Origin of the sequence: Microbacterium sp. 8M, assembly GCF_902506375.1 — a bacterium.
Classification (GTDB): Bacteria; Actinomycetota; Actinomycetes; order Actinomycetales; family Microbacteriaceae; genus Microbacterium.
This window is the reverse complement of sequence record NZ_LR733284.1, coordinates 3323771-3381441: the sequence shown is the minus strand read 5'-3', so window position 1 is coordinate 3381441 and position 57671 is coordinate 3323771. Positions and strand designations below refer to the sequence as shown.

General features: G+C 70.1%; 43 protein-coding genes and 2 tRNA genes (1 of these 45 cut by a window edge). 32 read left to right on the top strand and 13 right to left on the bottom strand.

Features of this window, described 5'->3' with window-relative positions:
* From AERO9AM_RS15925 to lysS, 3 genes are all read left to right on the top strand, one after another.
* Positions 1-1498, top strand: partial view of a PH domain-containing protein gene (locus AERO9AM_RS15925; RefSeq protein ID WP_201298664.1) — the 3' portion only. The gene continues 296 nt to the left of window position 1, outside the view; 1498 of the gene's 1794 nt are visible here — the last part of the coding sequence; the start codon falls outside the window, past its left edge; the stop codon is at positions 1496-1498.
* Positions 1495-2205, top strand: coding sequence for a DUF2520 domain-containing protein (locus AERO9AM_RS15920; protein ID WP_159577029.1), 711 nt, complete (start codon positions 1495-1497; stop codon positions 2203-2205). The genes AERO9AM_RS15925 and AERO9AM_RS15920 overlap by 4 nt, the downstream gene beginning before the upstream one ends.
* Before the next feature lie 230 nt (positions 2206-2435).
* Positions 2436-3989, top strand: coding sequence for a lysine--tRNA ligase (gene lysS / locus AERO9AM_RS15915; RefSeq protein ID WP_159577028.1), 1554 nt, complete (start codon positions 2436-2438; stop codon positions 3987-3989).
* A gap of 49 nt (positions 3990-4038) precedes the next feature.
* Here lysS and AERO9AM_RS15910 read toward each other — a convergent pair whose 3' ends face one another.
* The gene (locus AERO9AM_RS15910; protein ID WP_159577027.1) at positions 4039-5316 is read right to left on the bottom strand and encodes a DUF4192 family protein; all 1278 of its coding nucleotides are present in this window, start codon (positions 5314-5316) and stop codon (positions 4039-4041) included.
* A gap of 157 nt (positions 5317-5473) precedes the next feature.
* Here AERO9AM_RS15910 and AERO9AM_RS15905 point away from each other — a divergent pair, with 157 nt between their 5' ends.
* The 3 genes from AERO9AM_RS15905 to AERO9AM_RS15895 all read left to right on the top strand — a co-directional run bounded on the left by AERO9AM_RS15905 (position 5474) and on the right by AERO9AM_RS15895 (position 8186).
* Entirely contained in the window at positions 5474-5650 is a 177-nt protein-coding gene (locus tag AERO9AM_RS15905) for a hypothetical protein (RefSeq protein WP_201298663.1), read from the top strand.
* Positions 5651-5952: 302 nt separating this feature from the next.
* A complete protein-coding gene (gene cls / locus AERO9AM_RS15900; RefSeq protein ID WP_159577026.1) occupies positions 5953-7413 on the top strand; it encodes a cardiolipin synthase in 1461 nt (486 codons plus the stop codon).
* Positions 7414-7484: 71 nt separating this feature from the next.
* Positions 7485-8186 (top strand): hypothetical protein, encoded by a 702-nt coding sequence (locus tag AERO9AM_RS15895; RefSeq protein ID WP_159577025.1) that lies wholly within the window; start codon positions 7485-7487, stop codon positions 8184-8186.
* 97 nt (positions 8187-8283) lie between these two features.
* Here AERO9AM_RS15895 and AERO9AM_RS15890 read toward each other — a convergent pair whose 3' ends face one another.
* Positions 8284-9279 (bottom strand): diacylglycerol/lipid kinase family protein, encoded by a 996-nt coding sequence (locus tag AERO9AM_RS15890; protein ID WP_159577024.1) that lies wholly within the window; start codon positions 9277-9279, stop codon positions 8284-8286.
* Positions 9280-9395: 116 nt separating this feature from the next.
* Here AERO9AM_RS15890 and serS point away from each other — a divergent pair, with 116 nt between their 5' ends.
* The 5 genes from serS (at position 9396) to AERO9AM_RS15865 (ending at position 13273) form a co-directional block, all read left to right on the top strand.
* Positions 9396-10706, top strand: coding sequence for a serine--tRNA ligase (gene serS, locus AERO9AM_RS15885; RefSeq protein ID WP_159577023.1), 1311 nt, complete (start codon positions 9396-9398; stop codon positions 10704-10706).
* The gene (locus tag AERO9AM_RS15880; RefSeq protein WP_159577022.1) at positions 10703-11542 is read left to right on the top strand and encodes an HAD family hydrolase; all 840 of its coding nucleotides are present in this window, start codon (positions 10703-10705) and stop codon (positions 11540-11542) included. Before serS ends, AERO9AM_RS15880 begins: the two co-directional genes overlap by 4 nt.
* 135 nt (positions 11543-11677) lie before the next feature.
* Positions 11678-11762, top strand: a tRNA-Ser gene (locus AERO9AM_RS15875).
* A gap of 53 nt (positions 11763-11815) precedes the next feature.
* The gene (locus AERO9AM_RS15870; protein WP_159577021.1) at positions 11816-13090 is read left to right on the top strand and encodes an LCP family protein; all 1275 of its coding nucleotides are present in this window, start codon (positions 11816-11818) and stop codon (positions 13088-13090) included.
* Positions 13091-13181: 91 nt separating this feature from the next.
* Positions 13182-13273 (top strand) — tRNA-Ser (locus tag AERO9AM_RS15865).
* A gap of 93 nt (positions 13274-13366) precedes the next feature.
* On the opposite strand, the gene AERO9AM_RS15860 is transcribed toward AERO9AM_RS15865, so the two are convergent.
* A complete protein-coding gene (locus AERO9AM_RS15860) occupies positions 13367-14047 on the bottom strand; it encodes a hypothetical protein (RefSeq protein ID WP_159577020.1) in 681 nt (226 codons plus the stop codon).
* 662 nt (positions 14048-14709) lie between these two features.
* On the opposite strand from AERO9AM_RS15860, the gene AERO9AM_RS15855 reads away from it, so the two are divergent.
* From AERO9AM_RS15855 to AERO9AM_RS15820, 8 genes are all read left to right on the top strand, one after another.
* Entirely contained in the window at positions 14710-16557 is a 1848-nt protein-coding gene (locus AERO9AM_RS15855) for an alpha-amylase family glycosyl hydrolase (RefSeq protein ID WP_236602645.1), read from the top strand.
* A 77-nt stretch (positions 16558-16634) separates the two neighbouring features.
* On the top strand, positions 16635-18323 hold the full coding sequence (locus tag AERO9AM_RS15850; RefSeq protein ID WP_159577019.1) for a glycoside hydrolase family 13 protein: 1689 nt from the start codon (positions 16635-16637) through the stop codon (positions 18321-18323).
* Positions 18324-18384: 61 nt separating this feature from the next.
* Positions 18385-19653, top strand: a complete 1269-nt coding sequence (locus tag AERO9AM_RS15845) for an ABC transporter substrate-binding protein (protein ID WP_159577018.1) — start codon at positions 18385-18387, stop codon at positions 19651-19653.
* Positions 19654-19874: 221 nt separating this feature from the next.
* On the top strand, positions 19875-20612 hold the full coding sequence (locus AERO9AM_RS15840) for a carbohydrate ABC transporter permease (protein ID WP_236602644.1): 738 nt from the start codon (positions 19875-19877) through the stop codon (positions 20610-20612).
* On the top strand, positions 20609-21433 hold the full coding sequence (locus tag AERO9AM_RS15835; protein WP_159577017.1) for a carbohydrate ABC transporter permease: 825 nt from the start codon (positions 20609-20611) through the stop codon (positions 21431-21433). Before AERO9AM_RS15840 ends, AERO9AM_RS15835 begins: the two co-directional genes overlap by 4 nt.
* Entirely contained in the window at positions 21434-22810 is a 1377-nt protein-coding gene (locus tag AERO9AM_RS15830; RefSeq protein WP_159577016.1) for a glycoside hydrolase family 13 protein, read from the top strand.
* Positions 22807-23853 (top strand): LacI family DNA-binding transcriptional regulator, encoded by a 1047-nt coding sequence (locus AERO9AM_RS15825; RefSeq protein WP_159577015.1) that lies wholly within the window; start codon positions 22807-22809, stop codon positions 23851-23853. The genes AERO9AM_RS15830 and AERO9AM_RS15825 overlap by 4 nt, the downstream gene beginning before the upstream one ends.
* A gap of 326 nt (positions 23854-24179) precedes the next feature.
* The gene (locus AERO9AM_RS15820; protein ID WP_159577014.1) at positions 24180-26372 is read left to right on the top strand and encodes a carbohydrate-binding module family 20 domain-containing protein; all 2193 of its coding nucleotides are present in this window, start codon (positions 24180-24182) and stop codon (positions 26370-26372) included.
* Positions 26373-26500: 128 nt separating this feature from the next.
* Here AERO9AM_RS15820 and AERO9AM_RS15815 read toward each other — a convergent pair whose 3' ends face one another.
* Positions 26501-27508 carry a LacI family DNA-binding transcriptional regulator gene (locus AERO9AM_RS15815; protein WP_236602643.1) on the bottom strand — a complete coding sequence of 336 codons (1008 nt, stop codon included), beginning with the start codon at positions 27506-27508 and terminating at the stop codon, positions 26501-26503.
* Positions 27509-27620: 112 nt separating this feature from the next.
* On the opposite strand from AERO9AM_RS15815, the gene AERO9AM_RS15810 reads away from it, so the two are divergent.
* The 7 genes from AERO9AM_RS15810 to AERO9AM_RS15775 all read left to right on the top strand — a co-directional run bounded on the left by AERO9AM_RS15810 (position 27621) and on the right by AERO9AM_RS15775 (position 41110).
* Positions 27621-28961: an MFS transporter gene (locus AERO9AM_RS15810; RefSeq protein ID WP_159577013.1), complete on the top strand. Its 1341-nt coding sequence runs from the start codon at positions 27621-27623 to the stop codon at positions 28959-28961.
* A gap of 16 nt (positions 28962-28977) precedes the next feature.
* Positions 28978-34041: a family 78 glycoside hydrolase catalytic domain gene (locus AERO9AM_RS17645; protein WP_236602642.1), complete on the top strand. Its 5064-nt coding sequence runs from the start codon at positions 28978-28980 to the stop codon at positions 34039-34041.
* Positions 34038-35501, top strand: coding sequence for an NAD-dependent epimerase/dehydratase family protein (locus tag AERO9AM_RS15795; RefSeq protein ID WP_159577012.1), 1464 nt, complete (start codon positions 34038-34040; stop codon positions 35499-35501). The genes AERO9AM_RS17645 and AERO9AM_RS15795 overlap by 4 nt, the downstream gene beginning before the upstream one ends.
* 26 nt (positions 35502-35527) lie before the next feature.
* Positions 35528-36412: an alpha/beta hydrolase fold domain-containing protein gene (locus tag AERO9AM_RS15790; RefSeq protein ID WP_159577011.1), complete on the top strand. Its 885-nt coding sequence runs from the start codon at positions 35528-35530 to the stop codon at positions 36410-36412.
* Positions 36413-36425: 13 nt separating this feature from the next.
* Positions 36426-39035 carry a family 78 glycoside hydrolase catalytic domain gene (locus AERO9AM_RS15785; protein ID WP_159577010.1) on the top strand — a complete coding sequence of 870 codons (2610 nt, stop codon included), beginning with the start codon at positions 36426-36428 and terminating at the stop codon, positions 39033-39035.
* A gap of 129 nt (positions 39036-39164) precedes the next feature.
* Positions 39165-39989 carry a sugar phosphate isomerase/epimerase family protein gene (locus AERO9AM_RS15780; RefSeq protein ID WP_159577009.1) on the top strand — a complete coding sequence of 275 codons (825 nt, stop codon included), beginning with the start codon at positions 39165-39167 and terminating at the stop codon, positions 39987-39989.
* Positions 39986-41110 carry a Gfo/Idh/MocA family protein gene (locus AERO9AM_RS15775; protein ID WP_159577008.1) on the top strand — a complete coding sequence of 375 codons (1125 nt, stop codon included), beginning with the start codon at positions 39986-39988 and terminating at the stop codon, positions 41108-41110. The genes AERO9AM_RS15780 and AERO9AM_RS15775 overlap by 4 nt, the downstream gene beginning before the upstream one ends.
* A 187-nt stretch (positions 41111-41297) precedes the next feature.
* On the opposite strand, the gene AERO9AM_RS15770 is transcribed toward AERO9AM_RS15775, so the two are convergent.
* Entirely contained in the window at positions 41298-41909 is a 612-nt protein-coding gene (locus AERO9AM_RS15770; RefSeq protein ID WP_159577007.1) for a TetR/AcrR family transcriptional regulator, read from the bottom strand.
* Between the two features lie 160 nt (positions 41910-42069).
* Between AERO9AM_RS15770 and AERO9AM_RS15765 the strand changes: the two genes are divergently transcribed.
* The 3 genes from AERO9AM_RS15765 to AERO9AM_RS15755 all read left to right on the top strand — a co-directional run bounded on the left by AERO9AM_RS15765 (position 42070) and on the right by AERO9AM_RS15755 (position 44355).
* Positions 42070-42279, top strand: a complete 210-nt coding sequence (locus AERO9AM_RS15765; RefSeq protein ID WP_159577006.1) for a DUF1653 domain-containing protein — start codon at positions 42070-42072, stop codon at positions 42277-42279.
* Positions 42280-42378: 99 nt separating this feature from the next.
* Complete coding sequence (locus AERO9AM_RS15760; protein WP_159577005.1) at positions 42379-43476, top strand: FUSC family protein; 1098 nt, start codon at positions 42379-42381, stop codon at positions 43474-43476.
* 66 nt (positions 43477-43542) lie between these two features.
* Positions 43543-44355, top strand: a complete 813-nt coding sequence (locus AERO9AM_RS15755; RefSeq protein ID WP_159577004.1) for an isocitrate lyase/PEP mutase family protein — start codon at positions 43543-43545, stop codon at positions 44353-44355.
* A 22-nt stretch (positions 44356-44377) separates the two neighbouring features.
* On the opposite strand, the gene AERO9AM_RS15750 is transcribed toward AERO9AM_RS15755, so the two are convergent.
* From AERO9AM_RS15750 to AERO9AM_RS15720, 7 genes are all read right to left on the bottom strand, one after another.
* Complete coding sequence (locus tag AERO9AM_RS15750) at positions 44378-45346, bottom strand: aldo/keto reductase (protein WP_159577003.1); 969 nt, start codon at positions 45344-45346, stop codon at positions 44378-44380.
* Between the two features lie 82 nt (positions 45347-45428).
* Positions 45429-45824, bottom strand: coding sequence for a VOC family protein (locus AERO9AM_RS15745; RefSeq protein ID WP_159577002.1), 396 nt, complete (start codon positions 45822-45824; stop codon positions 45429-45431).
* Positions 45825-45868: 44 nt separating this feature from the next.
* Positions 45869-46591, bottom strand: coding sequence for a DUF624 domain-containing protein (locus AERO9AM_RS15740; protein WP_159577001.1), 723 nt, complete (start codon positions 46589-46591; stop codon positions 45869-45871).
* Entirely contained in the window at positions 46588-47499 is a 912-nt protein-coding gene (locus AERO9AM_RS15735; protein ID WP_159577000.1) for a carbohydrate ABC transporter permease, read from the bottom strand. Before AERO9AM_RS15735 ends, AERO9AM_RS15740 begins: the two co-directional genes overlap by 4 nt.
* The gene (locus AERO9AM_RS15730) at positions 47499-48431 is read right to left on the bottom strand and encodes a carbohydrate ABC transporter permease (protein ID WP_159576999.1); all 933 of its coding nucleotides are present in this window, start codon (positions 48429-48431) and stop codon (positions 47499-47501) included. The genes AERO9AM_RS15735 and AERO9AM_RS15730 overlap by 1 nt, the downstream gene beginning before the upstream one ends.
* Before the next feature lie 137 nt (positions 48432-48568).
* The gene (locus AERO9AM_RS15725) at positions 48569-49855 is read right to left on the bottom strand and encodes an extracellular solute-binding protein (protein WP_159576998.1); all 1287 of its coding nucleotides are present in this window, start codon (positions 49853-49855) and stop codon (positions 48569-48571) included.
* Positions 49856-49917: 62 nt separating this feature from the next.
* Positions 49918-50937 carry a hydroxyacid dehydrogenase gene (locus AERO9AM_RS15720; protein ID WP_159576997.1) on the bottom strand — a complete coding sequence of 340 codons (1020 nt, stop codon included), beginning with the start codon at positions 50935-50937 and terminating at the stop codon, positions 49918-49920.
* Positions 50938-51079: 142 nt separating this feature from the next.
* Between AERO9AM_RS15720 and AERO9AM_RS15715 the strand changes: the two genes are divergently transcribed.
* From AERO9AM_RS15715 to AERO9AM_RS15705, 3 genes are read left to right on the top strand one after another with little or no spacing between them, the layout of a single operon-like run.
* Complete coding sequence (locus AERO9AM_RS15715; RefSeq protein WP_159576996.1) at positions 51080-53125, top strand: heparinase II/III family protein; 2046 nt, start codon at positions 51080-51082, stop codon at positions 53123-53125.
* Entirely contained in the window at positions 53122-54363 is a 1242-nt protein-coding gene (locus AERO9AM_RS15710; RefSeq protein ID WP_201298662.1) for a LacI family DNA-binding transcriptional regulator, read from the top strand. Before AERO9AM_RS15715 ends, AERO9AM_RS15710 begins: the two co-directional genes overlap by 4 nt.
* On the top strand, positions 54360-56348 hold the full coding sequence (locus AERO9AM_RS15705) for a DUF2264 domain-containing protein (protein ID WP_201298661.1): 1989 nt from the start codon (positions 54360-54362) through the stop codon (positions 56346-56348). The genes AERO9AM_RS15710 and AERO9AM_RS15705 overlap by 4 nt, the downstream gene beginning before the upstream one ends.
* Positions 56349-56591: 243 nt before the next feature.
* On the opposite strand, the gene AERO9AM_RS15700 is transcribed toward AERO9AM_RS15705, so the two are convergent.
* On the bottom strand, positions 56592-57422 hold the full coding sequence (locus AERO9AM_RS15700) for a VOC family protein (protein ID WP_159577583.1): 831 nt from the start codon (positions 57420-57422) through the stop codon (positions 56592-56594).
* Positions 57423-57671 lie beyond the last annotated feature (249 nt).

The window sequence follows — 57671 nt, the reverse complement described above, 5'->3', positions numbered from 1 at the left end:
GATCTTCCGCTCGCACCGCCGCGCGCCGCTCGATCGTGTGCAGGGGGTCAACCTCACCCGGCCGTTCCCCGCCCGCCTCATCGGACTGGCGAAGCTCGAGGTCGACGGTGCCGGCAACGACGCCAACGTGCCGCTGGAATACCTCTCCACCGCCCGGGCGGAGGCGGTGCGCACCGACATCCTGCGCCTGGCGTCGGGAGCGCGGCACGCCCGTGAGGCGACCAGGGGCGTCGCCGATCCTGCGGCGGCCCGCACGATGCGCGCCCAGCTGGCGGCGTCGATGGACGCGGGGGTCACCGGCCTGCTCGCGGGCGTCGATCTCGACGACATCGCGCCGGAGCACGTGCTGCGGATCCCCACCGGTCGTCTTGTCGGCTCCCACGTGCTGTCGGGCCTCGTGTGGCTCGCCGTGTTCGCGGTGATCTTCGTGGGCGCGATGATCGGCACGCTGCCCGCGGTGCTGAACGACGCGGGTCCGGCCGGGGGAGTGGTCGCAGGGGGTATCGCGCTGGCGATGGGGATCCCGCTGCTGCTGGCGTCCATCGCGGTCACCTGGAGCCGGATCGCGCGGGCCCTGCGCTACTCGATCGCGCCGACGCCGGACGGCGTGCGGATCACGTTCGGGCTGTTCACCACTGTGACCGAGACGATCCCGCCCGGACGGATCTTCGCCGTCGAGGTGATGCAGCCGCTGCTGTGGCGCCCGTTCGGCTGGTGGTCGGTGCGGATCAACCGGATGAGCGGCAAGTCCGCATCCCAGCAGCAGTCCAGTCAGGGCCAGCAGTTCAACATCGTGCTGCCCGTCGGCGTCCGGGCCGACGTCGAACGGGTGCTCGGGCTGATCCTGCCCGACGTGCCCGCCGACGTGCTGCCGCTGATCTGGGAGCAGGGCGTGCTGGGGCCGGTAGCAGGCGACCCCTACGCCACCATCCCGCGGCGGGCGTGGTGGCGCCGACCGCTGTCCTGGCGCCGGCACGGGCTGGCGCTGACCGACTTCGCGCTGCTGCTGCGCCGTGGACGTCTCTGGCGGCAGCTGGCGGTCTTCCCGCTCGCGCGGCTGCAGGGCTTCTCGCTGCATCAGGGCCCGATCGACCGCGCCCAGCGGGTCGCCAAGGCGCAGGCGCACTCGGCCATCGGGCCGGTGCGTGGCAGCGTCTCCGGGCTGGACGCCGAGGTGCTGCTCGGCATGCTGAGCGCACTGCCGGGGGCCGCAGCGCGGGCGGCGGCCGCGGATCGCGCGCACCGCTGGGCGGAAGAGCGTGAGGCAGCCGGAGAAGCCGCGGCGCACGGGCACGCCCTGCCGGCGGGGCTCGGCGGGAGCGCGGGCAGCGGCGTGGGGACCGCGGGGAGTGCGGGGCTCGGCGGCACCGCGGGCAGCGGCGGGGGAACCGCGGGGAGCGCGGGCCTCGGCGGCCTCGGTAGTCTCGGTGGCACGACGGGCGCCGTCGGGGGGACCGCGGGGAGTGCGGACGGCACCGCCGCGGGAGGCGCGTCATGACCCGTGCGGGGCGGCTCGAGGTCGGGATCGTCGGGGCGGGGCATGTGGGGCCGGTGATCGGCGCGGCCCTCGCCGGCGCCGGGCACGCGCTCGTCGGCGTGACGGCGGGGTCAGACCCCGACCGCACGGCCGCCGTGCTGCCCGCGGTCAGGGTGATGGACCCGCCCGAGCTCGTGCGTGCGTCCCAGCTCGTGGTGCTCGCGCTGCCGCACGATCAGCTGCCGGGGCTCGTGGCGGGCCTCGCGGAGCTGGGGGCGTGGCAACCCGGGCAGCTCGTGCTGCACACCGACCCCGGCTACGGCACCGACGTGCTGGAGCCCGTGACGCGCAGCGGCGCCATCCCGCTCGCCGTGCATCCGGCGATCTCCTTCACCGGAACGACGCTCGACCTCCGCCAGCTCCAGGCGGCGTACGCCGCGGTGACCGCGCCGGCCATGGTGCTGCCCATCGCGCAGGCCCTCGCCGTGGAACTCGGCTGCGAGCCCGTCGTGATCGACGAGGCTGACCGCCCCGCGTACGCAGAGGCCATCGCCACCGCATCCGAGTTCGCGCGCTCGATCGTCGGCCAGGCGACGGGGATCCTCCGCGGCATCGGGGTGGAGAACCCCGGCGGCTACCTGTCGGCCCTCGTCTCGTCGACGTTCGATCGCGCCCTGCGCGAGGCGTCCCCGCCGGATCCCCTGACTCCCGCCGATCCCTTCTCCTGACCGCGGCCCCCTTCCCCTGACCGCGGGCCCCTTCCCCTGACCGCGAGACTGCAACCACGCGACGAGACTGCAGCAGTCTGTTGCAGTCTCGTCGTCCCGTTGCAGTCTCGCGGTCAGAGCCCGACGGTGACGTCGGGCCCGCGTCGGGACGGGGAGAGGGCGGATCCGGCGCGGCGGGGGCGAAGGCGCGCGCCGGTAGACTGGTCGGCGACTTTCGAGGAGCCCCACCCATGACTGACGCGCCCGCGCCGACCCCTGACAGCAGCGACCCCGCGGCGGGTGCCTCGGCCGGCTCGGGGACCGGGGAGGACACCTTCGAGCAGCGAGCGGTGCGGCTGGCCAAGCGCGAGCGGCTGATCGCCGACCGTGCCGACGCCGCCGGCGGCGCGTTCCCGGTGTCGGTGCCCGTGACGCACACGATCCCGCAGCTGCGCGCCGAGTACGGCGAACTCGAGGCGGGCGCCGAGACGGGCGTCGTCGTCGGTGTCGCCGGACGCGTGGTGTTCAGCCGCAACACCGGCAAGCTCTGCTTCGCCACGCTGCAGGCCGGCGACGGATCCCGGATCCAGGCCATGATCTCGCTCGCCAACGTGGGCGAGGAGTCTCTCGCGCGCTGGAAGGAGCTCGTCGACCTCGGCGACCATGTGTTCGTGCACGGTGAGGTCATCTCCAGCCGCCGCGGCGAACTGTCCGTCATGGCCGACGACTGGGCGATCGCGTCGAAGGCGATCCTGCCGCTGCCGAACGCCTACGGCGAGCTCAGCGAGGAGAGCCGTGTGCGCAGCCGCTTCCTCGACCTCATCGTGCGCGACCAGGCCCGCAGCACCGTGCGTGCCCGTGCCGCGGTCAACGCGAGCCTGCGCCAGACCTTCACCAGCCACGGCTTCCTCGAGGTCGAGACCCCGATGCTGCAGGTGCAGCACGGCGGCGCCTCCGCGCGCCCGTTCATCACGCACTCGAACGCCTTCGACACGGAGCTGTACCTGCGCATCGCGCCGGAGCTCTACCTGAAGCGCGCCGTCGTCGGAGGCATCGAGCGCGTCTACGAGATCAACCGCAACTTCCGCAACGAGGGCGCCGATTCCACGCACAGCCCCGAGTTCGCGATGCTCGAGGCCTACCAGGCGTACTCCGACTACAACGGGATCGCCGACCTCACCCAGGAGCTGATCCAGAACGCCGCGATCGCGGTGGCAGGATCCACGCTCGTCACCTGGGCCGACGGCACCGAGTACGACCTCGGCGGCCAGTGGGACCGGATCTCCATGTACGACTCGCTGTCCGCGGCCGCTGGGCGCACCTTCACCCCGTCCGACTCCGTGGAGGAGCTCATCGCCTTCGCCGAGGCGAGCGGCGTCGACGTCCCGCCGCACGCGACGCACGGCAAGCTCATCGAGGAGCTGTGGGAGCACTTCGTCAAGGGCGGCCTGGAGCGGCCCACGTTCGTGATGGACTTCCCGGTCGACACCTCCCCGCTCGTGCGCGAGCACCGCTCGATCCCGGGCGTGGTGGAGAAGTGGGACCTGTATGTGCGCGGCTTCGAGCTGGCCACCGGGTACTCGGAGCTCGTCGACCCCGTCATCCAGCGCGAGCGCTTCATCGAGCAGGCCAAGCTCGCCGCGGGCGGCGACCTCGAGGCGATGCGCGTGGACGAGGAGTTCCTGCGCGCTCTCGAGCACGGCATGCCCCCGACGGGCGGCATGGGGATGGGCATCGACCGTCTGCTCATGGCCATCACCGGCCTCGGCATCCGCGAGACCATCCTCTTCCCCCTCGTGAAGTGACGCGCCCTCCGTTCCGGGGCATCGCGCCTCGGGAGGGCGATCCGGGCGTTCACGGGGCGGCGGCGCGGAACGCCCAGTCCGGGAGCATGCCGGCGTCCACGACGGCCCGCAGCAGCTGAGTGAACCCGAGCGTCGGATCCACGGCCTGCGCTTGATCCAGGTACCGCGCGGCGTGCGTCGCGCGTCCGATCGCCCAGGACAGCCACGCCGCCGCGGCCAGGGGTCCGCCTCTTGCCTGTCGCGGGGCGAGGGCGATGGTGCGGCGCATCAGGGTCAGCGCGACGCCGAGACGGTCGCGGTCAGGGGCCGGACCGTGCCCCACAAGGATGCCGGCGACGTCGGGCGGCACCTCCAGCCCAGCCGCGCAGTGGCAGAGCTGAGCGGCCAGGGCCCGGTCGCCGTAGTCGATGCTGCTCGCCCACTGTACGAGCGCGACGTCCCGCAGCGCCGGGCGGTTCAGGATCCAGATCAGCGCCGCGCTCGCGAACGGCGACGCGGTCTCCGGAGCGTCCAGCAGCTCCTCCAGGAACGAGGGCAGGTCGTCGAGCAGGAGCGCCGTCTCGTGCGCCCGTGGATCGACGCGGGCCGACCCGTCCGGCGGCGTGCGCTGCGGCCCGGCCGGACCCAGCACCCGCTCCAGGGCGATCAGCGCCCTCCCGACCGACTCCGTGGCGAACAGCCCGGGATCGGGGAGCTCCGTCCCGCTGAATTGATCCGGCGCGGGGCCGGCGAACCCTGGGACGGGTGGAGGTGCAGGCACCTCGGAGAGCGGATGCGGAGGCGCCAGCGGATCCCGGTAGTCGCGCCAGGATCCGCCGCCGACGTGCAGCGCCTCCACGACGTGCAGGCCGCGGGCCTTCGCCTCCCCGAGCAGCGCCTCCACGACGGCTGCGGCGGGTGGCGGCTCGTCGCTCACCGCCCCGCCTCCGGCGTAGACGGCGATCGCGAGCCCGTCGACGTCGGGGATGCGGCGCGTGAGCCCGATGGCGGCCTCGGCGAACTCGGCGGCGGTCGGGGTGACCGGCGGCGTCGCGGCGGCCGCACCGGAGGCCGCCGCCGCGGGATCCGCACCGGACGGCGCCGCCGCGGGATCCACACCGGCCGGCGCCGCCCCGGGACCCGCGCCGGACGATGACGCAGCGGCGGGCGCAGAGGGCGGCGGCCCCGCGGCGACCGCGCCGGGTGGCAGGTCGAAGCGGAGGGCGCCTGCAGTGCGCGAGCGTCGGAAGGGCAGCAGCACCACGGAGTCCCGCGGGGTGAAGCCGGTGAGCACGGGGATGGCGGCGAGCAGCTCTGCGGCGCCCGCGGCATGGACGATCGTTGTCATGGATCCACGATCAGCACTGCGCCGGATCCGGCTCCGCGTCAGGAACGGAACGGGGGAAACTCCCTTGAGGGATCCGCGATGTGCGGAACGATCGATCGCCCCTGGTGTGTGGACGGCTCCCAGCCCGCGCACCAAGGGCGCGGGTAGGATCGAGGACATGGACGAGTTCTGGGTGGCGGCCGCGTGGTCGGTGATCCCCACGATCGTCGTCTGCATCGTGTTCTGGTTCGTGCTGCGGGGGATCATCCGCTTCGACCGCACCGAACGGCAGACGCACGCCCGCATCGAGGCCGAGGAGCGCGCCGCGCGCGGTCTTCCGCCGCGCTCGTCCTGATCGGCGCTGCACGGCCGCACCCGCTGCGGCGAAGTACGGTGGCTGGGCGACCGCATCCAGCACGGTGCCGCGAGGCCCACGCACGACGCCGCGCGCCCTGCACCGCCAGCACGGCATCGCGAGCCCGCGCCCCGAGGTCCGCGCCCCGCACCGCGAGTCAGACTCAGTGAGCCCGGAGCCCGCGAACAGCACCGTGAGCCGGCCGCAAGCCGCCGGCCCTCGCTCCCCGGGGTTGTCCGCACCAGCCGCTACTGTGGACGAAGCCGCCGATCGGCGGCGCACCCCGGTTCAGGAGGACGTGCATGACGTCCGATGCGTGGCCCTGGTGGCTCGTCGCGTTCGGCATCGCGGTCGACATCACGATCCGCGTGATCGCGATCATCGTCGTGCCCCGCAACCGGCGCCCCACCGCCGCGACCGCGTGGCTCCTGGCCATCTACTTCATCCCGTACATCGGGGTGCTGCTGTTCCTGCTCATCGGGAATCCTCGCCTGCCGCGGGCACGGCGCAGGAAGCAGGAGCTCATCAACTCGACCATCGCCGAGGTCACCAAGGGGCTGCATCTGGGCACGCCCCGTCCCGGCACCCCCGAGTGGCTGAGCTCGCTCATCCGCATGAACCAGCGCCTCGGTGCGCTGCCGCTGTCCGGTGACAACGGGGCGCATCTGATCTCCGACTACCAGACGTCGCTCGACGCGATGGCCGACGCGATCCGCGGCGCGCAGAAGTACGTCCATGTGGAGTTCTACATCCTGCAGTCGGATGCGTCGACCGAGAACTTCTTCTGCGCGATGGAGGAGGTCGCCGCCCGTGGCGTGCCGGTGCGCGTGCTGCTGGACCACTGGGCGAACCGCTGGAAGCCGCGATACAAGGAGACCATCCGGCGGCTGGACGCGATGGGCGCGGACTGGCACCTGATGCTGCCGGTGCAGCCCTTCCGCGGACGCACCCAGCGGCCCGACCTGCGCAACCACCGCAAGCTCCTGGTCGTCGACAGCGAGGTCGCGTTCCTCGGCTCGCAGAACGTCACCGACTCGACGTACAACCTGCCGAAGAACATCAAGCGCGGGCTGCACTGGGTCGACCTCATGGTGCGCGTCGACGGTCCGGTCGTCGCGAGCGTCAACGCCGTGTTCCTCTCCGACTGGTACAGCGAGACCGACACGGTGCCCGAGATCGTCGACTTCATCCCCCAGGGCAGCGGCTCGGGTGACCTCGACTGCCAGATCGTGCCGTCCGGCCCCGGGTTCGAGGCCGAGAACAACCTGCGGCTGTTCCTCGGACTGCTCTACGGCGCGCGCCGCAAGATCATGATCGTGAGTCCGTACTTCGTCCCGGACGAGGCCCTGCTGCTCGCCGTGTCCACGGCGTGCGACCGCGGGCTGCAGGTGGAGCTGTTCGTGTCGGAGGAGGGCGATCAGGCCGTCGTCTATCACGCGCAGCGCAGCTACTACGAGGCGCTGCTGCGAGCGGGTGTGCGGATCTGGATGTACCGCAAGCCGTACATCCTGCACACCAAGAGCCTGACGATCGACGACGACATCGCCGTGATCGGATCCAGCAACATGGACATGCGCTCCTTCGGTCTCAACCTCGAGATCTCGATGCTCGTGCGCGGCGAGGCGTTCGTCCAGGAGGTGCGCGCGGTGGAGGACCAGTACCGCGCGCTGAGCCGCGAGCTCACCCTCGACGAGTGGCTGCAGCAGCCGCTGCGCTCGACCGTACTGGACAACCTGGCCCGTCTCACGTCGTCGCTGCAGTAGCCGCCGAGAGGAGTTCGCGGACCGGGCCCGTGGCCGTGGCCACCGCACACGCACCTGGCTACCATGTGCCCATGAGGATCCGCACCGGTCTGGCCATCGCGGCGATCGCCGCCGCACTGTCGATCGGGCTGGCCGGCTGTGCGCAGCTCGAACCGGTCGGCGCGCCCGTCCCGACCGGATCGACGCCTGCGGAGCCGTCCACGGATCCGGCCGCGGCCTGGCTCGACGGCGGTCGGGGCATCGGCCTGGTGACCTATGGCTCGTCCTCGCCCGCGTGCACCCCGGCGGTGCAGGACGTGAACGCCGACGGACAGGCCGTGACAGTGATGCTCGCCGAGCCGGACCCGCAAGCGATATGCACAGCCGACTTCGCGCCGCGGGCGACCTACGTCGCGGTGCCGGAGGGCGTCGACCCGGCGAAGGACGTGACGCTGTCGTTCGACGGGGCCGGATCCCAGGGCCGGCTGACCTTGACGGGGAGCAGCGCTCTCGGTGCGCCGAAGCAGGGCGCGCCGACCGCCGGCTGGTTCTCGCCGAGCGGGATCCTCCTGCTGACCTGGGGATCCTCGAGCTGTCGCCCCGTCGTGTCGGACGTCGTGGAGGAGAAGGCGGGAGCGATCGTGACGTTCCAGACCGACGCGACGCAGATGTGCACCATGGACTTCGCTCCCCGCATCACCGTGCTCGGCGTGACGCCTCCGGCGGATCCCTCGGGCTACACGCTCGCGCTGAAGGGCGACCACCTCGACGGCGAGGTGAAGGTCGTCGGCTGACCGATCGATCGCGTCGAACGACGACGGCCTTGAACAGGCGCCCACCGGTCACTGAACCGGCGCCCACCGGTCCCTGAGCTTGTCGAAGGGGCCGGGGTCAGGCCGGGTTGATCACGTGCCCGGCCGGGAGCGCGATGAGCAGTGCCCCCGGATCGATGCGGCAGCGGATCCGCACCGCCTCCCCGAACTCGTCGCCGTCCAGCTCCACCGGGGCGGGCTCGGTGGTCGCCGCTTCGGCGTCGCGCCCGCGCAGGTAGTGGATCGAGCCGCTGGATCCGGTGAGCTCGATCACGCGCCGGCCGGCCTTGCTGCGGCGCAGCACCGAGTTCTGCCACCACACCGTGCGCCACACCTTCACCCACCCGAACGGGCCGCGCGCCTGGATGACCGCCACGTCCAGATCCCCGTCAGTGATCGACGCATCCGGGACGAGAGCGATGCCGGCGGGCAGCGCGCCGCAGTTCGCGAACAGCATGCTGTGCACTTTCACGGAGTGCAGGCGGCGGTCCTCCACGGCGTACATGATGCGGAACGGCTTGGCGCCGGGCAGCGACCGTGCGGCGCCGTCGACGTAAGCGACCCAGCCCACCGACTTCTTCAGCCCCGGGCGCGTGTTCGCGATCATGTGCGCGTCGAGGCCGATGCCGGCGAGCACCACGAAGCCGTGCTCGTGCACGTCGCCGTCGGCGCGGGTGAGCTCCGCCCAGCCGATGTCTACGGGGTGGCGGTCGCCGTGGAACACGGCGTCGATCACGGCCGAGGGGGCGTCCAGCGCGAGTCCGAGGTTGCGGGCGAGCAGGTTGCCGGTGCCGCTGGGCACGATCGCGAGCGGCACCCCTGTGCCGGCCATCGTCTCCGACACCGCGCGCACCGTGCCGTCGCCGCCGGCCACGAGCACGGCTGCGGCGCCATGGTCGAGCGCTGTGCGCGTCGCGCCCTGGCCCGGATCCTGCACCGAGGTCTCGATGACCAGCGGCTCGTCCCAGCCGGCTTCGGCCGACAGCGAGCGCAGCAGCCCGGTCAGGCGCGGGGCGTCGGCCTTGACCGGGTTGACGACGAGTGCGGCGCGCGGGCGTCCGGCGTCGTCAGTCATGCGGTCAGCCTAGTCCGCGCATCCCCGGTCACCCGCTGGGCGCTCGGGGCCGGACAGCGTGCGTCCGCGCCATCGGCCCGGGAATCCGCGTCCTGGCGCCTGACTAGACTTGTCGGGTGATCGACCTCGCCCTTCTCCGCGACGAGCCCGAGCTCGTCCGTCAGTCCCAGGCCGCGCGCGGGAACGCGCCGGAGACCGTCGATGCGGCGATCGAGGCCGACCGATCGCGTCGTGCCGCGCTCGCCGCGTTCGAGGAGCTGCGCGCCGAGCAGAACGCATTCGGCAAGCAGGTCGCGAAGGCGCCGAAGGAGGAGAAGGCCGCCCTGGTCGCCCAGGCGAAGGATCTCGCAGAACGTGTGAAGCAGGCGCAGGCCGCGTCGAACGAGGCCTCCGAGGCCGCCGCCGAGGCGCTCGCGGCGATCGAGAACATCGTCATCGACGGGGTGCCCGCCGGCGGCGAGGACGACTTCGTCGAGCTGCGCCGGGTGGGCGAGATCCCGACCTTCGACTTCGAGCCGCGCGACCACCTCGCGATCGGCGAGCTGCTCGGCGCGATCGACATGGAGCGCGGGGCGAAGGTCTCCGGCGCCCGCTTCTACTTCCTCACCGGCATCGGCGCCCGCCTCGAGATCGCGCTCATGAACCTCGCGCTCGACAAGGCGCTCGCCGCCGGGTTCACGCCCATGGTCGTGCCGACGCTCGTGCGTCCCGAGATCATGCAGGGCACCGGCTTCCTCGGCAAGCACGCCGACGAGGTCTATCACCTCGACAAAGACGACGACCTCTACCTCGTCGGCACCAGCGAGGTCGCGCTCGCCGGGTACCACACCGGCGAGATGCTCGACCTGTCGCGTGGGCCCCTCCGCTACGCGGGCTGGTCGACCTGCTACCGTCGCGAAGCCGGGTCGTACGGCAAGGACACCCGCGGGATCATCCGCGTTCACCAGTTCAACAAGCTGGAGATGTTCGTCTACACCACCCCGGAGGACGCTGAGGCGGAGCACCTGCGCCTCGTCGGCCTGCAGGAGGAGATGCTCACCGCGCTGGGCCTGTCCTACCGGGTGATCGACGTCGCGGCAGGGGATCTGGGATCCAGCGCCGCGCGCAAGTACGACATCGAGGCCTGGGTGCCCACGCAGGGCGCGTTCCGCGAGCTCACCTCGACCTCGAACTGCACCACGTTCCAGGCGCGTCGGCTCGACATTCGGCACCGTCCGGACGCCGACCCTTCGACCGGCGCGGCGAAGACCCAGCACGTCGCGACCCTGAACGGCACGCTGGCCACCACCCGCTGGATCGTCGCGATCCTGGAGACGCACCAGCAGGCGGACGGATCCGTCCGGGTGCCGGAGGTGCTGCGCCCCTATCTCGGCGGCCTCGAGGTGCTGCGGCCGCTCGGCGCGGAGACCGAGGGCGCGGACGCATGACCTCGCCCTGGCTTATCGCCCTCGACATCGACGGCACTGTCCTGCTGCAGGATGAGACGATGAGCCCGGGCGTGCCCGAGGCGGTGGGCCGCGCGCGCGACGCCGGCCACGAGGTCACGCTCGCCACCGGGCGCAGCTGGATGGGCACGCACCGCTTCCTCGACGCGCTCGCCATCCGCCCCGAGTACGTCGTGTGCTCCAACGGCGCCGTCACTCTGCGCCGGAAGGACGACGCCGTCGACGGCCCGGCGTCGGAGGCCTACGAGCGCTGGAACGTGGAGACGTTCGATCCCACGGCCGTGCTCGAGCTGCTGCACGAGCGTCTGCCCGACGCCCGGTACATGGTGGAGCTCGGATCCGGTCAGCGCCTGTACACCGCCGTGCTCGACGACTGGACCCTCGACGGCGGGCGCCAGGTCGCGTTCCCGGAACTGAGCGCCGAGCAGGTGTCGCGCGTGGTCGTGGTCTCGCCCGGGCACGACGAGGAGGACTTCCACCGGCTCGTGCAGGACGCCGGTCTCAACGAGGTGTCCTACGCGATCGGCTGGACCGCGTGGCTCGACATCGCTCCGCGCGGCGTCGACAAGGGCACCGCGCTCCGGCGCGTCCAGGAGGCGCGCGGCGACGCCGGCGACCGGGTGTTCGTCGCCGGGGACGGCCGCAACGACGTCGGGATGTTCGCCTGGGCCCAGGGGATCGGCGGTCGCGCGGTGGCCATGGGGCAGGCGCCGGACGAGGTCAAGGCGGCGGCGACCGAGGTCACGGACGACGTCGCGGACGGCGGTCTGGCAGCCGCGATCGCGCGCATCGTGCTCGCAGTGCCCGCGGCGGGCTGAGTCCTTCCCCGGCGTGACCTGGGCATTCATTCAGGGGCCGCCCAGGCGTTCGCGGCAGAATGGAGGAGCGCTCACCGGGCGCTACCGGGTTCTCCGTTAGACTCAACCTCTGATCGGCGTGCGCAGGCACGGCGAGGAGAGTTGTCCGAGCGGCCGAAGGACCTGGTCTTGAAAACCAGTGAGTAGCAATACTCCGTGGGTTCGAATCCCACACTCTCCGCTGAAAGAGCGCAGGGTGGCGCGATTTTCCCGCAGATCCGTGAAAGGCACCGAGTGAGCGCGACGTCCCGAACCCGACGCCCCGTTGCCGGGCACGGTCAGCTGAGCCGCCCGAGCGCCTGGAGCCAGCTCCTGAAGATCCTCGGCATCGCCATGGCGGTGGTGCTGGTCTCGGGTGTCGGCGTCGCGGCGTACGTCGCCTATGACCTGTCCACCACCTTCACCTCGAAGGCCGTCGCGCTGGATGGCGGCGAATCGGTGCCGCCGGACATCGGGGCGATCAAGGGCGGCGTGAACCTGCTGCTCGTCGGCAGTGACGCCTGCGAGCCGGATTTCGCGGCCGAGTTCGGCGACCGCTGCTCCGACCCGGAGAATGCGGGGGAGCGCAACGACACCAACCTGCTGCTGCACATCTCGGACAGCCCTCGCCGCGTGACGGTCATCACGTTCCCGCGCGACCTCATGGTGCCCATCCCGTCGTGCATCGATTCCGACGGAAACGACACCAGCCCCGCCTCGAAGCAGGCGATCAACACCACCCTGGAGACCGGCGGCCCCAAGAACGGCCTCGCCTGCGTGGCCCGCACGATCAGCAAGCTCTCCGGGCTCGACATCCAGTTCGCCGCCAAGATCACGTGGGGCGGCGTGATGAAGGTCACGGACGCGATCGGCGGAGTCGACGTCTGTGTGGCGAACGGCATCACGGATCCCGACACCGGCCTGAACCTCCCGCCGGGCACGCACACGCTGCAGGGCTACTGGGCGCTGCAGTTCCTGCGGACCCGTCACGGCGTGGGAGACGGCAGCGACCTCGGCCGTGGCAGCAACCAGCAGGTGTACATGTCGTCGCTGGCCCGCAAGATGGTCTCCGCGAAGGTGCTGGGCAACCCCGGGACGCTGTTGAAGCTCGCCAACACCGTGATGTCGAATGTCACTCCCAGCACGACGTTGACCAGTCCGACGCTGCTCGTGCAGATCGCCCTGGCGATGAAGGACGTGCCGCTGGACCAGATCAACTTCGTGAACTACCCGGTGTTCACCGACCCGGACGACCCGAACAAGGTGGTCCCGGACGAGGACAGTGCGGACCAGCTGTGGGCCGCGCTCGCCGCGAACGAGCCGATCCAGGTGGCCGGTCAGCGCGATGACGCCGTGATCTCCGCGACGCCTACGCCGACGGATCCGGCCGCGGATCCGAGCGCCACTACCGAGCCCAGCGCGACTCCGACGCCCGGCGCGACCTCGGGTCCGGTCGAGCTGTCGAAGAACATCTCCGGCCAGTCCGCCGCGCAGCAGACCTGCTCCAACGGCAACGGCTACGAGGGCTGACGCCGCCCGACCGGCGTCCGAAGCCGCTCGGTTCGCGGCACCCGTGCGGACCCGTTAGGATGGTCCCTGGTGTTCGGCGTGCCGGACATCTGGAGACGTCGCATAGTCAGGCCTAGTGCACCACCCTGCTAAGGTGGAGTCCCCGCAAGGGGACCGAGGGTTCAAATCCCTCCGTCTCCGCCACTTATCGCCTGATCAGAGGCTGTCTTCTTCGACGATCTCCAGGGGCTTTGCCGCCGACGCGCGCGGATCCGGCGGGCTGGCCGCAGTCGTGCCTCAGTTGCGCGCAGCGACAGTGAACGTCCGCGTCGGCGGGTACGGGAACAGTCCCACCGGGATGCAGCTGTCCCAACTGCTGCTCGTACCGTCGCACGCCGGTCGGGTGATGAAGAACTCCCCACGCACCGTATGCGTCCCGACGGAGAGCGGGTGGATGAGAACGTGCGATCCGATGTCCGCCAGCAGCCAGTCGGGATCGTCGGGGAACAGGGCCTGCTGTCGCCCCGTCGCCCACTGGATGTCTACGCCGGAGCGCTCGACGGTGAACTCCTGCGGGGTGCCCTCGTCGACGATCACCCGCACCATGGACAGGTCGGCCTTCAGTTCATCGAACGGCGTCGCACCGACGGGGACATAGCCGTCGGGCACGTGCTCCCAGGTCCTCGCGAGGAAGAACGTGGCGGGTCGGGACCACCACGCGCCGGACGAGATCGTGGGGCACCCCACACTCGTCGGTACGACGAGAGCGGTGGAGACGCCGAAGTACTGGTTGAGGTCGACGCCGGTAGGTTGCCAGATGCACGGCTCGACGCGCGGGCTGGGCGGCGTGCTCTCCGCCGGGATCTGAGGACTCGCGGACGCGCTCGGTGCGGCGAGCACGGCAAGGGTCAACGCAAGGCAAGCCGCAGCGATCGAGGCGGCCGCGCGAGTTGTTCGCGCCATTGCGAGGGGTGACATGCGCGAATTTTACTCCCGTGCGGGTGATTGCACATCGGCCGCTGAACAACCCCCCCCCGACCTTACGGATGTGTAGTCTCCTGCCTGTCGCGGCAGGATCAGTCGCACACTGCCGAGCGCCGAAGCGTTCGAGCGAGCGACGCAGGACGACCTCGCACCGATGCAGGAATTTCTCACTGCGTGGGTCGAAGGGTCCTGAGGCTCGCGACGCGGCAGTTCCACGACGAGTCGTCTCCAAGCTGCGGCAAGTCAAGCAGCGTTCTGGCGACGCGCGACGGCATTGTCGATGCCCTCGACCTCGCCCGACGCCGCAGGATACGTCGTGGTGGGCGGTGACGCCACATATCCACGCTGGTGTCGATTGCACAGGGCTTCGCACCCCGCGCTGAGTGGGGCGGCCGCCTGGCCAAAGGCGCGAAGCGGGCGCGTCTGCGGGTGGCGCTAAGCGCGACACCCTTGCGTGGCGGGGTGTTCGAGGTGATGGAGATCGTTGTGGCCGCGAGTGCATCAGTTCTCCATCTGCCTCTTGACAGTGCTCTCGGCAAGGTTGTTGGATCGGTCTAGTAAACGAGTGCAACCCAGCGGCCGGAGCGCACACCGACTCGAAACAAAGGTGGTTACACGTGTTCAAGAGGCAAAAGGTGCGTGGATCTTCGATTCACGTGCGACAGCTGCTTGCGGCGGGGGGTGCACTCGCCCTGATCGGCACGCTGTTCGCGAGCCCGGCGGTGGCGGCGCAGACGGTCGCGGCTGGTACGTCGACCGTGCCGTCGCCGGGGCCTCTCGCGGAGGGCGACGTCATCTATCAGGTCCTGGTGGACAGGTTCTCCGATGGGGATTCCACGAACAACAACCAGGGCGCGGGGGAGTACGACCCGTCCAACCTCGGGATGTACCACGGCGGTGACTGGAAGGGGCTCACGCAGAAGCTCGACTACATCGCCAACCTCGGCGTGACGGCGATCTGGATCTCCCCGGTGTCCGAGCAGCAGCCGCTCTCTCGTGACGGTCTCGAGGCGAGCTATCACGGCTACTTCACCAAGAACTTCGCGACACCGAACCAACATTTCGGGAGCACAGCGGAGCTGCAGACGCTGATCGACACAGCGCACGCGAAGGGGCTGAAGATGATCCTCGATGTGGTCCCCAACCACACGGCGGACTATCTCGCGGGGACCTCGACAACGTACTCGCCGAGCACGTACAAGCCCGCCAGCCCGCTCGACAACTCGTCGTACTTCCACCACAACGGGGACTGCCTGTTCAACGGCACGGAGACGCAGACCCAGATCGAGAACTGCGATCTGGGTGGACTCGACGATCTCGACCAGTCCAACGCAACAGTCTCGAACTACCTCACGACGACCTACAAGGACTGGGTCGACATGGGCTTCGATGGTGTCCGGGTCGACGCGGCGCGCTCCATCCCGAAAACCTGGCTCGCCAGCTTCCAGTCGTCCCTGGGCGTTCCGAGCTTCGGCGAGGTCTTCGTCGGCGATGTCGACTACGTGGCGCCGTATCAGAACTACGAGTGGGGCGTGCTGGACTTCCCGTACTTCTTCACGGCGCGCAGCGCCTTCTCCGCAGACACGAGCATGACTGCTCTCAGCGGGCTCTTCGCGCAGGACAACAAGTACGTGAACCCGAACCGGCTCGAGACCTTCCTCGACAACCACGACCGTGCGCGATTCCTCACCTGGGCCGATGACAACTATCAGCGGCTCCGTTCGGCGCTCACGTTCCTCCTCACGTCCCGCGGCGTTCCCGTCATCTACTACGGAACGGAGCAGGCGGACAACGGGAACGGCAACGCGACCGAGGTCCCCATCGCGAACAAGGACAACCGCAAGGACATGACGAGCTTCAGCCAGACGTCGACCCTGTACACGCACATCCAGCGGCTGACGGCCATCAAGAAGGCTAACCCCGCCCTCCAGATCGGCAAGCAGCGCGAGATGTGGGCTGACGCGAACGTGTACGGATTCTCTCGCCGCGTGGATTCGACGGGGGCGGAGGCGATCACGCTCTCTTCGAACTCGTGGAATACGCAGACCCGCACGATCCCGCTGCGCGCGGAGAGCAGCATCCCGGTCGGTGCGGTCCTGACCAACCTGATGAACACGTCCGACACGGTGACGGTCACTGCCGGCGGCACGACCGGGAAGCAGATCACGGTCTCCCTGGGCGAGCACGAGTCGAAGGTCTATGCACCAGGAACACCTGTCTCGGCCTACACGCCGCCGGCACGCAACACGACGAAGATCCGCGTCCACTACAACACCGGAGTCGGGCACAACATCGCGATCCGCGGCGACGCGTACCCGTTCTCCTGGGCGGCGGGCCGGGGCGCGCGCAACGTCGCGCCCGATGTGTGGGAGTTCGAGCTGGAGCGGATCCCCGCGGGGCAGTCTTTCCAGTTCAAGCCGCTGATCGACGATGCGACATGGTCGAGCGGCAGCAACTACTCAGGCACCGGCGGATCGGTGATCGACATCTACCCATCGTTCTGATCGGACATAACCCCGAGAGACCGCCTGGGCGGCGCGGCCGCCCTGACGCCGCCCAGGCCCTCCGGAGCTGGAGAAACATGACTCTCATCGACGTTCTGAGCCCTGATGAAAGGGCTGAATCGACCTCGCCGTGGTGGGTCGGCGCAGTCGCGTACCAGGTGTATCTGCGCTCCTTCCGCGATGGCGACGGAGACGGCATCGGCGACCTCAAGGGCCTGCTCCGCGGGCTGGAGGACATCGCCGCGCTCGGGTGCGACGCGATCTGGCTGAACCCCTGCTATCCCTCTCCCCAGCGGGATCATGGCTACGACATCGCGGACTACTTCGATGTCGATCCCGACTACGGCACTCTCGCGGACTTCGACGCCGTCGTCCGGGAAGCGCACCGCCTCGGGATCCGCGTGCTGATGGACATGGTCGCGAACCACTGCTCGATCGAGCACGAGTGGTTCCGCGCCGCCGTGCGCGCGGCGCCGGGCAGCCCGGAGCGAGCGCGGTTCCATTTCGCCGACGGCCGCGGTGCTGAGGGCGAGCTGCCTCCGAACAACTGGCAGTCCGTGTTCGGTGGGCCCGCCTGGACTCGCGTGACCGACGCGGCCGGGCGTCCGGGGCAGTGGTATCTGCACTCCTTCGACTCAGGCCAGCCCGACTTCAACTGGGAGTCCGCGGACGTATCGCTGCACTTCCGCCGCGTTCTCGAGTTCTGGTTCGACCGCGGGGTCGACGGCTTCCGCATCGACGTCGGCCATGGTCACGTGAAGGCACCCGGGCTGCCCGACTGGCCGGGCGCGGAGACCGGGACCGGCGGTCACAACCACGCGATGTGGGATCAGCCGGGCGTCCACGACATCTACCGGACATGGCGATCGCTCGGCGACTCCTACCCGGAGAAGAAGTACTTCATCGGGGAGATCTGGGTGCCCTCGATCGAGCGGCTCGCGGCTTATCTCCGGCCGGATGAGATGCATCAGGCATTCAGCTTCGACCTGCTCGTCCAGCCCTGGGATGCGAGCCGTCTCCGCACGGCCATCGATGCAGGCCTCGCCGCGGCGGGAAGCGCGCCGGCATGGACGCTCTCCAACCACGACGTGCATCGAACGGTCACGCGCTACGGCCAGGAGCAGATCCTGGAGCCGACGGATCCGACTGACATGATCGCCGCCGCCCGACGAATCGGACGAGCCGATCTCGATAAGGGAACGCGGCGCGCGGCTGCTGCGGCGGCGCTCCTGCTGGCGCTCCCCGGGACGGTGTATCTCTATCAGGGGGAGGAGCTCGGCCTCCCGGAAGTGTTCGACCTGCCCCGCGAGGCTCGGCAGGATCCGATCTGGATCCGCTCTGAGGGCGCGGAGCTCGGACGAGACGGATGCCGGGTGCCGATCCCGTGGGCTGCGACGGAGAAGAACTTCGGATTCGGTGAGAGCGACTCCTCCTGGCTTCCGCAACCGGAGTGGTTCGGACGCTATGCGCGGGATCGAGCTGCGGCGCAGCCGAACTCCATGCTGCGGATCTACGAGCAGCTGATCTCGTTGCGCCGCCGCTTCTTCGCCGGCGATGCCCCTATCGTCTGGCTGGACACCGAGCGCCCCGATGTGCTCGCGTTCCAGCGCGCCGGCGCCACCTGCGTCGTCAACACCGGAGCGCAGCCCTTCGCTGTCCTTGCGCATTGGCAGACCGGCGCCCCGGTCATCGCGACGGCCGCGACAGAAGCCGAGACCGTCATCCCTCGCGACTCGGCCGCGTGGTTCGCGCCACGCGGCGGCTGAACCGCCCGACAACCCACCACCCGGGCCTCCGCCCGAAACAGCACACCCGATAGGAGCAACGATGCACCTCACACCCCGTACCCTCGCCGCCGCCACCCTGGCCGGCGCGCTGGTCCTCACCGGCTGTTCGTCGCCCGGCAGCGCCGACGCGGGCGGCACCACCACCGTCACCGTCTGGCACTACTGGGACGGCACGAACGCCGATGCCTTCGATGCGATGGTCAAGGAGTACAACGCCGCGCATCCGGGCGTGAAGATCAAGACCGCGAACGTGCCCAACGCCGACTACCTGACGAAGCTGCGAGCGTCCGCGACGTCGAAGACGCTGCCGGACGTGTCGATCGTCGACCTGGTCTGGGTCCCGCAGATCGCCAAGCTGGGCACGCTCGCGGATCTGTCCACGATGGTGCCGGCCGACTCCCTCTCTGACATCAATCCGGCGCTCACCTCGTTCGGCAAGATCGGCGGGAAGCAGATCTCTGTCCCGGTGTCCGCCAACAACCTCGGATACATGTACAACAAGACCCTGTTCACGCAGGCCGGTCTGGATCCCGAGCAGCCGCCCACGACCTGGGAGGAGTTGATGGCGGACGGGAAGAAGATCGTCGAGAAGACGGGGAAGCCCGGATACGACCTGTTCACCCAGGCGGGAGACACGGGTGAGGGCCTGACCTGGAACTTCCAGGTCAACCTCTGGCAGGCCGGCGGAGAGTTCCTGAAGAAGGACAACTCCGCCGCCGCGTTCAACACCCCGCAGGGACGCAAGGCGCTGCAGTTCTGGGTCGACCTCATCAAGTCGGGGGTGAGCCCCTACGCGAAGTGGGGCGAGTTCGAGAAGGGTCAGGGCGGCTCCGCGCAGGAGGGATCCTGGATGGTCGGGATCTGGGCTCAGGATCCGCCGTTCGAGGTGGGCAGCGCGAAGGTTCCGCATCCGGCGGACGGCTCTCCCGCGACGAACCTCGGCGGTGAGCAGGCGGTCGTCTTCAAGAACTCCGACGCGAAGGCGAAGGCCGCGGCGGACTTCCTCGCCTGGTTCCTCGAGGCGCCGCAGGTGACGAAGTGGAGCGAGAAGACGGGCATGCTCCCGGTGCTGAACTCGGTGGCCACGAGCTCCGACTACCTCGACTGGGTCAAGTCCAGCCAGCCTCAGCTCCTGCCTTTCGTGGAACAGATGTCCTCTGCCCATGCCCGTCCGAACACGCCGCTGTACCCGAAGATCTCGCTCGCCTTCGCGCAGCAGATCGAGAAGGCACTGGCTGGAGAGGCGAGCGTGGACGAGGCGCTGGACGCTGCCGAGAAGGCCGTCGACGACGTGATCGCGAAGGGCTGATCCGACCCGTGGTCTCTTCCCGCACCACGGCCCGCCCGGAAGTGCTCCTTCCGGGCGGGCCCGCACGCAGGTCCCCACGGGGCACGCGTTATCACCGTGACGAAGTACTCACGGCAGGCGTCTTCCTGCTGCCGGCGTTGCTCGTCATCGGGGTATTCGTCCTGTTCCCGATCATCTCCGCCGCGCACATCAGCCTCACATCGTGGAACGGATTCGATCCGGTGAAGGAGTTCATCGGGTTCGAGAACTACGTGCGACTGGCCGGGGACCCCGAATTCTGGAACAGCCTGCTGGTCACGGTCGTGTACGCGGTGGGCGTCTGCCTGCTGAGCGTGGTGAGCGGACTGGGAGTGGCGCTGCTTCTCGACGCTCCGATCCGCGCTCGCGGGTTCTACCGCGGCATCTACTTCCTTCCGGCGGTCACCTCGTCGGTCGCTGCTGCGATCGTGTGGAAGTACATGCTCGATCCCGCCGGATTCGTCAACACGCTTCTCGCGCAGGTGGGCATCGCGGGTCCCGATTGGCTGCAGAACCGCTGGCTCGCGCTCATCGCGTTGACACTACTGACCGTCTGGAAGAACATCGGCTTCAACGCCGTGCTGTACCTCACCGCCCTGCAGGCCCTGCCGCACGGGATCTACGAGGCCGCTCAACTCGACGGCGCCTCAGGGTGGCAGCGTCTTCGCCTGCTCACGATCCCGCTGCTGTCGCCGATGACCTTCTTCGTCGTGCTGCAGGCGCTGATCACGAGCTTCCAGGCATTCGATCTCGTCTACGTGCTCACCGGCGGGGGACCGCGCGGCGGCACGGAGGTGCTGGGGATGTTCATGTACCGGGAAGCGTTCCGTCTGGGCGACTTCGGGTACGGCACGGCCATCGCATTCGTGACACTGGTCCTCGTGCTCGGGGTGTCGCTCGTGCAATGGCGGGCGTCAGGCGCGGAAGGAGAACGTCGATGAAGCCTGCGTCCCTGGCGTCGTCGCTGACGAGACACGGCGTACTGATCCTTGGAGCGGCCGTCGTCGTGGTGCCGTTCCTGTGGATGTTCACGACATCGCTCGAATCCAAGGCGGAGACCTACACGAACACGTCGATCCTTCCGACGTCATGGCATTGGGAGAACTACATCCATGCGTGGCAGTCGGCGCCCTTCGGCCAGTACTACCTGAACAGCCTGATCATGGCCGCGGGCATCGTCAGCGGCCATCTCGTGCTGGACGCGCTGGCGGCCTACGCGTTCGCGCGCCTGCGGTTCCCGTTGCGCAGGTCGCTCTTCGTGGTTCTGCTCGCGGCGCTCATCGTGCCCACCTTCGTCACAGTGATCCCCGCGTATGCGATCACCGCTGACCTCGGGTGGATCGACTCGTACGCCGGTCTGATCGTCCCGCGCCTGGCCGATGTGTTCGGGATCGTACTGTTGCGCCAGTACTTCCTGTCCATCCCCGTCGAGCTCGAGGAGGCGGCGCGAATCGACGGATGCGGACGGTTCGCGACGTTCTTCCGGATCGTCGTGCCCCTGTCGCTGCCTGCGTTCGCGACGCTCGGCATCTTCAGCTTCCTCTTCGCCTGGAACGACTTCCTCTGGCCGCTACTGGTGACGAACACCGACGAACTGCGAACGATCCAGATCGGTCTCGCGTCGTTCGTCGGCCGGTACGGCACGAGCTGGAACTATCTGATGGCGGGCACGCTCAGCGCCACGATCCCCAGCATCATCGTGTTCCTCTTCTTCCAGCGCGCCCTTGTGCGCGGAATCGCAACGACAGGATCGAAGGACTGAATGTCTGCTCCCGATTGGCTCTCCGATGCCGTTTTCTATCAGATCTTCCCCGAGCGCTTCGCCAACGGAGACCCGTCGCTCGATCCGGAGGACGTGGTCCCGTGGGACGCGGCACCGACCCGTGAGAACTTCTTCGGCGGAGACCTCGCCGGCATCGAGCAGAATCTCGATCATCTGACCTCCCTCGGAGTCAACGCGCTGTACCTGACGCCGATCTTCGAGGCGGAGACGAATCACCGCTACGACGCTGTGGACTACTTCGCGATCGATCACCGACTGGGTGACCTTGACGCGTTCCGCAGCCTGGTCGACGCGGCGCACCGGCGCGGTATCCGGATCGTGCTGGATGCGGTGCTCAATCACTGCGGCGACGGCCACTGGGCATTCAAGGATGTGGTGGCGAACGGCGCGGCCTCGGAATACGTGAACTGGTTCTCGGTGGAGGGGTTCCCGATCGTCGCACACCCCGAGCCCAACTACCGCACGTGCTCCGGGTGCTATTACCTTCCGAAGTGGAACGCGTACAACCCCGACGTCCGGAAGCATCACTTCGACGTCGCCCGATATTGGATCGATCAGGGTATCGATGGATGGCGTCTCGACGTGCCGTATTTCGTGAACCAGACGTTCTGGCGCGAGTTCGCGCGCGTGGTGAAGGAGCGCTCCGACGACCTCTACATCGTGGCGGAGGAGTGGCGCGAACCCGAGCCCTGGCTGACGGGCGATCTCGCCGACGGGACGATGAACTACACCCTGCGCGATCTCGTGCTCGGATTCACTGCCGACGCATCCATCGACGCGTTCGCGTTCGCCGAAGGGATGAACCGCCTCCGCGACCGGATCCCCGAGGGGTTCCGTCAAGGGATGCTCAACCTGCTCGGCAGCCACGATACCGAGCGAGTGCTCACGCGGCACGACGGTGACGAGACCAGGGCGCTCCTCGCCTACGCGCTCCTGTTCGCATCCGAGGGTGCGCCGATGATCTATTACGGGGACGAGATCGGCATGACCGGAGCGAACGATCCCGACTGCCGGGCGGCGATGGTCTGGCAGGAGGAAAAGTGGGCGATGGGGTTGCTGGAGGGGATCCGGTCGTTCTCGGCCATGCGATCGGCGAGCGCGGCTCTGCGCCGCGGATCCCAGCACGTATCTGCGCTGGATGCCGACACGGTCCTCATCACCCGTATGCTCGGCTCAGAACGAGTGATGATGGTCGTGCACCGCGGCAACGGCGTCACGATAGACCCGCGTCAGGTGGCGGAGCTCCGTGAAGGAGAGCAGTGGCGAGACCTGCAGGGGAGGCCTCTCAGTGCGCTCTGGAGCGTTGCAGCGGAGCAGGTGCTGGTCGCGCGGCATGTGACGGGAGCTGAGGAATGAGTCAACGCCGACCGACGATGAAGGACGTCGCGGATCTGGCGCAGGTGTCGAAGTCCGCCGTCTCGCTCGCCTTCAACGACGCGAAGAAGCTCTCCGAAGCCACCGTGGCGAACATCATGGAGGCGGCCTCGACGCTCGGCTACACCGCGGACCCCGCGGCTCGCATGCTTCGCACCCGGCGGACTGACAGCCTCGGTCTTCTCCTGCCACAGCAGCTCGACCGGGTGTTAGAGAATCCTTACTACTCCCTGTTCCTGCAGGGCATCGGCCAGGTCTGCCAGCGGGAGGGGTTCACTCTGCTGCTCGCGCCCCCGCTGCGCGGCTCGATGCTGAAGGCCATCCCGTACGCTGCGGTCGACGGATTCATCGTCACCGGACTCGAGTACGACCGTGGAGAGGTCAGCGCCCTGCGCCGTCGGCGGATCCCGTTCGTACTGGTCGACAGCGAGTGGCACGACGATGTCTCCAGTGTCGACATCGACGACGGCGCGGCTATGGAGGAGGTCGTCCGCTACCTTCTCGGCCTCGGGCACCGCAGGTTCGCCTTCGTCGCGTTCGAGACCGGCACCGACGGCGGATACGCGAACTGGAAGGGAGCTGCCCTGCGTCGCATCGAGGGCGCGAGCCGCGCGCTCGCCGCGTCCGGGCTCTCCCTCGCAGACCCGGGGATGCATGTTCTCGAGACGCCCAACACCCGGCAGGGTGGGGCCAACGTCTTCCGCGCGCTCTGGTCGGGTGACGAGCGGCCGACCGCGATCGTGGCGTTCAGCGACATCATCGCCGTCGGCGTGCTCGACGCAGCCCGGGAAGAGAACGTCTCTGTGCCGGCTCAGGTATCCGTGTCCGGCTTCGACGACCTCATCGAGTCCGTGTGGACCTCACCGTCCCTGACGACCGTCCGCCAGCCGGTGGCGACGAAGGGACGGCTCGCGGCGGAGTATCTGGTGGAGGTCATCTCATCGACGGGGGAGGCGCCAACTCACCAGCACCGCCTCAGCACCGCGCTGCTCCTGCGCGAGTCGACAGGTCCCGCGCCGGCGTGAAGTCCGATGGCCGTGAGCGAGCCGGGTGCGATCCTCAGCGGACGATCGTACTGGGGAGATGTAAGCGTTTGCAGTAGAACGGGCTCGCAGTTGCCCTTTCATGGAGAGTCATCGCGGATAGGCGCGGAATTCCGCTGTTACAGCCTGTTTCACAGCTGACGCAAGATGCAAGCGCTTCCAGATTTCTCTTGACGGCTCTCCTTCTCGTGCTTCATTGTGGTGTCCGCGTCCGCATCCCCGTGGGCGCGGACACCTGTCCAGGGCATCGTCGACCGCCCCTCCGCCGGCGTGCGACGACACCCCGGCCCGCATTGGATGGAGCAACGATGCCCCTCGACCGCAGAGCTGCCGCACACGCGCCCTCGAGACGAACCACGGCCACTCGTGCCGCCTGGATGCTGACCGGCGCGCTGGCCGTCGGCGCCCTGGTCCCTCTCGCCATGTCCGGAGCGGCACAGGCGAGTACGCCCAACGGCGGCGACGTCGTCGCCAACCTGTTCGAGTGGAACTGGCACTCGGTCGCCGCCGAATGCACGAACGTCCTCGGTCCCAAGGGCTACGGCGCCGTGCAGGTGGCCCCGCCGCAGGACTCCGTGCGGCTGAACCAGTCGACCCATCCGTGGTGGGAGGTCTACCAGCCGGTCGGCTACGACCTCAACAGCCGGATGGGCACGGCGGCGCAGTTCGCCGCGATGGTCACCACCTGCCACAACGCCGGGGTCAAGGTGTACGTCGACGCGGTGCTCAACCACATGGCGGGCGACAACCAGACCACGACCGATTCCTACGGCGGGGTCAGCTTCAGCGCGTCGTCGCACTCCTACGCGCAGCCCGGCTACACGGCGAGCGACTTCCACGCCTATCCGAACGACTGCCCCAACAGCAACCTCGCGATCAACGACTGGAACAACCAGACCCAGGTCCAGGAGTGCGAGCTCGTGTCGCTCGAGGACCTGAAGACCGAGAGCAGCCACGTCCGCTCGACCGAGACCGCGTATCTGAACCAGCTCGTCGACCTCGGCGTCGACGGCTTCCGCCTCGACGCCGCCAAGCACATCAACGCGAACGACCTGTCCGCGATCCTCAGCGGCGTGCACAACACGACGTGGACCGGATCCCGTCCGTATGTGCTGCAGGAGGTCATGCCGGGCGGATCCGGAGGTCTCGCGCCGAGCGCATACGAGGGCATGGGGCAGGTGATCGAGTTCACCTACGCCACGGCGCTGAAGAACCAGTTCACCGGCAACATCGCGAACCTCGCCACTCTCGGTCAGAGCTGGGGCATCGAGCCCTCCGCCTCCTCGGGCACGATGGTGACCAACCACGACACCGAGCGCAACGGGTCGAGCCTCAACTACAAGGCCGGATCCACGTACGTGCTCGCGAACGTCTTCCATCTCGCGTGGGGCTACGGAACGCCGCAGGTGTATGCCAGCTTCACCTGGAACTCGACCGACGACTCCCCGCCGTCCGACGCGAACGGGTTCGTCACCGACACCGACTGCGCGAACGGCTGGTACTGCACCGACCGCACGCGCGCCGTGGCGAACATGGTCGGCTGGCGCAACGCGGCCACCGGCCAGCCCGTCGCGAACTGGTACAGCGACGGTGCGAACCTCATCTCGTTCAGCCGCGGCAGCAAGGCCTGGGTGGCCATCAACAACGGCACCTCCGCGCAGACCCGCACGTTCGCGACCGGTCTCCCGGCCGGCAGCTACTGCGACGTGATCCACGGCGACTACACCGCATCCACCGGCGCCTGCACCGGCACGTCGATCACGGTCGACAGCAGCGGGAACGCCTCGGTGACGGTACCCGCGAAGGACGCGGTCGCCCTGTACGGCCTCACCGGAACCGCCACGCCGACCCCGACGCCGACCGGCAGCAGCACGCCGACGCCCACCCCGACGGCCGGCCAGGTCGCGGAGACGTTCACCGTGAACGGCGAGACGGGATCGACGCCGGTGTACCTGGTCGGATCCATCGCCGAGCTGGGCAGCTGGGCGCCCGCGTCGGCGATCCCGATGACGCAGTCCGGCTCCTCCTGGACCGTCACGGTGAACCTGCCGCAGAGCACCGCCATCCAGTACAAGTACATCCAGAAGGACGCATCGGGCACCGTCACTTGGGAGTCCGGCAGCAACCACACGGCGACCACGGGCAGCGGGGCGACCGCCTCCCTCACCGATCAGCTGAACGGCACCACGGCGACGCCGCCGCCCGCGCCCACCGTCGCCGTCACGTTCAACGAGAACGAGACGACGACCTGGGGCAGCAACGTGTACGTGGTCGGATCGATCCCCGCGCTCGGCAGCTGGAACACCGGGGCCGCCATCAAGATGGACCCGGCGTCGTACCCGGTCTGGTCCGCCACGGTGTCCATCCCGGCGTCCACCGCCTTCCAGTACAAGTACATCGTGAAGGACGCGAACGGCGCCGTCACCTGGGAGAGCGGCGCGAACCGCAGCTACACCACCGGATCGTCCGGATCCGTGACGCTCAACGACACCTGGAAGTAGTCCCGGCCGAACCCACCGGCTGCACGGCGCCCGACCCCGCGCCGTGCAGCCGGTGCTCTGCGCTCCGACGATATGACCGGGAGCCCTGAGCGTCAGCGGGCGTCCCGTCCGCCCGGGCGGCCACGCGGTCAGCGCGCGGCGGTGGACTCGCGGACGATGAGCCGCGCCTCGGTCTCGGGCCCCGCCTCCGGCCTCGGTGCATCCGTCGCTGCGCTCAGTGCGAGCTCCGCGACGTAACGCCCGAGGCCGGCAGTGTCGACGCGCACGCTCGTGAGGCTGGGCACGAAGAGCGAAGCCAGGGGGCTGTCGTCGTGGCCGACGACCGCCAGGTTGCCGGGGACGGTGCGTCCCGCGCGGAGGACGGCGCCCACCGCGAGGGCGGCGATGTCGTCGTTGTAGGCGACGATGCCGTCGATTCCGTCTGCCAGCCACGCTTCGACGACGTTCCCGGCAGTGGTCGGATCCAGGTCCGCATCCGCGGCGAAGCCCTGGCCCGTCCGCTCGAGAAGGGTGCGTACGGCGAGGGCGCGCCGGGTGCGGACCAGCTCCGCGATCCGCGGATCCGATGACCCGGCGAAGGCCAGGCGCGTGCGGCCCTGCGCGAGCAGGTGCTCGACCTGAAGACGCGGCCCCTCCGCATACCGCAGGCCGTCATCGGACGGGCCCTGCTGGTCTTCGAGGACCTCGGCGATCACGTGCGGCACGCCGCTGTCGTGGATCGCGGCGATCGTCTTCCGCGGAAGCGCGGCCATTCCGAGGACCACGTCGGGACGGAGAGTCTCCCAGAGCGGCTGCGCCTGACCGCCGGGGTGCGGGGTCATGGTGACCAGCGAGTAGCCGGCCCGATCCAGGACGAGCGAGGCCTCGTCCAGGTGCGTGCGCATGCTGTAGTCCATCGGCCAGTCCGGGAGGATCAGCAGCACGATCCGGCTCTGCCCGCTGCGGAGGGTCCGTGCGGCGGCGTGCGGCCGGTACCCGAGGCGCTTGGCCTCCGCGAGCACGCGTTCCCGGGTGGCGTGGGAGATCGTCTGGCCGGGGGTGTTGTTCAGGACGAAGCCGACCGTGGCGCGGGAGATGCCCAGCGCGCGCGCGACGTCCGCGGCGGTCACGCGTTTCAGGGCTTCCGGCTTCGTCACGGCACTCCTTCCTCAGGTCGACTCTATCCCGCACTTGCACGTGCTAGCTTAACGCCCCTATAGTGACATCACTAGCTCGTGCTAGCTCACCCTTGACGATGGAGTCACCGCAATGACGAACCCGATCGACGACGAACCGGTCATCGCCGCGATGCCGACGGCCATGCCCTCCCCGAGCGTCCCCGCAGAAATCCTCGACGAACAGGACCGCATCCCGTCGACCTTGGAGAAGGTCGGCGCCCGCTACATCTGGTTCATGGTCCTCGCCCAGTTCGGCGTCTTCATGGCCTTCATCACCCCGATCGCGATCTCGCTCGCGATCCGAGTGCAGGCGATCGCGCCGGGGCACGACGAGTACCTGGGCTACATCACCGGCGCGGGCGCCCTGTTCGTCATGGTCACCGCCCCCTTCATGGGCGTGTGGAGCGACCGCACGCGCACCCGCATCGGCCGTCGCCGGCCGTTCATGATCGGCGGCATGATCGTGGGCGTCATCTCGCTCGTGTGGATGGCGGTCGCCCCGTCGATCGTGCCGCTCGGGCTGGGGTGGATCCTGGCGCAGTGGGGCTGGGGAACGGTCTTCAGCAACCTGGGCATCTCCACCGCGGACCGCCTGCCCGAATCACAGCGCGGCAAGGTCGCCGGCCTCACCGGCTTCGCCACGCAGATCGCGCCCGTCTTCGGCGTCATCCTCACCTCCGGGTTCACGGGAAACCCGCTCCTGCTCTTCCTCCTCCCGGGTGCCGTCGGCGTCGTCCTGGTCACCCTGTTCGTCACGCTCGTCCACGAGGACGACAGCCGGGGGCTGCCCCGCGAGCGGATCGGCTTCGCCGGACTCCTCGGCAAGTACCTGTACAACCCGCGTCGCTATCCCGACTTCTCGTGGAACTGGCTCGGGCGGTTCCTCTTCTACTTCGGCCTCACCCTGAACACGACCTTCACCGCGTTCTTCTTCGCCAGCCGGCTCGGTGTGCCCGTCACGGAGGTCGCCGGGATCATCGCGGCACTCGGCGGTGCGGGCGTGCTCGCGGTGACAGCCGGGGCCATCGGCGGCGGCTTCCTCTCCGACCGCTTCCGGCGCCGCAAGGTCTTCGTCCTGCTCGGCGGCGCGCTGATGGCCGCGGGAATGCTCACGATGGCTCTGGCGCCGGGCCTGCCCACGCTGATCACGGGCTCGCTCATCGTCTCAACGGGCATCGGCGCGTTCTCCGCGGTCGATCAGGCTCTCCTTCTCGACGTCCTCCCGGAGAAGGAGACGGATGCGGGCCGGTTCATGGGGATCACGGGGTTCGCCACCTCCATCCCGCAGGCGGCGGCCCCGCTCGTCGCCTCGGGGATCCTGCTCATCGGAGTGAGCGGCCACGAGAAGAACTACTCCCTGCTGTTCATCATCGCCGCGGCGCTCGTCCTCCTCGGCGGGCTCGTCATCCTCCGCATCCGCTCCGTCCGCTGATCCCTGAAGGCCTGTCATGACCGTCACCGTCACTCCTGTCCGCTTCGAGCACCACCGCGACGCGCTCGGCATCGGCGAGTCCGCACCGCGGCTGAGCTGGATCGTCGAGGACGCCCCGCCTGGCTGGGTGCAGAGCGCATACGAGCTCGAGAGCGAATCCGGCGAGGTCGTCCGCGTCGGCAGCCGCGAGTCGGTGCTCGTGCCCTGGCCGTTCGCCGAACTGACGTCGCGTGCATGCGCGTCGGTGAGGGTGCGCGTGATCGGTGAGGACGGGGACGCCTCCCACTGGTCGGACTGGGCGCAGGTCGAGGCGGGCCTTCTGCAGCCGGGCGACTGGACCGCTCGGCTTGTCGCACCCGTCGCGGGAGCGGCGGCGCTCGTGCGCCGAACGGCCGAACTGCCCGCGAAGCCCGTGCGCCGCGCCCGCGTGTACGCCACGGCCCACGGGGTGTACCAGTTGGAGATCAACGGGCAGCGTGTCGGAGACGACGAGCTCGCACCGGGGTGGACGGCGTATGAGTCACGGCTGCGGTACCAGACCTACGATGTCACCGATCTCGTCGGCGGCGGCGAGGTCACCATCGGTGCCTGGCTCGCGGATGGCTGGTGGCGTGGGTACCTCGGCTGGGACGGGCGCCGGGAATGGTACGGCACGGAACTAGGCCTGCTCGCCCAACTGGAGGTCGAATACGAGGACGGCGATCTGCGTGTCATCGTGACCGATTCTTCGTGGGAGAGCACGACGGGACCCATCGTCTCGGCGGACCTCTACAACGGCGAGCAGTTCGACGCCCGCCTCGTCGACCCCCAATGGGCGACTGCGAGCGGCACGGCGGAGGGCTGGACAGCGGTGACAGTCGCGGAGCTCGACCCGGCACTGCTCGTCGCGCCCGACGGACCGCCGGTGCGGGCCACGCAGACCGTCGCGGTCGCCGAGGTCTCGATCTCGCCGTCGGGGCGCACCATCCTCGACTTCGGTCAGAACCTCGTCGGGCGGCTGCGGATCAGGGTCGCCGGAGAAGCCGGTGACACCGTCATCCTGCGGCACGCCGAGGTCCTGGAAGGAGGCGAGCTCGCGACCGAGCCGCTGCGCGGAGCGCAGGCGACCGACACCTACGTTCTGCGGGGCGGAGACGTGGAGGAGTGGGCGCCGCGGTTCACTTTCCACGGCTTCCGGTACGCCGAGGTGACGGGATGGCCCGGCGAGTTGGACCCGTCGGCGATCGTCGCGGAGGTTCTGCACTCCGACATGGAGCGCACCGGCTGGTTCACCGCTTCCGACCCCCGGCTGGAGCGACTCCACGAGAACATCGTGTGGGGAATGCGCGGCAACTTCGTCGACCTGCCCACCGACTGCCCGCAGCGCGACGAGCGACTCGGGTGGACGGGTGATCTGCAGGTGTTCTCCCCGACCGCGGAGTACCTGTTCGACACCGCTGGATTCCTGACGTCGTGGCTGAAGGACCTCTCCGCCGAGCAGACCCGCTACGGAGGGACGCCGATGGTGGTGCCCGCGATCACGACGGGCTACACCGGGCCGATGGCCGGCTGGGCGGATGCCGCGACGGTGGTTCCGTGGACGCTGTATCAGGCGTCCGGTGACCTGGGTGTCCTCGCACGGCAGTTCGATTCGATGGCTGCCTGGGTCTCCGAGGTGGAGGCGGCAGCCGGATCCGACCGGATCTGGTCGGCAGGGTTCCAGTTCGGCGACTGGCTCGACCCGTCGGCGCCCGCCGGTCGCCCGGAGGCAGCGGCGACATACCCGGAGATCGTCGCGACGGCGTACTTCGCCCGATCGGCACGCATCGTCGCGGATGCGGCAGAGCTCCTGGGGCGGGCGGAGGGCGAGCGGTTCCGTGCGCTCGCGGGCGAGGTCGCCACCGCGTTCCGTCGCGAATACGTCTCCGCATCCGGGCGGCTCCTGTCGGACTCGGCGACCGCCTACGCGCTCGCGCTGCAGTTCGATCTCATCGGGGATGCCGCAGCTCGCACGCGCGCTGCTGACCGGCTCGCCGAGATCGTGCGGTCGAACGGCTTCACCATCTCGACCGGGTTCATCGGCACACCGCTCATCTGCGACGCGCTCTCGGCCAACGGACACCTGGATACGGCGTACCGTCTCCTGTTCCAGACCGAAGCGCCGTCTTGGCTGTACAGCGTGGCGCAGGGCGCGACGACCATCTGGGAGCGGTGGGACTCGCTCCTGCCGGACGGCACGGTGAACCCCTCCGGGATGACGTCGTTCAACCACTACGCGTTCGGCGCGGTCGGGGACTGGCTGCACCGCGTCGTGGCGGGTCTCGCGCCCGCAGCACCCGGCTACCGGACGGTCCGCGTCGCGCCGCAGCCTCCGCGCCGCGGACTCACCGCGGCGTCCGGGCGTCTCATGACGCCCTACGGCGTCGTCGAAAGCGGGTGGACGCTGCAGGACGGCTCCATCCGGCTGGCGGTGCGCGTGCCGGTCGGAGTCACGGCCGAGGTGATGCTGCCCTCGGGCGGCCGGCACGTGGTCGGCCATGGTGCGCATGAGTTCGCGGAGCCGTTCGAGACCGACCAGGACGCGCCCGTCACGGTCACGGTCGACACTCCGCTCGGAACACTCGCCGAGAGCACAGAGGCGATGGCCGTCCTCACCGGCGTGATCACCAAGCACATCCCTGAGGCCGCCGAGCACATGGCGTCCGGACTGCGCGGGCAGGAAGCGGTCACGCCCCGCCAGATCGCGGGGATGCTCGTGAACCCGGACGCGGTGCTCGCGGACCTCGAGCGCGGCTTCGCCGCCGTCAGCGCGGGCGAACCGGTGCCGGAGGACGTGATCACCGCCCCGGAGCCGACTGCGGAAGACGACGCCCTCGCCCGTGATGCGGCGCTGCTCACCGGACGGGACTTCTGGTCGACGCGCGAAGGGGACGGGATCCGCTCGCTCGTGCTGGTCGATGGCCCGCACGGCGTGCGGCGTCAGGGCGGTGACGCCGACCACCTCGGCTTCAACGAGAGCCTCCCCTCGACGTGCTTCCCGCCCGGGGTCGGCATGGGCTCCACCTGGAATCCGGCGCTGGTGCGAGAGGTCGGTGCAGCGCTCGGCCGCGAGGCGCGCACCCTGGACGTCGATGTCCTGCTCGGGCCGGCCATCAACATCAAGCGCTCGCCGCTGGGTGGACGCACCTTCGAGTACTTCTCCGAGGATCCGCGACTCACGGGGGCGCTCGCCACCGAATACGTGCACGGCGTGCAGGGCACCGGCGTCGGCGCATCCCTGAAGCACTTCGCAGTCAACAACCAGGAGACCGAGCGGATGCGGGTGGACGCGCAGGTCGATGAGCGGGCACTGCGCGAGATCTATCTGCCGGCGTTCGAGCAGGTGGTCACCGAGGCTCAGCCGGCGACCGTCATGAGCGCCTACAACTCCGTCAACGGCGCCTTCTGCTCCGAGAACGCGTGGCTGCTCACCGAGCTGCTTCGCGACGAATGGGGCTTCGATGGGCTCGTCGTCTCCGACTGGGGGGCCATCAAGGACCGGGTCGAGGCGCTGAAGGCAGGCCTCGACCTGGAGATGCCCGGAACCGGCGATGAAGGCGCGCGTGCGATCATCGCCGCCGTCCGCGAGGGCCGGCTCGACCGTTCCGTGGTCGAGCGCAGCGTCGCCCGGCTGGCACGACTCGCCGAGCGCACGGAACCTGCGGGCGGCGGCGACCCGTTCGACCCGGCTTCTCATCACGACCTGGCCCGGCGGGCAGCGGGCGAGGCGATCGTGCTCCTGCGCAATGAGAACGACGCGCTGCCCCTGCGGCAGGGCGAGCGGGTCGCCGTGCTCGGGCAGCTGGCCGTCGAGCCGCAGTTCCAGGGCGGAGGCAGCTCGCACGTCAACCCGACGAAGCTGGACATCCCGCTGGACGAGCTGCGTGCCCGTCTCGGCGCGGGCGTCTCCTACGCGGCGGGCTACGACCGGAAGCATCCGGAGGCCGATGCGGGTCTGCGCGAGGAGGCGGTCCAGGTGGCCGGCGACGCCGACGTCGCCGTCGTGTTCGTCGGCCTGTACGAGGAGGACCAGTCGGAGGGCTTCGATCGCACGCACATCGATCTGCCCGACGCGCACGTCCGTCTCATCCAGGCGGTCGCGGGCGTCGCCCCGCGCACCGTCGTCGTGCTCTCCAACGGCGGTGTCGTGACCCTCGAGCCGTGGCACGACAGCGTCGACGCGATCGTGGAGGGATGGGCGCTCGGCCAGGCCGTCGGGTACGCGCTCGCCGCGGTGCTCACGGGGGCGATCAACCCGTCCGGCCGCCTCGCGGAGACCATCCCGCTGCGGCTCGAGGACACCCCGTCGTACCTTTCCTTCCCCGGCGAGAACGAGGGCGTGCGGTACAGCGAGAGCATCTTCGTCGGCTACCGCTACTACACGACCGTGAGGCGTGACGTGCGGTATCCGTTCGGGCACGGCCTGAGCTACACCAGGTTCGAGTCCATCCTGGACGTGGAGACAACGGGCTCCGACAGCGCGGTCGCGCGCGTCCGGGTCACGAACACCGGTGCTGTTGCCGGTGCGCATGTGGTGCAGCTGTACGTCGCGCCCCAGAGCGCCCCGGTTCGACGCCCGATCCGGGAACTCGCCGGCTTCACGAAGGTGACCCTCGAGCCGGGCGAGTCGATCACGGTCGAGATCCCGCTGAACCGACGGGTGTTCGCCTTCTGGGATACGTCGCGGTCGAGGTGGCGGGTGGCCCCCGACCGCTACGCGGTCCAGCTCGGCGACTCGGCGGAGCACATCGTCGGGGAGCACGTGATCGACCTCGAGGGCGATGTGGACGCGCCGAAAGCCCTGTCACTCGAATCCACGGTCGGCGACTGGTTCGGCCACCCGGTGGTCGGGCCCGCGCTCATGCAGGCGATGATGGCGGGAGCGACGGAGGAGCAGCTCGCAGCCGCCGAAGCGAACGGCAACATGCTCCGGATGGTCGAGTCGATGCCGATGGGCCAGTTCGCACGATTCCCCGGCGTGGAGATCCCCGACGAAGCGCTCGAGCAGCTGATCGCGTTGAGCCTCAGCGGCGCCGCCGAGCTGGGCATGGTCGCCTCGTGACCCGCGACCCGAGAACCCGCGTCCTGCTCACCGGCGCCACGGGCAACTGGGGCCGTGCGGCGCTCCGAGAGTTCCATGAACGAGGCGATCGGATGCGTGTCATCGCGTTCGCGCTGGATACGCCGCGTGACCGGGCGGTGCTGGACGAGTTCGCCGACGCGGAGAACGTGGAGGTGTTCTGGGGCGACCTGCTGAACTACGCCGACGTCCAGCGAGCCGTCCAGGACGTCGATCTGATCCTCCACGTCGGGGCTGTGGTCTCCCCGCTCGCCGACGAGCATCCCGAGCTCGCCCAGCGAGTCAACACCGGGAGCATGCAGAACATCATCCGCGCTGTAGCGGCCCTGCCCGATCCCGGATCGGTCGGCGTCGTGGGGATCGGTTCCGTCGCTGAGACCGGCGACCGCACCCCGCCGATCCATTGGGGCCGGATCGGCGACCCCATCCGCGTGTCCCAGTTCGACGAGTACGGCCAGACGAAGGTCGTCGCGGAGAAGCTGCTCGTCGAATCGTCGCTGCCGAGGTGGGCGTGGCTGCGCCAGACCGGAATCTTCCATCCGGGGATGCTCGCCCTGCGCGACCCGATCATGACCCACTCCACCCTGGGCGGAGTGATGGAATGGGTGACCGCCGAGGATTCCGCGCGCCTGCTCGCCGGCATCGCCGAACGAGAGCTGCCCGAGGAGTTCTGGGGTGGGATCTACAACATCGGCGGCGGCGCGCAGTGGCGGCTGACGAACTGGCAGCTGCAGACGGCGATCAGCGGGGCCCTCGGTGTCGCCGACGTGCGCCGCTGGTACGACCGCAACTGGTTCGCCACCCGGAACTTCCACGGGCACTGGTACACCGACAGCGACACGCTCGACCAGCTCGTGCCGTTCCGTCGCGACACCTTCGATCAGGCGCTCGTGCGCGCCGTCGCGACGCTGCCGGGTTCGGTCAGGGCGGCCGGGCGGGTGCCCGGCTGGATCGTGAAGAACCTCGTGATGCGCCCGCTCACCCGGATGCCTCGCGGAACCATGCATGCCATCTCGCAGCGCGACGAGTCTGCGATCCGAGCGCACTTCGGATCGCTGGCGGAGTGGCGGGCCATCGGCGACTGGTCGACCTTCACCGGTCCGGAGCCCTCGCGTGCGCCGTCGTATCTCGACCACGGTTTCGACGAGGAGATCTCACCCGGCGACTGGGATCGTGCCGACTACGTCCAGGCCGCGGGGTTCCGAGGCGGGGAGCTCGTCTCACCGGTCGTGCGGAGCGGACGTCCGCGCGAGCCCCTGATCTGGAGCTGCGCGTTCGGGCACATCTTCGCCGGCAGCCCGTTCCTCGTCCTCATCGGCGGTCATTGGTGTCCGGAGTGCACGCGCGACAGCGCCGGCCACGAGCGCCAGGCCGAGCGCAACCCGTTCCTCGCCCAGCTTTCCGCGCCGCGCACGTCGCTGCCCGGTCCGGCGCGACGCTGAGCCGACCTGCCGATCCAGGAGCACCCATGTCGATCAGAGCGCTGGCGTTGGATGCCATCGTCGAACGCGTCATGTCCCGCGGCGGCAAGCAGGGTGTCATCGCTGAGATCGCCCGGCGTCACGCGGACGGGGCACCCGCGCCGGCGCCTGTACCCGCGTCCGTCGCCAAGCGCTTCGTCGTCGGCGAGGCGCGAGTGGCCGGATCGCGCGTCGTCACCCTTCGTCGTCGGGAGGCGCCACCCGGCCGCGCGGTCGTCTTCCTCCCCGGCGGCGGATACGCGCATCCGGTCTCGACGGCGCACTGGATCGCCGTCGCGCAGTACGCGCTGGCCGCCGGCATCGACGCCGTCGTACCGCTGTACGAGGTCGTTCCTGTCGGTGACGCGGCCCGCGCGCACGGATTCGTTGCCCAGGTCCTCGACGAGACGATCGCCGAGCGAGGTGCGGAGCAGGTCTATCTCGCCGGCGACTCGGCGGGCGGCGGTCTGGCGCTGAGCGTGCTGCAGCGGCGGCCCGAGGGGATCCGCGCCGCGGTGCTGCTGAACCCGTGGCTCGACGTCGAGCTCGCGCACCCCGCTGTCCCTGCGCTCGAGCGCTGGGACGTCATCCTCGACCCCGCGGAACTCCGGCTGTGGGGACGCGCCTGGGCCGGCGACCTCTCGACGTCCGACCCCGCCGTCAGCCCCCTCCACGGAGGATTCAGCGGTCTCCCACCCGTGCACGTGGTGACGGGCGGGCGCGATGCGCTCCTGACGCAGGCGCTGGATGCCCACCGCCTCCTGCGCCTGGCGGGCAATGCCGGGACGCTCGCGTACTCTCCGGACGTGAACCATGCCGTGGGGCTCATGCGTTCGGCTACTCCCGAAGCGAAGCGTGCCTTCGACCACGTCGTCCACATCCTCCGATCCTGAAAGGAACGCCTGCATGCGGGCCATCCGCCTGAAGACCGAACACCTGCACGAACCCCTCGGGCTCGGCGTCCGAACACCGCGCTTCTCCTGGAACTGCGCCGGCGGCACGACTCAGACGGCTTATCGGATCCGCGCGGAGCGCGATGGCGAACCCCTCTGGGACAGCGGGAAGGTCGCCTCCTCGCAGATGCTGCTCGTCCCGTACGAGGGCCCCGTGCTGCGCAGCCGCGACCGCGTCGACTGGTCTGTGACGCTTTGGGACGAGAATGATGTTCCGGAGGAGGCGATCGGATCCTGGTTCGAACTCGGGCTGCTCGAAGCGGACGATTGGACGGCGCGCTGGATCACGGGCGACTACCAGCCGAAGAAGAACACGCGATATCCGGTCGACTGCTTCCGCACCCGGTTCCGCATCCGCGGGCCGATCGCGCGTGCCCGTCTCTACGCGACGGCCCTCGGCCTGTATGACGCGCACCTCAACGGCGCCCGTGTAGGGGAGTTCCAGCTCGCCCCGGGCAGCACGGACTATCGGACCCGTGTGCAGTACCAGACGTACGACGTCACGCGCATGTTGGACGAAGACAACGACCTCGAGCTGAGACTCGCGGACGGCTGGTACCGAGGGGCCGTCGGCGCCTACGGCGTCACGCGCCTCTTCGGCGACACCACCGCACTCCGCGCGCAACTGGAGATCACCTACGCGGACGGCACCTCGGAGACGATCGGGACCGGGCCGGACTTCGCGTGGAGCAATGACGGGCCGCTGCGGTACGCGGACCTCAAAGACGGAGAGCACTTCGACGCCCGCAGAGCGCCCACCTACCGCGGTCGAGCACGCCTGGCGAAGGCCGGACCCGTGCCGACGGCATCCGACAACGTCGCAGCGCGCATCCAGGAGGAGTTCTCCGCGACCGTCCTCACCACCCCGAGCGGCGCGACGGTGCTCGACTTCGGCCAGAACATCGCTGGTTTCATCCGGGTCAGAGTCGACGGGACGGCGGGGCAGCGGATCCGCCTCCGGCTGGGCGAGATCCTCGACGAGCACGGGGAGTTCACGCAGGAGAACATCCAGATCGACAAGCCGGCTCGGCAGTTCGGACACATCGCGGAGTTCCTGCTCATGACCGGTCAGCAGCGTCTCGTACGGGGAGAGCTCGAGCCGACACCGAAGCAGGAGATCCGGATCACATGCGCCGACGGAGTCACCGAGTACCAGTGTGCCTTCACTGTCGCCGGCTTCCGTTACGCCCTCGTCGAGGGGGATGTGGACATGGATCCTGCGTCCATCCGTGCGGTCGCGGTCTATTCCGACATGGAGCAGACGGGCACGTTCACGTCGTCCCATCCGACCCTCGACCGCTTCGTTGAGAACACCCGCTGGAGCATGAAGGGGAACTTCCTCGACGTCCCCACGGACTGCCCGACGCGGGAGCGTCTCGGCTGGACCGGCGACGCGCAGGTCTTCTTCAACACCGCCGCCTACTTCATGGACGTGGCTGCGTTCTTCCGGAAATGGATGCGGGACCTCACGGACTCGCAGCTGCGCTCCGGGAAGCCGCGGGCGGTCGCCCCGTACAGCGGGGTGCCGATGATGTACGACACATCCGGCGGCTCGGTCGGATGGGCCGATGCGCTCGTCCTCGTGCCCTATCGGTTCTGGAAGCGGTACGGGGACGAGGGCGTCCTCCACGAGTTCTACCCGGCCATGGCGCGCTACGCGCGGTACATGATCTCCCGCACCGGGCACAAGCGCCGCCGGGACGCCAAGGCGAACCCCTTCAACAGGTACACGTATGAGAAGGGCTTCCACTACGGCGAGTGGCTGGAGCCCAAAGAGTTCCGGGATGAAGTCTCGGCCCGGTCGCGTCCGGTCTGCACGGAGGAGGCGACGGCATATCTGCACTGCACGATGACCCTTCTCACGGAGATCGCCACGCACCTCGGCCGAGCGGAGGATGCCGAGCGCTACGCGGAGTACGCCGAGGGCGCGAAGAAGGCGTACAACCACCTCTTCGTGCGGGCGGGGCGCATCGACACCGACCGTCAGGCCAAGCTCGTACGCCCGCTCGCGTTCGGCCTTCTCGACCGGGAGACGGCGCAGCGTGTCGCCGGTCGTCTCGTACGTGCTGTGGAAAGCAGGAATCACACGATCGGAACCGGGTTCCTCTCCACTCCGTTCATCCTCCCGGTGCTCACCGAGGCCGGGTATCCCGACGTCGCCTACCGGATGCTCGAGAACGAGCAGGCGCCCGGCTGGCTCGCTCAGGTGAGAGCCGGCGCGACGACGGTCTGGGAGGACTGGGACGGCGAGGCGAGCCGGAACCACTACGCGCCCGGCGCCGTGTGCGAATGGCTCTTCGACACCGTCGCCGGGATCCGTGTCGACGGCGGCAACCGATTCACGATCGCGCCTGTACCCGGCGGCACGCTCACGCACGCGTCCGCGATGTACGACAGCCCGTACGGCCGGGTCGCGAGCTCGTGGACCGTCGAACCAGGGGCGACGACCTTCGATGTGGAGATTCCGGCGAACACGACCGCCGACGTCCGTCTTCCGGACGGAGAGGCCCATTCGGTCGGCCCCGGCGCGCACCGCTTCCGGATCCGCCCGACCGTCGCGTGACCGGGGCGCCACGCCGCCATCGCGTGATGCCATCCGGGCGGAATCGCCCATTACCTCCACATGGAGGTTTCTGCTATCGTGACTATACGGGCGGGAGTGCCCGGCTCCTCATAGACAAGGAAGGTCACCGTGGCCCTGCCAGAAACCTCTGTTCAGCTCTATACCCTCGCAGCGGAGTTCTCCGCCGACATGCAGGGCTCGCTCGACAAGCTCGCGGCCATCGGCCTGCGCAACGTGGAGGCGTTCGACTTCGTGCGCCGCCCCGACGAGATCCGCGCCGCCCTCGACGCCGCGGGCCTCGCCGCTCCCACCGGGCACGCGCCGCTGCTATCGGACGAGCTGTGGACGCCGGACGGATCCATCCCCACGCCCGCGCCCGAGGTCGTCTTCGAGGCCGCCGCGAAGATCGGCATCAAGACCGTCATCGACCCGTTCGTGGACCCGGCCCGCTGGCTCACGCTCGACGGCGTCACCGACATCGCCGACCGCCTCAACGCCCTCGTCGACACCGCGGCGGGCTTCGGCATCGAGGTCGGCTACCACAACCACGCCCAGGAGTTCATCGCCGACTTCGACGGGCAGACCGCCTACGAGCGCTTCGTCGCGCTGACCGACGAGCGCGTCAAGATCGAGCTCGACCTGTTCTGGGCGCTCACGGGCGCGCAGGACGTGCCCGCGCTCGTCGCGCGCCTGGGGGACCGCCTCGTCGCCGTCCACGTCAAGGACGGCATCGTCCCGGCGAGCAACCCGTTCGCCCCCGACGCCCCGGCGTTCGGCGCCGAAAGCCTCGACCAGCGCCACGCCGGCACCGGCGACGTGCCCCTCGCCGAGGCGCTGCGCGCCGCCACCGCCCTCGAGTACGCGGTGATCGAGTACGACCACGCGCCGGGCGACGTGTTCGCCGACATCGCCGCGAGCTACGCGTTCCTCGTCGAGGGCGGGTTCGCCCGATGAGCGCGGTCGGGATCGGCGTCATCGGCGTCGGCGTCATCAGCGACACGTACCTCGAGAACCTCTCGAGGTTCCCTGACACCGAGGTGCTCATCGTCGGCGACCTGCTGCTGGACCGCGCGCAGGCGCAGGCCGAGAAGCACGGCGTTCCGGCCTTCGGATCCGCGGACGACGTCCTCGCGCATCCCGGCGTGGATCTGGTGATCAACCTCACCATCCCCGCCGTGCACATCGAGGTGTCCCGCGCGGCGATCGCCGCCGGCAAGCACGTCTGGACGGAGAAGCCGCTCGGCCTCGACCGCGAGGGCGCCGCCGAGCTGCTGCGCGAGGCCGCCGCAGCGGGGCTGCGCGTCGGATCCGCCCCGGACACGCTGCTCGGCCCGGGCTTCCAGGCCGCGCGCCGGGCGATCGAGAGCGGCGTGATCGGCCGCCCGCTGTTCGCGCAGACGGTGTTCCAGACGCAGGGGCCGGACATGTGGCACCCCAACCCCGGGTTCCTCTTCGCCGAGGGCGCGGGTCCCCTGCTCGACATGGGGCCGTACTACTTCTCGGCTCTCGTGAGCCTGCTCGGTCCGGTGTCGAGCGTGACCGCCGTCGGCACCAAAGCACGGGAGGAGCGCGAGATCCGCACGGGTCCGAACGCCGGCACCCTGTTCCCAGTGGAGGTGCCGTCGACGATCCAGATCGTCACCGCGTTCGAGCAGGGCGCGCAGGCGCAGAGCCTGCTGAGCTTCGACTCCGCCCTGGAGCGGCACGGCGTCGTGGAGATCCATGGCACCGAGGGCACCATCGTCATCCCGGATCCCAACCAGTTCGCCGGCCGGATCGCGTATGTGAAGCCGCTCGGCGTCCTGCGCGACGGCATGTCGTTCGAGCAGGAGTGGGTGGAGATCCCCCACGAGGAGGTCCAGGTCGGCCGCGGCCTCGGCGCGCTCGACATGGTGCGCGCGATCGCGGCGGACCGGCCGCACGTGGCCTCCGGCGAGCTCGGGTTCCACGTTCTCGACGTGCTGCTGTCGGCCCAGGAGTCCGCGCGCACGGGCCGGTCGCTCGAGGTGGAGAGCACGGTCGGTCCCGTTCCGCTGCTGCCGGAGGGCTTCGACCCCTTCGCCGCCACGCTCTGATCCATCCCGCAGACCACGGGTCGTCCGGCGAGAACGCCGGCGGCCCGCGGTCTTCGCGATGTCGGGGATCGCGCGGTGCCTGTGCCGCGACCAGGCGGTGCGCAGGTCGCGCGACCAGGCGGTGCGCAGGTCGCGCGACCAGGCGGTGCGCAGGTCGCGCGTCCAGGCGGTGCGCGCGCGTCGCGCCTCAGGCGGGAGGGGTGCCGCGGAGCAGGCGGTCGAGCATCTCCAGCGCCGCTTCGTGGTTGACGCTCTCGTCGAGCAGCCACTGGATCTGCAGGCCATCCGACGCCGCGATGATGAGCGCGGCCACCAGGACCGGATCGAGGTCCGTGCGGATGTGGCCGGACTGCTGCAGCCCGACGACCTGCTCGGCGATGCCCTCGCGAAGCCGGGCGAACCGGTCGGTCGCGAAGTCCTGGGCGACGGGATGGTCGTCCTCGATCGCCATCGCCACGAGCGTCGAGTACAGCTGTACGAGACCGGGGATCTGGCGGTTCGCCTCGGCGGAGGCGCTCATCGCCATCGCGGGCGTGGCGTCCGGCGGGAGGGGACGCTCGGCGCTGGGGCGGCGCTGAGACTCCCGGTAGACCTCCACGAGGAGCTCTTCCAGGGATCCGAAGTAGTGGGTCAGGGCCGCGTGCGTGACGCCGACCTCCTGCGCGATCGCGCGAAGGCTCGTCTTCTGCGAGCCGCGGCGGGCGAACACCTCGATCGCCTTGTCGAGGATCTCCTGGCGCCGGGCGATGCCCTTGCGGTAGCGGCCGGTGCTGCGGGGCGCTGCGGAGGAATCGGCCATCACCCGATGATACCGAGGCCCGCGTTTCACGCCCTGGCCGCCCGAGGCAGGTGGTGGCGATGGCACGCCCGGCATGCCAGGCTCGGTGATCGGAGTCGCAGCCGCCGGCGCCCGGCCGACCGTCGGCACGGGTGCGGGCGGGCGGGAGGACGAACGAGGCATGGCCGTCGAACCCGGCATCTATCAGCATTTCAAGGGCGCTCGATACGAGGTGATCGCCGTCGGCCGGCACAGCGAGACCGAGGAGCAGCTGGTCTTCTATCGGAAGCTCTACGACGACTACAGCTTCTGGGCGCGGCCGCTCGCGATGTTCGAGGAGCAGGTCGATCGCGACGGCTACCGCGGCCCGAGGTTCGTCCGCGTCGCCTGACCGCCCGTTTCGGGCCCGTCGGCCTCCCGCCAACAGGGCCGGACGGCCGCGCGTAGGCTGGAGGAGGCCCGGATCCGGGCCGGAACGGAGGCGGGCGGCATGACCGCACAGGTTCCGGATCCTCCGCGCCCGCCGACGGCGCTCATCCGGGTCTGGGCTCGCAGCCACTTCCTCCTGGCTCCCGCGCCGTCGCGGCGCTGGCCGATCGCGCTGCAGGCGGCGCTGTCGATGCTCATCCCGGCCGGGCTGTTCACGCTGCTCGGGCAGCCCGGGGCGGGGATGATGGCGGCCAGCGGCGCCTTCACCGCGATCTACCTCGTCGGCACCGCGCCGCGCGTGCGGATCCGGCTGCTGCCCGTCGTGGGGCTGGCGATCTTCGGCTGTGCGGCGATCGGCACCGTGCTCGCTCCGTTCCCCGTCGCGGCTGCGATCGGGCTCGTCGTGCTGTCGGTCGTCACCGCCGCCCTGCACTACGGCTTCCGGCTGGGTCCGCCGGGTCCGGTGTTCTTCGTGCTCGTCTACGGGCTCGCGACCCACCTCACGGCGGTGTCCGGCGGGCATCGGGTCGTCGAGCCGCTCCGCTTCCTGGGCGCGCTCGCCGTGGGCATCGTCATCGCGTACGCGATCGCCGTGGCGGCGCTCCTGATCGCACGAGCGCGGGGGACGGTGCCGACCGCGGCGCGCACGCAGATCGCGCGCCGGCCGCATCTGGACCGGGACGGGCGCGCACTGCTCGTGCGCGTGGCCCTGGTCGCGGTCGTCGGGACGCTGCTCAGCATGCTGTTCGTCGATCCGCAGCGGGCCTACTGGACCGTGTGCGCGGGCATCGCCGTGATCGGCGTCAACGTCGGCCGGCGCGTCGCGTTCATCCGCGGCAGTCAGCGCTTCTTCGGCACCCTGGTCGGCGCGGGCATGTTCGCGTTGCTCGGATCCGTGCCGATCCCGTCCTTCGTGCTGCCGTTCCTGCTGGCGGGCCTGCAGTTCGCGGTCGAGATCTTCGTGGTCCGCAACTACGCGCTGGCGCTCGTGTTCATCACCCCGCTCGTCCTCTTCATCATCTCCTCGGCGGCGGGCGTGAGCGGCGGACTGCCCTGGGACCTCATCATGGAGCGGGTCGTCGACACCCTCATCGGGGCGGTGCTGGGCGCCGCCACGGGCATCGTCCATCCCCGTTCGGATGCGCACCCGCGGCGCTGAGCCCGAAGGCGACACGCCCTCCGCGCGCGCTTGACGTCGCGCGGGCCCGCGCGGTACCCCGGAGTCATGGCCTCGAACGATGACCGCGCAGCCGCCTTCCTCGCCCTGCACCGCAGCGGAGGTCTCGTGCTGCCGAACGCCTGGGATCCGGGTTCCGCGCGCATCCTGGCCCAGCTCGGCTTCCCGGCGATCGCCACGACCAGCGCCGGCATCGCCTGGTCGCTCGGGGTGCCGGACGGGGGCGCGCTCGACCTCGACACGATGCTCGAGAAGGTCGCCGCGATCGTCGCGGCGGTCGACGTGCCGGTGACCGCCGACCTCGAGGCGGGCTATGGCGATGATCCGCAGGACGTGGCACGCACGGTCCTGCGCGCCACCGACGTCGGCGTGGTCGGGGCCAATCTCGAGGACGCGGTGGAGGACGTGCTGTTCGGCGTCGACGAGGCGGCCGAGCGGATCGCGGCGGCGCGCGACGCGGCGCCCCGCGGCACGTTCGTGATCAACGCGCGCACCGACGCGTACTTCAGGCCGGGCGCCCACGATCCGTTCGTCGAGACGGTGGCGCGAGCGCGGCGCTACGTCGAGGCCGGAGCGGACTGCGTGTTCGTGCCGGGGGTGGGCGACGAGGACACGATCCGCCGCCTCGCCGCGGAGATCCCGGCCCCGCTGAACATCGTGGCGGGGCTCGCCGCGCACGTCATCCCGGTGCCGGAGCTCTTCGCGCTCGGGGTGAGGCGGGTGAGCCTGGGCGGCAGCCTGGCACGCGCCGCACTCACTGCGCTCGAGCGTGCCGGCCGCGAACTGCTCGACACCGGCACGCTCGGGTTCCTCGACGGCGCGCTGCCGTACGCCGAGGTGCAGCGGCGGTTCGCCGACTGAAGGGCGGACCGCCGCTGTCCGGTCAGCGTCCGATGCTGGACATGTCGGCGTAGCGATCGCCTGCCGCGGACGGGAGTGCATCGAGGGCCGCGAGGTGCTCTGCGGTGAGCACGAGCGCGTCCGCTGCGACGTTCTCCTCGAGGCGGGAGACGCGCTTCGTGCCGGGGATCGGCGCGATGTCGTCCCCTTGCGCGAGCACCCACGCCAGGGCGACCTGTGCCGGCGTGGCATCGAGGTCGGCGGCGACCGCCTCGACGGCATCCACGATCCGCAGGTTGGCATCGAGGTTCTCTCCGACGAAGCGCGGATTGCTGCGGCGGAAATCGCCGGCGTCGAGAGCGTCGGCCGAGCGGATCGCGCCGGTGAGGAAGCCGCGGCCGAGCGGTGAGTACGGCACGAGGCCGATGCCCAGTTCGCGCAGCACCGGCAGCAGCTGCTCGGCGGGCTCCCGTGTCCACAGCGAGTACTCGGTCTCCAGCGCCGTCACCGGATGCACGGCGTGCGCGCGGCGGAGCGTCTGCTCCCCGGCCTCGGAGAGACCGTAGTGCAGGATCTTCCCCTCGGCGACCAGCTCGGCGAGGGCGCCCACGGTCTCTTCGATCGGCGTCTGCGGATCCATCCGGTGCTGGTAGTAGAGGTCGATGCGGTCGGTGCCGAGGCGCCGCAGCGACCCCTCGACCGAGCGGCGCACGTTCTCCGGGGTGCCGTCGAGTCGCCGGCCGCCGTCCTTTCCCGGAAGGATGCCGAACTTCGTGGCGATCACGACGCCGTCGCGTCGTCCCGCCAGGGCACGGCCGACCAGCTCCTCGTTCGTGTGCGGACCGTACATCTCCGCAGTGTCGAGCATGGTGACGCCGAGGTCGAGCGCCCGGTGGATCGTGCGGATGGACTCGGCCTCGTCCGTGTTCGCGCCGGAGTAGAAGGCCGACATGCCCATGCAGCCGAGGCCGAGCCGGCCGACGGAGAGGGTGCCGAGAGTCGCGTGCTTCATGAGAGCCTTTCGGAGTGGGGGTGATGCGGGCCGCGCCCCACGCTACGACTTCGAGCGCACTCTAAGTCAAGCGATCACCGGCTCAGTTCGCCGCGAGCACCGAAAGCACGTTGCCTGCGGGGTCCGTGAACCAGGCGATGTCCGGCCCGCGACCGGGGCCGCCGTGCGCGATGCCCTTCTCATCGGTGCCGAAGTCCGGATCCGTGTAGATCTTCGTGACGACGCCGCGGGCGTTGAGGTCGTCGACCGCCGCCTCGACGTCATCGACGGGGAAGTTCAGGATCGTGAAGCTCGCGGGCGTGTGGTTCGGCTTGGCGTACACGAGGATGGACCCGCCCTGCGGCAGCTCGATGTCGAGGAAGCCCATCGCGTTCGTCGACACGTTCATGCCCAGTGTCTCGCCGTAGAAGGTCCGAGCCGCATCGATGTCGTCGACGCTGAAGCCGCTGAAGGCGTGAGTGGTCTGGAATCCGGTCATGGCTCCAGCATGCGCCCCGGCAGGGCTCGCGTCCAGGGCCGGGCTCAGCCCGCAGCGGCCTCGGTCTCCAGGGCTCGGCGGTACGCGAAGTCGGCGTTCGCGAACACGACGTAGAGCAGCAGCCCCGGCGCGAGCGCGCCGAGCACCGGCTGGACGAGGACGGCTGCCGCCGCGGTCCCGAGCAGCGCGAGCGCGAACACGCTGAAGTACCAGCGCCGCACCGCGAGATAGACGGCCGCCTTCACGATCGCCCGGACCGACGCCTGCGGGTACAGCACCAGTCCCGCGACGGCCGTCGTGCAGGTGGCGACCGCCCACGCGGCCGCCACACCCAGCGTGGGGGCGGCGAGCGCAGCCCACGGCGTGCCGGTGAGGATCGCGCCGTCGTACAGCACGAAGCCGACCACGAGCGCGGTGGCGAGGCCGATCAGCGCGGCGGCCGCACCGCGCCGGCGATAGCCGTGCCAGAACGCGGCGAACGGCCGCGGCGGCTCGTCGCCCCGCAGGCGCCGGAACACCTCGAACGCCCCGGCGAGCGACGGCGCGAGCGTGAGCGAGGCCAGCAGGGCGCTCGGCCACGCCTGCAGCGCATCGCGGGCGACGAACAGCAGCACGGCGAGCGGGAGGTTCGCGAGCACGAGCAGCAGATCCGTCATCAGGATCGCGTACGCGTATCCGAACATCGACTCCATGGTCTCCTGCGGCAGCCGCAGGAACCCGCGCCGCGGCCTTCCGGTCCGACCGCGCTCCGCCGGCATGGCGCTCATCCCTTCATCCCGCTCGTCGCGATCCCGGCGATGAAGTAGCGCTGTCCGGCGAGGAAGATGACGAGGATCGGGACGATGCTGATCACCGAACCGGTCATGATCATCGCGTACTGCGCGGAGTACTGGCCGATGAACGACTGCAGGCCGATCTGCACGGTCCACAGCTGATTGCTCGACAGGTAGATGAACGGACCCATGTAGTCGTTCCATGTGTTCACGAACGTGAGCAGCGCGAGCGAGGCGAGCGCGGGCTTCGACAGCGGCAGCACGATGCGGGCCCAGATGCCGTAGTCGGTGAGCCCGTCGATGCGCGCGGCCTCGGTCAGCTCGTCCGGGATCGACATGTAGTACTGCCGCATCAGGAAGACGCCGAACGCCCCGAACGCCTGCAGCAGGATCAGCGCCAGGAACGTGTTGGTGAGCCCCGCCTTCTGCATCATCACGTACTGCGGGATCATGTAGGCCTGCCACGGCACCGCGATCGTGGCGATGTAAGCGAGGAACAGGGCGTCGCGGCCGGGGAAGCGCACCTTAGAGAAGCCGTACGCGGCGAAGCTGCCGGTGAGCACCTGCAGGGTCGTGATCACGATCGACAGGAACGCGGAGTTGGCGAGGTAGCCGGCCATCGGGATCTCGGTCCAGATCTTCGCGTAGTTGGTCCACACAAACGTCTTCGGGATCCACTGGATCGGCACGGTCAGCACGTCGACGTCGTTCTTCAGCGACGACGACAGCATCCAGAAGAACGGCAGCAGCACGATCCCCAGCAGTGCGACGAGGAGCACGTACATCGCGGCCTGGCCGATCCGCGTGCGGGTGCGGGCGCGGCTGCGGCGAACGGGCGGCCGCGGGACGGCCCGGTCGGCGCCGGTGACCTCGCGCACGAGATCGGTGGTGAGAGCGCTCATCAGCGTTCCCTCCTCTGCTGGATCCGGAACTGGAAGACGGTGACGACGAGCACGATCACGAACAGCACGAGTGAGATCGCGGAGGCGTAGCCGAACTGGCCGTTGATGATGCCGTCCTGGTAGATGAGCTGGGAGAGCACGAGCGTCGCGCGCCCCGGCCCGCCCTGCGTCATCACGAAGATCAGGTCGAACACCTTGAAGCTCGACACGCTCAGCAGCACGAGCACGAGGAACGTCGTGGGGCGCAGCGACGGGAGCGTGATGCTCCAGAACTTGCGCCAGCCGCCGGCGCCGTCCACCGATGCGGCTTCGTAGTACTCGTTCGGGATGGCCTGGAGTCCCGCGAGGAAGAGCACCATGTAGTACCCCATGTCGCGCCAGACGCCGGTGATGATCACCGCGGGCAGTGCCCAGCCCGTGCTCGCCGTCCAGCCCGGCGGATGGGCGATGCCGAGCGTCTGCAGGAACTGGTTGATCGGTCCGCTGGTGGGGTTGAACAGCATGTTCCAGACGATCGCGATCGCCACGAGCGAGGTGATGTAGGGGAAGAAGATCGCCACTCGGAAGAAGGCGATGCCGCGCAGCTTCTGGTTCAGCAGGAGGGCGAGGCCGAGCGCGAACGCCAGGGTCAGCGGCACGTGGCCGACGGCGTAGAGCACGGTGTTCAGCAGCGCGATGCGGAAGTTGTCGTCGCCGAACAGGCGGGTGAAGTTGCGGATCCCGACGAACTGGGGGTCGTTGAAGCCGTCCCACTTCATGAAGGCCAGCCCGAACGCCGCGATCACGGGGACCAGGGTGAACAGGGCGAAGCCGAGGAAGTTCGGCAGGACGAAGCTCCAGCCGACGAGGATGCTGCGCAGGCGCATCCGGCGCCCTGCCGCGGCGCGCGACGGCGACGCCGTGGCGGGTGGTCGATCTGCGGTCGTGGTCATGTCGGTGCTCCGGCTCGGGTGGATGTGGCGGGGGCGGCGGGTCCTTCGCGTCGCTGCGCTCGCTCAGGAACCGGTGGTGGGCCGGTCCCTGAGCGAGGAGCGCAGCGACGAGACGAAGGGCGCTCAGCGACCGTGTGTCACTGCTGCAGGACCTCGTTCTTCACGCGGTCCGCCATCTCGGCGAGGCCGTCGTCGACGGACTTGCTGCCCGTCATGATGAGCTCGTGCTCCTGCTTGAGGACGCCGCCCATCGCCGCGGCATCCGGTCCGGTGGGGCCGTCGGCGCGGATCGTGTCGGGCGCGAAGGCCTTCTTCGACAGCGCGTCCTGCGGCATGCCCTCGAGGGCGAAGTACGCCTTCGTGATCTCGTCGCTGTGGTACGCCGGGACGATGCCCGCGCCGGCCACCGCCTCGGCCCCCTCCGGGCCCGCGGCGAACTCCAGGAACTTCTTCGCGGCGGCGGCGTTCTTCGCGTTCTTGTTGATCGCGAAACCGGTCGGCCCGCCCATCGTGGTGATCTTGCCGCCGGCCTTGCGCTGCGGGACCGGGGCGATGCCCCAGTTCACGCTCGTCGTGCCGGCCTTCTTGTCGGCCAGCAGCGGCGCGATCAGCCACGTGCCCATCGGCACCATGGCGGCCTTGCCGGTCTCGAACATGTTGGCGTACCCGGTCTTCGTGCTGTTCGCGGTGGCCCAGTCCATGGTGGATCCGGCCTTCTGCATCTCCAGCGTGACGTCGTACTGGTCGGACATCCAGGAGTAGTCCGCCTTGTCGTACGGCTTGTCCTGCTGCGCCGCAGCGTAGCCCTGCACCATCGAGTTCCAGGTGTGGATGTACGCACCGTACGTCTTGGAAGCGCCATCGCCGGTGGTGAGCTTCTTCGCGGCCGCCGCGAACTCGTCCCAGGTCAGGTTGTCCGGATCCTCGACGCCCGCGGCCTTGAAGAGGTCCTTGTTGTAGTACAGGACGTGGAAGTCCTGCCGGTAGGGCGCGGCGTAGTAGGCGCCCTTGTACTTGTACTGCTCGGTGGCGGGGATCTTGTCCTTCGGCAGAGCGGCGATGACGTCGTCCACCTTCTGGAACTGCTGCTTCTGCATGTAGCCGCCGAAGTCGGTGAGGTTCTTCACCGTGATGATGTCGGTGCTGTCGCCTCCTGCCAGCATGGTCGTGATCTTGTCCTCGTAGTTGACGGACGGGATGTCCACCGGCTGGATCGTGATGTTCGGGTTGGCCTTCTGGAAGGCGGTGATCAGCGCGGTGAACTCGGGGGTCTTCTGCAGGTCCCACAGCGCGATGGACACGGTGGCGGGCGCGCCGTCCTCCGTGCTCGTGGAGGTGGACGCGGGCGCGGACGTGCCGGCGCAGCCGGCGAGCACGAGCGCTGCGGCGGCCACGGTGCCGACGGCGATGAGCCTTCTCTTCATGCGGGGTTCTCCTTTGAACGGATGAGGTGATGCGGATCGGGTGGTGCGAGTGGGGACGGGCCTCAGGCGCTCAGCTGCAGGGCGTCGAGGGTGACCTCTTCCCACAGCGGCTCGCCGGCGGCGTAGCGTTCGAGCTCGTCGAGCGCCGCGTCGGTCATGCGGAACAGCTCGGATCCCAGGGATCCGGCCAGGTGCGGCGTGATCATGACGTTCGGCAGCGGGAACAGCGGGGAGCCCTCCGGCAGCGGCTCGGGGTCGGTCACGTCGAGGATCGCGTTCAGCCGGCCGCTGCCGCACTCGCGCTCGAGGGCGGCGGTGTCGATGAGGCTGCCGCGCGCGGTGTTGATCACGGTCGCGTGGTCGGGCAGAGCGGCCAGCTGCTCCGCGCCGATCATGTGGCGGGTGGAGGGCAGCTCTGGCGCGTGCAGGGAGAGCACGTCGACGCGCGGCAGCAGCGCCTCGAGCGAGGTGTGCACGCCGCCGGCCGCGGCGATCTCGTCCGGATCCGCGTACGGGTCCGCGACGAGCACAGTCACGTCGTCGAGCTGCTGGAGCACGCTCACGACGCGGCGGCCGACCCGGCTGAAGCCGACGACGCCGATCGTGCGCCCGAAGTTGCTGAGTTCGCCGAAGCGCTCCGCCTGCAGACCGTTCAGCCGGCGCGAGGCCGGGTCGGCGGCGATGAAGGGGGCCTTCTTGCCGGCGAAGATCACGGCCGCGAGCGTGAACTCCGCGACCGGTGCGGCGTTGACGTCGGCGACCGAGGCCGCCCGGATCCCGCGCGCCCAGAACTCGTCGCTCACCTGAGGCCGGATCGATCCGGCGCAGTGCAGCATCGCGCGCAGCTTCGGCAGGCGGGCCAGCCGCTGCGCGTCCAGGCGCGGGGCGCCCCAGCCGGTCAGCAGCACCTCCACCTCGGCCAGCCGTCCGGCGAGGGCCGGGTCGTCGAGGTCGTCGGTGAAGACCGGATCCGGCACCGTCGCGAGACGGCGGAGGCGGGTGATCCGGGCGTCGTCGAACTGCCGCTCGAACACCTCTCGCGACATCACGACAAGAGCGTTGGGGGTGGTGGATGCGGTCATCGCCGGCGGTTCCCATCCTTCGTCTGAACCCGACGAAGCAGGGCATTGCATCGTCGCTGAACTCAGTAGATACTCGGACTCGTTCGAGACGAAATCAAACATTCAAAGTCGAACAGATACCAGCACAAACGAAGGTTGAGTCATGACGCGGAACCTCGAGGCGGACGCCCTTTCCCGGGTCAGCGCGCACGCGACACCGCCGCCCGGGACGGTCGTGGAGACCGCGGAATTCCGCGGCCCGCTGTTCGCCGCCTGGGGCGACGCCATGCGCGAGGCCGCGCTGCACGCGGCCCTCGGCGACGTGCCGCCGGAGCGCCTCCGGCAGCGGTCGGGGATCCCGCCGATCACGCGCCGCGACGTGTGGGCGCAGGCGGATCCGATCACGCTCGAACGGATCCGGAGCGCCGCGCAGGCCGATCTCGGCCGGCCCTGGCCCGACGCGCTGGGCTCGCTCTTCGCCCGCTACGTGCGCGACGGCGACCGCGCGACCTACGAGGGCGCGGTGTCGGAGCGCCAGCAGCGGCTCACCCGCGCCGTGATCGCGGCCGCGGCGACCGAGGAGCAGCGCTGGATCGATGAGGCGGCCGACGGCGTCGTGGTGCTGTGCGAGCAGAGCACCTGGTCACTGCCTGCGCATGACGACGCGCACGCCCGGCGCGGGTTCGTGCTCCCGGACGTCACCGCGCCGTACCTCGACCTGGTCGCCGGCGAGATCGTGGCGCAGCTCGCGGTCGCCGACCGCATTCTGGGGCCGCGGTGGGACGAGAGCTGGCCGGGCCTCCGCGAGCGCATCCGGCACGAGGCCGAGGTGCGCGTGTTCACCCCGTTCGAGACCCGCGACGACCTGTGGTGGCTCGGCTACTGGCGCGAGGTGAACAACTGGAACCCGTGGATCCTCGGCAACGTGCTGCTCGCCGCGGTGCTGCTGCTCGACGACGCCGGACGCATCGCGCGTCTGCTCGCGCGGGCGCTGGACAGCCTCGACCGCTACCTCGCTGAGCTGCCCGCCGACGGCGCGATCGACGAGGGGGTCGCGTACTGGTGGAACGGCGCGGGACGGATGCTCGAGCTGCTCGACCTCGTGACGTCCCTCACCGACGGGGGTCTCGATGCGCGCACCGTCCCGGTCGTGGCCGAGACGCTGCGCTTCCCGATGCGCATGCACCTGGGCGGGCAGTGGTACGTGAACGTGGCCGACGGCTGGGCCCGCTCGCGCGGGCATGAGCCGTGGCAGCTGCCGTTCCGCTGGGGCGGGCTCATCGGCGACGCGCGGGTCACCGCCTGGGCACGCGCCGCACGCCGCCCGGGGGAGCCCGTGGCGGACGCGTCCGGCGGTCTGCCCCGCCTCGTCCGCGCACTCGTCGACGACGCCTGGCGCGACGCGACGCCGGCGGAGCCACCGCTTCCGGAGGCGGTGTGGCTGGGATCGGTGCAAGTGCTCGTGCGCCGGGGAGCGGCGGGCTCGGCGGAGGGGCTCGCGCTCGCCGCGAAGGGCGGCACGAACGACGAGAACCACAACCACAAGGACCTGGGATCCTTCATCGTCGCGGCCGGCGGGCGGCCGCTGCTCGTTGATGTCGGCAAGCCGACCTACACCGCGCAGACCTTCAGCGCCGAGCGGTACGGGATCCGCGCGATGCAGAGCGGCTGGCACAACGCGCCTGCTCCGCTCGGTCTCGAGCAGGGCGAGGGGCCTGCCTTCTCGGCGCAGGTGGTCAGTGCGCCGCGGGGCGAGCCGGATCCCGCGACCGAGGCGGGGCCGGGGGTCGAGGCCGATCCGTCGCTCGAGCTCGAGCTGTCGGGTGCGTACCCGCTCCCCGACGGCGACTCCTGGCGGCGCACCTTCCGGGTCGGCCGCGCGGATGGAACGGCCCCCGCGGGGGAGCCCGTCCGGCGGATCGAGGTCGCCGACGTGTGGCGGTTGCACGAGGCGGGCGCGAACCGGGTGCACCTCGTCGCGGCGGGGGCCGTCGCGCGCACGGACGGCGGTGTCGAGATCGCCGCCGACGAGCACCGGATCCGGGTCACCGCGGTCCGCGACGACGCGCCCGTCGAGCCCGCGCTCGAGGTGTGGGAGCTCGACGACCCCGAGCTCGTCGGGATCTGGGGGCCGCGCCTCACCCGCCTCGGATACGCCGTCCCCGGGCGCACCGGAACGCTCACCACCGTCATCGAGGAGCTCTCATGAGCGCGAAGGATCCGCTGTTCGCCCTGCAGCGCCGGGAGCGCATCATGGACGAGATCCGCGAGCACGGATCCGTCAGCGTCTCCGCCATCGCGGGGCGCCTCGGCGTCAGCGAACTCACCGTGCGCCGCGACATCAACACGCTCGCCCAGCAGGGACTCGTCACCCGCGTGCACGGCGGTGCGACGCTGCGCAGCTCGATCGAACCGGGTCTGAGCCCCGCCCTCGCCGGCCACGACCCGGGCGTCACCCGCTACACGATCGGCATGGTCGTGCCCTCGCTCGACTACTACTGGCCGCCGATCGTGCACGGGGCCAGGGCACAGGCCGCCCAGCTGCGCGCCCGGCTGCTGCTGCGCGCCTCCACCTACGAGCTGCGCGACAACCGCCGTCAGGTCGAGGCGCTGCTGAACACGCCGGGACTGCACGGACTCATCGTCGCCCCGGACACCGCAGGCGAGGCGGGCGTGCAGATGCTCGAGTGGCTCGACTCGCTCCCCGTGCCGGTGGTGCTCGCCGAGCGGCGCGTGCGCGCGGCGGCGGCCGCGCCGCATCTGGAGTCGGTCGTCTCCGACCATGCGGCGGGCGCCGCCCTCGCGGTGCGGCACCTGCACGAGGCGGGTCACGAGCGGATCGGTCTCATCCTGGAGAGCGAGATGCCGACCGGACGGCACGTGCGCCGCGGTTGGCGCGACACGCTGCGCGCGCTCGGCCTGCCGTTCGACGTCGCCATGCTGAGCGGCGTGCGCTTCGACGCTCCGGGACGCGAGCGGGAGATGGACGAGGCGCTGCGGCGGATCCGCGAGACCGGCACCACGGCCGTGATCGTGCTGCCGGATCCGCAGGCGATCGCCCTCGAGCAGCACGCCCTGGACCGGGGCATCAGGGTGCCGCACGACCTCGCGATCGTCGCCTACGACGACGACGTCGCCCGCTTCGGCGACCCCGCCATCACCGCCGTCCGTCCGCCCAAGCAGCACGTCGGCCGGGAGGCGGTCAACCTGCTCGTCGCGAGGCTCGAGTCGGGCAGCGGGCGCCCCGCGTTCCGCGTGAAGCTCAGCCCCGAGCTGCACGTGCGCGAGTCGTCGCTGCGTCCCGTCATCGACGTCGACTCCGCCGTCCCGCCCGCTGCCTCGCACCCCGTCCCGCCCGCTGCCTCGCACCCCGTCCCGCCCGCTGCCGAACCCGTCCCGCCGGCTGCCGGACCCGTCGCCGAACCCGTCCTGGAGGACACCCCGTGACCGTCTTCGACCCCGCACGCCTGGCCCTGCCTCCCGAGGACCGCACGCTCTCACCGCACACCGGCTGGACGCGCGCGCACTGGGAGGCCGTCGCCGACCACCTGCTGCTTTCGCTGAGGCCGTACTTCACCCCGACCCGCAGCCAGGTGCGCCTGCCCGGGCAGGTGAGCAGCAGCGGCGCGGACAGCGACGGCCTCGAGGGGTTCGCACGCTCGTTCATGCTGTTCGCATTCCGCCTCGCCGGGGAGCGCGGAGCGGATCCGCACGGCTTCCTGGACTGGTACCGTGACGGGCTCGTCGCCGGGACGGATCCTGACAACCCGGAGCGCTGGATCCTCCCCGCCGAGCAGGCGCAGGCCGAGGTCGAGGCGGCGTCGATCGCGCTCGGACTGCAGCTCACCCGGCCGTGGCTGTGGGACACGCTCGACGCGGACGCGCGGCAGCGCATCGTGGCGTGGCTCGCCCTGAGCCCTGCGGGCTGGTACCCGGACAACAACTGGCTCTGGTTCCGGATCACCGTGGAGACCTTCCTGACCTCCGTCGGCGGCCCGCACGATCCCGCCCGCATCACCGCCGACCTCGCCCGCATCGAGGACTACTACCGCACCGACGGCTGGTGGGCGGACGGACCGATGCGCAACTACGACCACTACTGCGGCTGGGCGATGCACCTGTACCCGCTGCTGTGGGCCGGATCCGCAGGTTCGGAGGGGTTCGGCTCCGCGACGCTCGCCCCGGTCTTCCGGGCGCGGCTGGCCGACTTCCTCGACGACTGCGCGTCGCTGATCGGCGCCGATGGCATGCCCCTGCTGCAGGGGCGCAGCCTGATCTACCGGTTCGCCACGGCGGCGCCGCTGTGGATGGGCGCGGTCACGGGCGCCACCCGGCTGTCGCTGGGAACGCTGCGCCGTGCCGCCTCCGCGGAGCTGCGCGCCTTCGTGGAGCGCGGTGCGATCGACGAGCGCGGCCTGCTCACGATGGGTCTGTTCGGCGAGTGGCCCGCCATGGCGCAGACGTACTCGGGCGCCGGCTCGCCGTACTGGGGGTCGAAGGGCTTCCTCGGGCTGCTGCTGCCCGCCGACCACCCGGTGTGGACCGCGGTGGAGGAGCCCCTGCCGATCGAGCGCGGCGACGTGCGCCGCGTGATCCGCGCGGCCGGCTGGCTCGTCAGCGGCACCGCCGCCGACGGCATCGTGCGGGTGATCAACCACGGAGCCGATCACGCGCTCGAGGGCGACCGCAGCGGAGACTCGCCGCTGTACGCGCGGTTCGGCTACTCCAGTGCGACGCTGCCGCCGCTCACCGGGGCGACGATCGACGACCCCGTCGACAGCATGGTGGGCGCGCTCGATGCCGCAGGGCGCTCGACGCACCGCACCGGGTTCGCGCGCGGTGCGATCGGCGACGACGGCGTGGCCGCCTACGCGGTCTCCGTGGCCGACGCGCACTGGGTGGACTCGAGCGCCGATGGCCCGACCTACGACCACGGATCCGGCCGACCCGGCGTCGTGACGGACGGGCCGCTGCTCGCGACGGCCAGCGTCGTGCGGGGCTCGTGGGAGGTGCGCGCGACCCGGCGCCTGCCCCGCGACGGCGTCTCTGCGGAGCCGCTCCCGGTGCGGGTGAGCGGGTGGCCGCTGAGCGCTGCGACCGAGGGCGAGGCGGACGTCCAGGGCGATGCGGTCGTCGTCGCGCTCGACGGGGTGCGGTCCGAGCTGCGGGTGCTGTCGGGCATCGGCGGTGGCGCGGTCACCGCGTCGGCGCGCACGGAGACGGGCACGTCGCCGATCGGGGAGGTCACGGCGATCCCTCGGCTGGAGTTCGCCGCGGTCGCCGAGGGCGACGTGGTCGTCGCCGCGGTGCGCCTCGGGCGGGGTGCCGAGGCGGCGCCGAGCGCGGCGGTCGTGCCGGCGGCTGACGGCGGTGCGACCGTGTGCGTCACGTGGCCTGACGGTGCGGTCTCGGCCGTGCAGCTGCCGGGCTGAGCGCGCGGCGAGTGGGCGGCGTGCGAGTGGGCCGCGTGCGGGTGGGCGGGGCGGCTGAGCCCGGGTGGGCTGAGCGCAGGGTCGGCTGACGCCGGGGTCGGCTGAGCGCAGGGTCGGCTGACGCCGGGGTCGGCTGAGCGCAGGGTCGGCTGAGCCCGGGTCGGCTGCGCGCAGGGTCGGCTGAGCGCAGGAGCCGACGCGTCCGCGTGCTGTGGCCGGCGGCTCCGCCAACCGATGCGCGCGTCAGGCCGCGGCGGTGAGGCGGATGGAGTTCGCCCAGGGATCCTCGAACGCCAGCGTCTGCCCGTCGTCGCGCACGGGGGCGCCGAAATGCGTCATGCGCTCGGCGACGGATCCGAGGTCGTCCGCCGTGGGCAGCACGATGTCGACGCGGCCGAGGCCGAGCGCCGGGGTGCGCGGGCCGGCGCCGGCGCTGTTCCAGGTGTTCATCGCCATGTGGTGGTGATACCCGCCGGCGCTCACGAACAGAGCGGATCCGCCCAGCTCCGCGGTGGTCTCGAAGCCGAGACGGCGCACGTAGAACTCGCGTGCCGAGGCCACGTCGCCCACCGACAGGTGCACGTGCCCGACCACGGCGCCGCCGATCACCGGGTCCTCGGTGCCGGCCTCGGTGAGGTGCTGTCCGAGGAACGCGTTCGGATCCAGGTACAGGGTGTCCATCTCGATGCGGCCGTGCGTCCAGCTCCACTGGGTGCGGTCGCGGTCCCAGTACAGCTCGACGCCGTTGCCCTCCGGGTCGGTGAAGTAGAAGGCCTGGCTCACCAGATGGTCTGCGCTGCCGGTGAACGTGCCGGGGGCGCGGCGCGCGACCGAGTACAGAGCCGCGGCGAGGGCCGCCTGGGTCTCGAACAGGATCGCGGTGTGGAACAGCCCTGCGGACCGCGGCGCCGCGTGACGCAGGTCGGGGCTGTGCTGCAGGATCACGACGGGGGTCGTGCCGCGGCCGAGGACCACGCGGTCGCCGCCGGCCGACAGCACCCGCAGCGTCACCGCGTCGCGGTAGTACGCGGTCATGGCGTCGAGATCGGCGACGAGCAGCGTCACCGCACCCATCGCAGTGTCGGCGGCGAGGAGGTCGGCGGAGGGGATGGTCACCGTCTATGCAACCGAATGGATCCAGGATCCATTCCGCATCTCCCGCTCCTGCTCCTGGTTCGCCGAGCCACCCCTCTTTGCGCGAGCCACCCCTCTGTGCGCCGCATTCAAGGGGGTGGCTCCGCGCAAAAGGGGTGGCTCGGCAGACGAACGGCGCGAGGCGCGGCGCGGGGGCGCGAGGGCAGGGCGCGCGAGGCGCGGCGGGGC

Coding starts and splice junctions, on each gene's coding strand:
- AERO9AM_RS15920 (WP_159577029.1), top strand. CDS start 1,495: ATGACCCGTGCGGGGCGGCTCGAGGTCGGGATCGTCGGGGCGGGGCAT.
- lysS (WP_159577028.1), top strand. CDS start 2,436: ATGACTGACGCGCCCGCGCCGACCCCTGACAGCAGCGACCCCGCGGCG.
- AERO9AM_RS15910 (WP_159577027.1), bottom strand. CDS start 5,316: ATGACAACGATCGTCCATGCCGCGGGCGCCGCAGAGCTGCTCGCCGCC.
- AERO9AM_RS15905 (WP_201298663.1), top strand. CDS start 5,474: ATGGACGAGTTCTGGGTGGCGGCCGCGTGGTCGGTGATCCCCACGATC.
- cls (WP_159577026.1), top strand. CDS start 5,953: ATGACGTCCGATGCGTGGCCCTGGTGGCTCGTCGCGTTCGGCATCGCG.
- AERO9AM_RS15895 (WP_159577025.1), top strand. CDS start 7,485: ATGAGGATCCGCACCGGTCTGGCCATCGCGGCGATCGCCGCCGCACTG.
- AERO9AM_RS15890 (WP_159577024.1), bottom strand. CDS start 9,279: ATGACTGACGACGCCGGACGCCCGCGCGCCGCACTCGTCGTCAACCCG.
- AERO9AM_RS15880 (WP_159577022.1), top strand. CDS start 10,703: ATGACCTCGCCCTGGCTTATCGCCCTCGACATCGACGGCACTGTCCTG.
- AERO9AM_RS15860 (WP_159577020.1), bottom strand. CDS start 14,047: ATGTCACCCCTCGCAATGGCGCGAACAACTCGCGCGGCCGCCTCGATC.
- AERO9AM_RS15850 (WP_159577019.1), top strand. CDS start 16,635: ATGACTCTCATCGACGTTCTGAGCCCTGATGAAAGGGCTGAATCGACC.
- AERO9AM_RS15845 (WP_159577018.1), top strand. CDS start 18,385: ATGCACCTCACACCCCGTACCCTCGCCGCCGCCACCCTGGCCGGCGCG.
- AERO9AM_RS15835 (WP_159577017.1), top strand. CDS start 20,609: ATGAAGCCTGCGTCCCTGGCGTCGTCGCTGACGAGACACGGCGTACTG.
- AERO9AM_RS15830 (WP_159577016.1), top strand. CDS start 21,434: ATGTCTGCTCCCGATTGGCTCTCCGATGCCGTTTTCTATCAGATCTTC.
- AERO9AM_RS15825 (WP_159577015.1), top strand. CDS start 22,807: ATGAGTCAACGCCGACCGACGATGAAGGACGTCGCGGATCTGGCGCAG.
- AERO9AM_RS15820 (WP_159577014.1), top strand. CDS start 24,180: ATGCCCCTCGACCGCAGAGCTGCCGCACACGCGCCCTCGAGACGAACC.
- AERO9AM_RS15810 (WP_159577013.1), top strand. CDS start 27,621: ATGACGAACCCGATCGACGACGAACCGGTCATCGCCGCGATGCCGACG.
- AERO9AM_RS17645 (WP_236602642.1), top strand. CDS start 28,978: ATGACCGTCACCGTCACTCCTGTCCGCTTCGAGCACCACCGCGACGCG.
- AERO9AM_RS15790 (WP_159577011.1), top strand. CDS start 35,528: ATGTCGATCAGAGCGCTGGCGTTGGATGCCATCGTCGAACGCGTCATG.
- AERO9AM_RS15785 (WP_159577010.1), top strand. CDS start 36,426: ATGCGGGCCATCCGCCTGAAGACCGAACACCTGCACGAACCCCTCGGG.
- AERO9AM_RS15775 (WP_159577008.1), top strand. CDS start 39,986: ATGAGCGCGGTCGGGATCGGCGTCATCGGCGTCGGCGTCATCAGCGAC.
- AERO9AM_RS15770 (WP_159577007.1), bottom strand. CDS start 41,909: ATGGCCGATTCCTCCGCAGCGCCCCGCAGCACCGGCCGCTACCGCAAG.
- AERO9AM_RS15765 (WP_159577006.1), top strand. CDS start 42,070: ATGGCCGTCGAACCCGGCATCTATCAGCATTTCAAGGGCGCTCGATAC.
- AERO9AM_RS15760 (WP_159577005.1), top strand. CDS start 42,379: ATGACCGCACAGGTTCCGGATCCTCCGCGCCCGCCGACGGCGCTCATC.
- AERO9AM_RS15755 (WP_159577004.1), top strand. CDS start 43,543: ATGGCCTCGAACGATGACCGCGCAGCCGCCTTCCTCGCCCTGCACCGC.
- AERO9AM_RS15750 (WP_159577003.1), bottom strand. CDS start 45,346: ATGAAGCACGCGACTCTCGGCACCCTCTCCGTCGGCCGGCTCGGCCTC.
- AERO9AM_RS15745 (WP_159577002.1), bottom strand. CDS start 45,824: ATGACCGGATTCCAGACCACTCACGCCTTCAGCGGCTTCAGCGTCGAC.
- AERO9AM_RS15740 (WP_159577001.1), bottom strand. CDS start 46,591: ATGAGCGCCATGCCGGCGGAGCGCGGTCGGACCGGAAGGCCGCGGCGC.
- AERO9AM_RS15735 (WP_159577000.1), bottom strand. CDS start 47,499: ATGAGCGCTCTCACCACCGATCTCGTGCGCGAGGTCACCGGCGCCGAC.
- AERO9AM_RS15730 (WP_159576999.1), bottom strand. CDS start 48,431: ATGACCACGACCGCAGATCGACCACCCGCCACGGCGTCGCCGTCGCGC.
- AERO9AM_RS15725 (WP_159576998.1), bottom strand. CDS start 49,855: ATGAAGAGAAGGCTCATCGCCGTCGGCACCGTGGCCGCCGCAGCGCTC.
- AERO9AM_RS15720 (WP_159576997.1), bottom strand. CDS start 50,937: ATGACCGCATCCACCACCCCCAACGCTCTTGTCGTGATGTCGCGAGAG.
- AERO9AM_RS15715 (WP_159576996.1), top strand. CDS start 51,080: ATGACGCGGAACCTCGAGGCGGACGCCCTTTCCCGGGTCAGCGCGCAC.
- AERO9AM_RS15710 (WP_201298662.1), top strand. CDS start 53,122: ATGAGCGCGAAGGATCCGCTGTTCGCCCTGCAGCGCCGGGAGCGCATC.
- AERO9AM_RS15700 (WP_159577583.1), bottom strand. CDS start 57,422: ATGGGTGCGGTGACGCTGCTCGTCGCCGATCTCGACGCCATGACCGCG.